Origin of the sequence: [Eubacterium] eligens ATCC 27750, assembly GCF_000146185.1 — a bacterium.
Classification (GTDB): domain Bacteria; phylum Bacillota; class Clostridia; order Lachnospirales; family Lachnospiraceae; genus Lachnospira; species Lachnospira eligens.
Window position 1 is genome coordinate 461,372 of record NC_012780.1, and the last position, 57,671, is coordinate 519,042.

Consider the following 57,671-nt stretch of genomic DNA (forward strand, 5'->3'; position numbering starts at 1 on the left):
TCCCTGTTAAAATCATTATCATCAACTACAAGAACACATTTGTTCATTATTTTCCCTCTGCTTTCTACTGTCACAGTACATTATTCTCTCTTATTTCTGAAACAAGCTTTCTTCTGTATGCCCTGCAGCCATTCTCATTCCAGTATTTTCTCTTTTCAACCTTAATAACTTCAAATGTTGTGTGGAATATATCTGTCTTATAGCTTGTATAAGGCTCTCTGCCCGGATAAAATACTGTAATTGAATCAGCACATTCATCCATCTTAAGACCATAATCCTTAGCAAATTTCCGTGATTCATAAGGGCTTCTTATCATCTTGATATGTGCATAATATCCTACAAGATAAGCAAAATAGTTCATATCAAATTTATCAAGCCATCTGCCATCACTTGCCATAAATACTATAACAGGGAATGTTCTTTCTTCATCTGCAATCAGTGTTGTAAGGTCATCGTAATCCTTACTGTCTTCAACATATCTTACAGATTCTCTCATTCTTTCCACATCAACAATTCCTATATTGTCTGCAATCTCTCCAAAGAAATTAGGCCTTGAAAACAGGACATTTTCATTATCTCTGTATCTGTCTGCCGGCTCTGCATACCTGTTAGATACCGTGAATTTCAGTCTGTCACCTTCCTTGCATATAACCGCTTCAGATATCCATACTCTTGTCGGTATCTTAGTATCAAGATGTGTAGTTTTTTCAGAAAAATACACATTTTCTGCATCATACGAAAGATTAACTGAATATCCGGGTTCTGCATTAACATAAGTTTCTGCGCTCTCTGGTAAATCTGTGAATACATCCTCATATCTTGACTTAACCCATGAATATATGTACCCTACGGCTTTTCTGAAAGCATCAGTCATTGCAAGATTGCTTAAGTCGATATATGTATCCGCCTTGAATACCATAAAAGAACCAAGCTGTTTAAACGGTTCAAATCTTCTTCTCTTGGCAACGCTTTCTGTCTCCTGCTTCTTCTCATGTTCTATCTTTACAAATGCTTCTTTGAGTCTCTCATCCTCAGGTCCTATCTGATTAACTATCTTAACAATATTATTAACAGTAATCTCCGGACCTTTATCTCCTGTATTATCCCATAGCTGTCTTAGTAACGGTTCTCTTTTAAATTTATAAAACTTCTTGGCAAGCTCTGTATCTTCATCAAATATCTCTTCAATATATGGATGCAGCGGTTCTCTTGTAAACTTCAGTCTGTAATGACATCTTAACATATAGTTCCATTTTCTGTCTTTGTAATGCTGATGTCCTAAATCTTCAATCAGACCCACAACTGAATCATCACATAACTCCAGCGTTGCAAGAATACTGTTCATCTTTCTTGCAAGTGCTTCATTACCCGTGCCAAAGGCTGAGCCTTTATATCTCATATCATGTTCAATCTCATGCCAGCCCTCAAAAGAATTAGTTCTTACCTGTATCTCAAATGTATCATCCACATAATCTCCAAGCTCAGGATTAACAATGGTCTTGCTAAGATATCCCGGCAGCTTGAATATTCCGTTAATCTTCATTGCCCTGAACTCATATTCATTAGCCTCTGTTGTATTCCACACGCCCGGCATAGAGAATATCGTATCAAGAAAATTCTTAACAATCTCAACATCATCCGCATAATACAGAATAATTCTTATTCCTATAAGATCCTGCATCTTCTTATCCTGATTCTCTGTCCCAGGTCTTCTGTAATCCTTTAATATAAGTTTATCAAGCATTGAATCAGGTGCTTTCACCCTGTATGCAACCCTGTAATAGAATCCTGCTTTCTTAAGCTTTTCTTCTATAATACTTAGCAAATCGTCCTTAACAATATCCGGAACATATATCTTTTCTACATTTTCTTTAGTAAATAATTCATTAACTTCATTCATACCCTAACCTCTGATTCCAGCCACTTTGGCAAACTGTGTATCCACTCTTGCCCTTAAGCGGTTTTTTATTCCCTCTGTTGTAAATGCAGCTTCAACACCATTCATTATCAGCTTCTTAACATCTTTCTTCTCCATATTAAATGTATCTGCAACCAATGCAAGTTCCCTCGCCTCTGTAGTGTTAGAAACCATCATATTATCCGTATTAACAGTAACCTTTATCCCCTTATTCATAAGCTGCTGTATCGGATAGTCCTTTATTGTCTCATATATTTTAGTATTCAGATTGCTTGTCGGACATAATTCCAATGCAGTCTCTCTGTCTGCAAGCTCCTGCATAACTAAAGGATTCTCTGTACATCTTACGCCATGTCCTATTCTTACAGCCTGAAAATTCAATGCACATTTAACACTTTCCGCTCCGGCTGCCTCGCCTGCGTGAATAGTAAATGGCACTCCTTTCTGCACTGCATCCCTGAATACATCAGCAAATGTATCAGTTGCATAAAGTCCTTCTGCTCCTGCAAGGTCTGCTGCCACAACACCTCTTCCCTTTTCAGCATATAATGCAGCAAGTCTTACTGTCTCCATATTAGCATCCTTATTATCATCCGAACGCATACAGCATAATATAAGATTGTGACAGGAATATGACTTCCAGTACTTTCTTGATTCATCAAGTCCCTCACATGCTGCTTCAACAATCTCCTGCTGTGACAATCCTTTTCTTGTATGAAGCTGTGGTGCAAATCTTATCTCGCTGTATATTACTCCCTGTTCTTCCTGCTCCTTAATAAGCTGACACACACTATATTTAACAGCCTCATGTGTCTGTAAAAGCTGAAGTGGAAACTCGAATTTTTCAAGGTATTCATTAAGATTCTTACAATCTGATGATACACTCAGCTTCGCTGACAATTCTGCATCATCACCTGTTTCTATATTCTGCATACCGCAAAGATGTCTTACAGATTCAAGCGACAGTGAACCATCAAGATGTACATGCAGGTCTGTAAGGCAATCCAGTTTTTCTATCCATTCTATATTACTGTTATTCAAAAAAACACCCTCTAACATATTATTATCTGACATACACTTCATTATATTTTAAACTGCATTGAGTATATTTGCAACACCGATAAGGCTTTACATCCATATTTTACCAAGTATTATGATAAATTTTATGATTAATTTATATTCAGCACATTTGCATTAAATATACATGCGTGTTATAATCTATATATCAATATCGTTATAAGTAATCGGGGGATATAATTATGTCAGTTATTCATGAATCAGCAGAAAACTATCTTGAATCAATATTAATGTTAAGTAAAAAGCTTCCTGTGGTTCGTTCAATAGATGTTGCCAATGAGTTAGGTTTCAAGAAATCAAGCGTCAGCATTGCGATGAAGAATTTGAGGGAATCTAATCATATAACGGTAACTAAAGAGGGTTACATATATCTTACAGAATCAGGTAAAGAGATTGCTGAGATGATATATGAGCGTCATCAGCTCCTTACATCATGGCTCATAAGGCTTGGTGTTGATCCTAAGGTCGCTGAAGAAGATGCCTGCCGTATCGAGCATGATATAAGCAAGGAATCATTCAACGCTATTAAGAAAGCTATATCTTAATTTTTCTCATATAATTTCCTTCTCTGAAAGAGCCATACCGGATTATCCGATATGGCTCTTTCTATTTTTTATATTCTTTTTATCCAGCAAATTCCTGTGCCCAGTAATGGCGGTACTCTCCACCGCCTCCTGTACTGTATCCAAGTCCCATCTTTGTAAATGCTGTATTTAATATATTAGCTTTATGCCCCGTTGAGTTCATCCAGCCATCAACAACTGCTGCCGGAGTCGGATACCATGCCGCGATATTTTCACCACATGTATAAAAACTGATTGTGCAAAATGAAAAAACAGTAAAGCAGCCTCTTCCATCCGGTCTTGTGTGACTGAAATTTCCCGAATAATCCATCTCAATCGCACGCATATTTGCAGCATCACATAACGCTCCGTCTAAAACAAGATGTGCAGCTCCAACTTTGTCTCTCTCAATATTGACAAGTCTTAACACTTCGCTGGCATATGCACTATATGTAACTGTATTAACCTTTGCACTTGCAAGCAGGCTGTTATCATCTTTAATATTAACATTTCCGCCTGATGCCGGTGCCTGCTGATCTCCAGGCGCATTATTCCCGTTATTATTCTGATTATTATTTTCTACAGATTCCTGAGTGTTTTTTCCCTCATAATTAGAATCTTCTGTATTTCCATTATTCCACTCATTATCTTCTGCAGCTATATTTTCCTGATCTCCAGTCTCCTGTATATCGCTATCATTCTGAGTCCCGGATACCTCACTGTCTGCAGTAATTACTTCTGTATCCACTTCCTGAGTTTTAGTTTCCAACTCCTGAATGGTGCTTTCTGTTTCTTTTTCATCTTTTGCATTTGTTGCTTTGGTTTCATTATCTGCAACAGCCTGCGTAGTAAACTGCACATCCTTTGCATTCTGTATATTCTGCGTTGTTTCAACATTATGATTTACATTTTTATCAGCACTTCCGCAACCTGCAAATATACTTCCTGCCATAAGTACTGCCATTAATGTGGCAGCAAAGTCTCTTCTTTTCATTCTCATGTTTCCCCTGATTAATACTCATTTGCATCAAAACTGCTATTTAAAATAATAACATAGGTGTAAGAATTTTTCTATATATCTTTATTACCATTTTATACCACATTAGCCTGTATAATTGCTATATTTTACCATATACACCACTAATAATAAGACAATAAAATGTTATTTTTCTTATAGTGCAATCATAAACAGATATACTATGGAGGAATATTCAAATGCATGAAGTCCATAACAGGATCCGTGAATTACGCGAAGAAAAACACATTACACAGATAAGATTAAGTACTGAACTTGGTGTTGCGCAGGAAACAATAAGCGCATATGAACAAGGTCGGCATATGCCCAGTGTATCCACACTTATTAAATTAAGCAGCATATTAGATGCCAGCATGGATTATATTATGATGAAATCTGATACCAGAAATATTATTGAAGTGCAGTCTTTATCAGACAGTGAAACAAGACTTTTAGGTTTTTATAAAAGATTAAATTCATCTGGAAAAGAAAAAGCGCTATCTTATATAGAGGGGCTTAATGATGGATTAAGATCATATCACAAATAACAATCGTATAAAAGACCTCCCTGAATCTGTGGGAGGTCTTTTATCAATATCTTATTTTTCAAGATATCCTGTGTATTCTGCTGTTCTTAATATATCATTAGCTCTTGCTACCTGTTCCTTATCAGGTGGCATTACATCAGAAAGTGTATATGGAATTCCTAACTCCTCCCACTTAAATACTCCAAGTGTATGATATGGAAGCACTTCAAATCTCTTAACAGTCTTTAAACCGGCAACAAAGTCCCTTAACTGCTCAAGATCTTCCTGTGCATCTGTCACTCCCGGAACAAGAACATGTCTTATCCACATATCCTTATTGTGGTCAGACAGATACTTTGCAAGGTCAAGAATATTCTTATTAGTCCAGCCTGTAAGATCCTTGTGCTTATCATCATTAATCTCCTTAATATCAAGAAGAAAAAGGTCTGTAACAGCCATCAGCCTGTCAAACTTTTCAAGATATTCCGGCTCCATCTTAAAAGGATTACCTGACGTATCAAGAGTTGTATGCACGCCATTCTTTTTCGCAATTTCAAAGAGTTCTGTCACAAATCCCATCTGAAGAAGCGCCTCTCCACCACTTACAGTGATTCCGCCACCATTCTTCCAGTAATTTCTGTAACGGTAAGCTTTATCGAACACTTCCTGCGCTGTTTCTAATGTTCCGCCTTCTTCTTTCCATGTCTCAGGATTATGACAATATCTGCATCTCATATGACAGCCCTTAAGAAATACAATATATCTTACCCCTGGTCCATCAACTGAACCAAAGCTTTCTACCTGATGAATTCTACCTTTAATACTTTCACTCATAGCATTTTCCTCTTCCAATAATTATTACTTTATAAATGTATTATCACTTAATAACGATAATTTACTCCAAAAATGTCTACATTTTATAAAAACATATATTTGGTGCATTAAATATAACATATCCCCTATATATTGTCAGTTCGAATTGCTTATGTTCGCATAAAAAAGCAAAATGTAGACCTTTTTATCTCCATTTACCTGCTTTATAGCGCATTCTTTCCAGCTTATTTATCTCGTAACATTTTTCACACATGCCAAATCTGTGATTCCATTCCAGTCTCTTCCCACAGCGTTTACATTTGTTGAAGAATTCACCATTAGTAAGTTCTCTTACTATGCGTTCTGATATCTCCTCTTTAAGCATTCTGATACGCTCATCATATTCTGATATATTAAGAGCATTACAGTATGAATTAAGCAGATCCATCTTCTTATACAACTGTTCAAGGTCATCCAGCTTCATGGCTTCTATATCTTCAGATTCAGTATCTACATAATACCACATCCTGCTTACCGGTTCACCGTCAGCTGTCATATCAACAAGATCCTGCCACAAATATTTAAGTTTCTCGTTATTCTCATCAAATGGAATGTTAATAAGACTGTATTCAAGATCTTTATTAATCTTCTCACCATGTTTTTTCTCAATGTATTCAGCAAGTTTAATCCTGTTCTTTAAGTCAGCAACTGAAAAGCATTTCTTTTCAATCGTCTTTAACCATATCTTAAATATCTCTGAAAGGCTGTATGGCATATCCAGAACTTTTCTTGGCGGCTGTATAACGCAGCTTGTTATCTGCTCATATCTTCCATGAAGCAGTTCACCTATCTGGTCCCTGTCCTCTATTGAGTTGACATACCCCTGGTCATACATTCCCTTTCTTCCTGCTCTTCCGGCAATCTGCTTAACCTCACTCATGTTAAGAAATCTTTTGGATTTGCCATCGAATTTTTTCGACTCAGTAAATATTATTCTTCTTATAGGAAGATTTACTCCCATTCCAATAGCATCTGTACATACTACAATTCTGCTCTCTCCATTTAAGAATCTGGCAACCTCTGCTTTTCGCACACTGTATGGAAGTGAACCGTATATAACACTTACTTTATACCCTTCCTTCTTTAGAAGAGTTGCGAGCATAAGAACTTTTCTACGTGAAAATGATACTAAAGCATCTCCATCCCGTATATCATCCGGAAATATGAAATCATGATCTTCAACTATAAGTCTTGAATTCCTTTTATGTCTTATATCCGTATATGTATCTCCACACATTTTTATAAGCATTTTAACAATATGTATTGCATTCGGCGACATGCATACATGTACAACATCAGCATTGACGCCAAGAATTGCCTCTGTCCACGCCCAGCCTCTGTCTGAGTCAGCTACCATCTGTGCCTCATCTATTACACAGACATCAAAATGTCTGCTCATATCCATTTTCTCAACTGTACAGGATAAATGCTTTGCACCATCTCTTATATCCTTCTCCTCACCTGTCGTCAACGAACAGTTAATTCCTCTTGCAAGACTCATCTCCTGAATCTCAAGTGCAAGAAGTCTCAGGGGTGCAAGATACATTCCTGAACCGGCATTATAAAAATCTTCTAATGCATCATGTGTCTTTCCTGTATTAGTCTCTCCTATATGCAATATAAAATGTCTCTTTATATTTCTGGCTTCAGGATACAGCTGTGTTATATCCTCAGGAATACTCTCCATTAATGCGGTCTTTATCTTAAGTTCCTTAAGACTTGCCAAATCTTTAGGTACGAATTTCTTCTTTTTCTTTTTATAGTAATATCTTGCCATTTATTTTCCTATTGTTTTCTGAAATATAAACAAGAAGCATGACAATACATAAAACATTACATATTGTCACGCTTCTTTCTGTAAGGTCAGTCTGATTATTTAGCTGCTGCAGGATTATTCTTCTTAGTAGCAATCTCATCCTTAAGCATTGCAACAAATTCGTCCTTAGATACTGTAGTTGACTTCTGCTCTCCGTGAAGTCTGTAGCTTACAGTTCCATCTGCTGCTTCATTCTTACCAAGCACAATAAGGTAAGGAATCTTCTTTACCTGAGCTTCTCTTACTCTGTATCCAAGCTTTTCTGCTCTCTCATCAATCTCAACTCTGATTCCATTATCTGCAAGATAATCATAGAGACCATGAGCATAAGCATTTAACTCTTCATCTTCATTCTTAACCGGAAGAATTGTAGCCTGTACAGGAGCAAGCCATAATGGAAGGTTACCCTTTGTCTCCTCAAGTATATAAGCCATGAATCTGTCAAGAGAACCAAGGATAGCTCTGTGAAGAACTACAGGTGTCTTTCTCTGTCCATCTTTATCAATGTATGTTAAGTTGAACTTAGATGGAAGACAGAAATCAAGCTGGCATGTTGATAAAGTATATTCATTACCGATAGCAGGCTTAACATTTACATCAAGCTTAGGTCCGTAGAATGCAGCCTCTCCGATTTCCTCTGTGTACTCAATTCCGATATCATTAAGAACCTTTCTTAATGCGTTCTCAGCATTGTTCCACATTTCATCATCATCATGATACTTTACCTTATCCTCTGGATCTCTTAATGAGAGAACACAGCGGTAATCTGTAATATTGAAATCCTTATACGTCTCAAATATAAGGTCTACAACCTTGGCAAATTCTGACTCAATCTGCTCTGGTGTTACGAAAAGGTGGGCATCATTCTGGCAAAAATGTCTTCCTCTCTCAATACCCTTTAATGTTCCACTTGCCTCAAATCTGAAGTCATGTGCAATCTCACCGATTCTTATAGGAAGATCCTTGTAAGAATGCATTTTGTTAGCATATATCATCATGTGGTGAGGGCAGTTCATTGGTCTTAAGACAAATGATTCGCCTTCAACTTCCATAGCTGGGAACATGTTTTCCTTGTAGTGATCCCAGTGGCCTGATGTCTTGTAAAGATTAACTGTACCAACACATGGTGTCATTACATGAAGGTATCCAAGCTTTCTTTCCTTGTCCTTAATGTAATTCTCAAGCTCCTGCCATACTGTATATCCCTTTGGTAAAAACATTGGAAGTCCACGTCCGATTAAGTCATCTGACATGAAAAGTTCCATTTCCTTGCCAATCTTTCTGTGGTCACGTTCCTTTGCTTCCTCAAGAAGCTTAAGATGTTCTTCAAGCTCCTCAGCTGTTGGGAAACATACACCATAGATTCTCTGCATTACATGATTGCTGGCATCGCCCTTCCAGTATACACCAGAATATTTAACAAGCTTGAAGTTCTTGCAGAGCTTAGTATTATCGACATGAGGTCCACGACAGAGGTCTGTGAAATCGCCCTGGTCATATACTGTAATGTTGCCATCTTCAAGACCGCTTATAAGATCAAGCTTATACATATCATCCTTGAACATCTCAAGGGCTTCTTCCTTAGAAACTTCTCTTCTGTATATCTTCTTGCCTTCCTTGCAGATTTTCTTCATTTCTTTTTCGATAGCTTCAATAGCATCGTCATTGATTACATTATCTCCAAGGTCTATATCATAATAGAATCCCTCTTTAACTACTGGTCCAACCCAGAACTTAGCATGTGGATATAAATGCTTAACTGCCTGTGCCATAACATGTGCACATGAATGATTAAGAGTATTCAGTCTTTCATCTTCCTTAAAATTAACCATGATAAATCTCCTTTTGTGTTAATATTTTTGTTGCTATTCTCATCGCTGCTTGTGCTCGTAGCTCATGTTCCAGAGCTTCGCTCTGTCACTGTCGCGGTGCTCCTCGAATATCCATGCAAAGTCCACACCCTGTTCAAGCACAGCTGTTGACTTTCCCTGTATATTCTCATCGCTACTCGCGCAAAAAAGCCCCTTATACAGTGGCTTTCCAGCTTGCTGTATAAGGGGCGAATATTCAATCCGCGGTTCCACCCTTATTATTCTCTCAATCAGGAGAACATCTCATTATGATTATAACGGAATCACCGTGCCGTATTAGGGCCGCTCGGAGGTGGTTTTCCCATATCCGTATTCTAAAGCACTTCCACCATATATGCTTCTCTCTGTAGAACCGTAACATAGTACTCTTCTCGTCAACGCTTTAGTAAGAAGTATATTTCAAATTTTACATAATGTCAACCTGTTAATCATTGATTTTTGTATTTAAAAATGCTATTATTTCTATATTAATTTTCGAACAATTTAATATTATTTTTAGGGAGGAACTAATGGATAAATTACATTCACACAACTATCTTATTGTTTTAGTTGGAACAATTGCATTATCAGTTATGACATTTTTTTCAGAAGGGATTAATATCCGTGCATTTATCGGAATTGGCATAATGCTTGCCAGTCTTATTGCTGCCGGTATTGGTAAGTTCTTAATTCAGAATCATTTTATTAAAGCTTTGCTCATTAATCTTACGCCTTCAATTGCTACATTTGTATATGCTTTTGTTTTAGGCGGCAACTCAGTTGCATTTCTTGCCAACTTTGTATTTCTATCAATGATGGCATTATATTTTGATAAGAAGTACATTATATATTACTCTGTTCCTGTTGCTAATATTGCACTTATATGTACCATATTTTTCCCATTCGTTATTGATGGGGCTAATTACGACAGAGTAGATGCCTTTACAAAGGTATTCCTTTTTGACCTTGTTGCTATTATTTTATACAAAGCTGTTGACAGAGGACGAGAGCTTCTTTCTCAGAGTGAAGAAACACTATCTACTATTAACAGCAACTCACATGCAGCCAATGACATAGCCATTAATCTTAATTCAGCTATCGAAAATTGTAAGAACGGTCTTGATAACTTATCTGAACAGGCAACTAAGGTAAATGAAGCTGCTTCTCAGATGAATACCGTTATTGACGATACAACCAATGCAACTATATCTGTAACTGAGAGAATTCAGGATGCCACCGATGAAATCAATAAGAATTATGAGCTTTCCAAAGAGCTTGATGCTGGCTTCGAAAAAGTTGATACATCAGTCAGAGCCGGTAATAACGAAGTAAATGTTGTTAAAAACACTCTTTCGGAGATGGCAGAAACTGTTGGCTCTGCCAGAGGAGCTATGTCTGAGCTTATGAACGAGATGTCTAAGATTACTTCAATTCTTGAAGAAATCAACGCAATTGCAGCCCAGACTAATCTTCTTTCTCTTAATGCCTCAATTGAAGCCGCAAGAGCCGGTGAACATGGTAAAGGATTTGCTGTAGTTGCAGATGAAATCCGTCATCTTTCTGAACAGAGTTCAGAAGCTGCAGACAATATACACAAAATCATTAACGGTCTTTCAGGTATGACAGATGAAGTTTCTAACCGCGTGAATGCAGGTGCTGAATCAGCTAATGATGTTGTTTCCAAGATGGACACTCTTGTCAATGTCCTCACCGGAATCAATGATTCAACAGAAGTTGCACACGATCTTGTAAGAGAACAGTATAAGGTAATCGAATCTGTCAGGACAGCTTTTGACAGCGTTAACTCAGACATTCAGACGCTTGTTGCTACCTCTGAAGAGAACGCTGCAATGATATCTAATATTTCAGAGAGCATCCGCCAGCAGGAAGAAGCCGTTTCGAATGTTGACGATGGCATCGAGCATGTCTTAAAGCTTTCTGGTGAATTAAAAGAACATTTTAATTAATATGCATATAAAAAGTGGCAGTCTTCAAAAATACCTGAAGTCCTGCCACTATTTTTAACATAAACCTATCTTTTTATCCAATCTAGTTTCTCCAATTAAGTTCCCCTAATCAAGAAAGCTTCATATCTCCATCTTTAACCCAGCCAATCTTTTTAAGAAGCATATTAATAAGCGGACATATCACTGCCGGAAGAATGAATGATATAAGAATCATTCCAGCCCAGTCAAATCCTGTAATTGCTGCCTTAGTTCCATTAGCAATATCAGCTATCCAACCGGAATATACACCTATCTGTCCAACCAGTCCGCATGTACCCATACCAGATGATACCGGAGTGCCATTCATCTGCAGCTTGAACAGGCATGTTGCCATAGGACCTGTAATTGCAGATGTAACTATCGGTGCAATCCATATTCTCGGATTCTTAATTATATTTCCCATCTGAAGCATTGATGTACCAATTCCCTGAGAAACAAGTCCTCCCCATCGGTTCTCCTTAAATGACATAACTGCAAATCCAACCATCTGCGCACAGCAGCCTGCAACTGCTGCTCCGCCTGCAAGCCCAGTAAGTCCAAATGCAGCACATATCGCTGCTGATGATATAGGAAGTGTAAGTGCAATTCCAACAAGAACTGATACTGCAATTCCCATAAGGAAAGGCTGAAGATTAGTTGCAAGCATAATAAGTTCGCCAATCTTCATTGCCGCTTTTCCCAAAGCCGGTGCAATAAGAGCCGCTACTCCTGTTCCAACACCTATAGTAACAAGCGGTGTAACAAGAATATCTATCTTAGTTTCTTTAGAAATCATCTTACCTGCTTCTGCTGCAATAATGGCAACAAAATATACTGCAAGCGGACCACCTGCACCGCCAAGTGCATTAGATGCAAATCCAACAGTTATAAGTGAAAACAGTACAAGTGGAGGGCATTTCAGTGCATAACCGATTGCCACTGCCATTGCCGGTCCGCTCATTGCTGACGCAAGCCCTCCAACTGTATAATTGACACCGCTCACTGTTGCCACAGTATTAGTAAGAAAACCAATATGCAGCTGTGTTCCCAGCGTATTAAGAATCGTTCCTATAAGCAACGAACAGAACAATCCCTGTGCCATCGCACCCAGTGCATCAATACCATACCTTTTAACTGAAACTTCAATATCCTTCCGCTTCAGAAATGTCTTAAATTTCTCCCACATAATAAACCTCACTTTGTAAATTTTCATTATGATAGCATATTACGATGGGATTGTGAATATAGCAATTTTTACTCACCCTATATCATCCAAATTGGTACGATATAGTTATCCTTATCAATTGCACCAAGTGAAGGCTTCATACAGACAACTGCTCCACTTTGTAAGATAACATACCAGCCCCGTATCATAAAAATACAACTTTGGAGTTTTTACAAGACGCTTTAGCAGATTATTAGAATACGGATGAAGATAAAAAATAATACCAAGAGTTTCCAAAATTTCAAGCCAATCCTTTGCCTGTGTCTAGATTAATATCTGCGTCTCTTGCTATTTCTGCCTGAGACATAGATGTAAGAGAAAGTACTGCCACTCTTCCTGCTAAGAATTCCGGTGCATACTGAACTTTATCAATTAATACAGATATAGAGCAGCACTATTCTTTAAATAAAAATGCCTGCTCTATATTCAAATTATCTCTGTTGGATATTTTTAAGAATTGTACCCCGTGTCAAGGACACGATGGGTACAATTTGCCTTCCTATATAACAATTATCTTATATTACAACCCCATTACAATGGTCAATCTCATGCTGGATTATCTGCGCTGTCCAACCTGAGTATTTTCTATGCTGTTTCTTAAAATTCTGGTCAAGATAATCCACTTCAATATCCTGATATCTCGTACATGGACGCACACCTTCTAATGACAGGCATCCTTCCTCCGTCTGGTATTCTCCTGACTTATTAGTTATTACCGGGTTAATCATTGGAAACTGAAATGGTCCTGCTGCCACCACAATAATATTCTTTTTGACTCCAATCATATTAGCAGCCATCCCGACACAGTGGTCAAGATTGGCTATTAATGTATCAAGTAAATCTGTAACCACCTGTTTATCCGACTCTGTTGCATCCACTGATTTCTGTGCCAGAAAGAATGGGTCTTTCACTATTTTCTTTACCATTAGCTGATTCTCCTTATTATGATACCTATCAATAGTCGCATTTTTACAACACTTATAGGTTTATTTTATATATGTCTGTTATCTTAGTCTTGTTTTTTAATTAAAAAGCCTATAAGATGTCTCAAGTTGACTGCTCTTATAGGCTTTTTATTCCATATTTTTCAATTTTGTTGGTGAATTAACCTATCAATACATAATAAATATGTTTCTTATAGAAAAATTGCAAAAGCACGCCCAGAACGCACATTAAGCAAAGAGCTCTCAACAATGCCCACTCGAAAAAGCTCTCCCGACGCAGATTCTACATACATCCTGCCTCATACCATACGACGTACCCTTACAGCAGTTTTCCTAAGAAATCCTCGTCTCACGAATCACCTTTCTTACAGCCAGCACCTTGCCTGCTGAAACTGAAAGCTCATCGACACCCATCTTAAGAAACTCTTCTGTAAGTGTTGTGTCTGCACCGAGTTCACCACATATACCAGCCCAGATGCCCTCTGCATGTGCATTCTCAACAACCATTCTTATCATGGCAAGAATGGCTGGATGATGAGCATCGTAGAAATCATCAAGCTTTGTATTCTGACGGTCAATCGCAAGCGTGTACTGTGTCAGGTCATTAGTTCCAATACTGAAGAAATCCACCTTCTTAGCAAGCTGACGGCTCATAATTACTGCTGCCGGAGTCTCAATCATAATTCCACTCTTAGGATTGCCGAATTCAATTCCCTGCTCTGTAAGCTCAGCCTTGACTTCATTCTCAATAACCTTAATCTTATCAACTTCCTGTTCGCTGATTATCATAGGGTACATGATAGATATGTTTCCATACGCGCTTGCTCTGTAAAGAGCACGTAACTGTGTCTTGAATATCTCAGGTCTTGTCAGGCATATCCTGATTGCTCTAAGACCAAGAGCAGGATTATCCTCTTTATCCAATTCGAAATAATCACACTGCTTATCAGCACCGATATCAAGAGTCCTTATAATTACCGGTTTTCCGGCCATGCTTTCAGCTACAGTACGGTATATGTTGAACTGTTCTTCTTCTGTTGGAAATGTATCAGATTCAAGATATATGAATTCACTTCGAAACAGTCCGATTCCTGCTGCATCATTGGCAATAACATTTGCGAGATCCTTAATATTACCAATATTAGAATAAAGCTTAATCTTCTTGCCATCTAAAGTCACATCTTCCTTGCCTTTAAGTTCCTGTAAAAGAGCTTTCTTCTCATTGTCTTTGCGCTGTTCCTCCTGCATTACTGACAGGGTTGCCTCATCAGGTTCAATGTATACAACACCGTTAGTTCCATCGACAACAGCAAGCTTTCCATTAAGAGATTCATCAATAACAATATCTGAACCAATTAAAGCCGGAATCCCCATTGTTCTTGCAAGAATTGCAGTATGTGAATTAACTGAACCCTTCTGTGTAACAAATGATAATATCTTGCTCTTATCCATCTGGACTGTCTCTGATGGTGCCAGATCCTCTGCCACCATAATAACAGGCTCATCTGCATCTACACCGCTTCCTGTATTGCCGGAAAGTATTCCTAACAGTCTTTCTGTAATATCTTTGACATCTGCTGCTCTTCCACGCATATATTCATCGTCCATAGCCGCAAACATCTGTGAAAAATTATCCCCTGTCTGGGCTATGGCATATTCTGCATTCACCATCTGACTCTCGATAATATGCTCAACAGATTCCTTATAATCGTCATCCTCAAGCATCATCTGATGAATCTCAAATATTGCCGCATTAGCCTCGCCAACTTCGCGAAGTGCTTTATCATGAAGTTCCCCCAGTTGTTTAAAGGCTGTTTCTACAGCTTCATAATAACGGTTCTTCTCTGCTTCTGCATCAGTAATCTTTACACGCTTAACCTGATGTTCACCTTTTTCATACACCATTATCTTACCTATAGCAATGCCTCCAAATACACTTTTTCCAGTATATTTATTCATGTGCACCTCCTAACTGCTACATATTGCTCTTCATGAATTCTTCAATCTTAGCTGCTGCAGCCTCTTCATCTTCACCTTCTACAGTAATTGTAACTTCATTTCCACATTTTACTGCAAGTGCCATAACACCGAAGATTTTCTTGCAGTCTCCTGACTTGCCATCCTTAGTAATTGTAATCTTACTGCTAAATTCCTTGGCTGCCTTTACAAGCTCTCCTGCCGGACGAGCATGTATGCCTTCTGCATCTGTAATAACGTACTTAAATGCCTTCATAATTAAAAACCACCTTTCTTAGGCTGCTTTCTTCTTAAAGAGCCCTAAACATATTGTTGAGATGATAGTTCCTGCCACAAGTGCAATCACATAATATATTGCATTGCCTACTACAGGGAATACGAAAATGCCGCCATGTGGTGCCATTAAAGTACATTTGAAAAACATACTGACAGCACCTGCTGCACCTGAACCTATGATACATGCTGGTATTACATGTAAAGGATCTGCTGCCGCATAAGGTATTGCACCTTCTGTTATAAATGCAAGTCCCATAATAAAGTTAGTTGGACCGGCATCTCTTTCTTCCTTAGTAAACTTATTCTTAAAAAGTATTGTTGCAAGAGCAATCGCACATGGTGGAACCATACCACCTATCATTACTGCTGCCATTATATCATAATTACCTGCTGCAATGGAAGCAGTTCCGAAAACATATGCTGCTTTATTGAATGGACCACCCATATCAATTGCCATCATGGCTGCAAGTATGAATCCAAGAAGAACCCTGCTTGTGCTTCCCATTCCTGCAAGGAAGCTGTTAAGTCCTGTGTTAATCCCACCCATTACAGGCTCTACAATAAATGTCATTCCAAGTCCTATTACCAGAATACCCACTACCGGATATATAAGTACAGGTGCTATCTTTTCCAATGCCTCTGGTAACTTATCACATATTTTTCTTAAAAGAACTATAATGTATCCTGCTGCAAAACCTGCAACCAGAGCGCCTAAGAATCCAGACTTTCCATTAGCTGCGATATAACCGCCAACAAAACCAAGTGCAAGTGCCGGTCTGTCACCAATGGCCATTGCAATAAATCCTGCCAGAACAGGGAGCATGAAGCCAAATGCTGCTCCACCGATAGACTTAAACAGTGCCGCAACAGGTGTTATCGTACCAAAGTTGCTTCGTTCTGCCTCTGACAGTGCATTCATATCAACATTAAGTCCATCAATAAGAAATGCTATGGCAATCAGAATACCTCCGCCTACAACGAAAGGTAACATATGTGATACACCATTCATAAGCTGTGTATATATCTTATGTCCAATTCCGCCGCCTTTCTTTGCTGATGTGCTTTCCTTCTTCTCAGAAGTTCCTGCCTTATATACAGGTGCATCTCCTGCAAGAGCTTTCTTTATAAGTTCATCTGCTTTATTAATTCCATCTGAAACCTGACACTCAATTACTTTCTTTCCATCAAATCTCTCCATTGGAACCTGTGCATCTGCTGCTACAATAATACATTCTGCTGATTCAATATCTTCATCTGTCAACACATTCTTAGCTCCGCCAGAACCTCTTGTTTCAATCTTAATTGCACATCCAGCCTTAGCTGCTGCCTTCTCAAGTCCTTCTGCTGCCATGTAAGTATGTGCAATACCTGTCGGGCAGGAAGTAACTGCAAGAATCTTAGCCAGCTTGTCATCTTCCTTTTCAAGTCTTTCATCTATACTCTTAGCTTCCTCATCAGCCCCATCAATAATTTCAAGGAATTCCTCCGGGCTTCCGGCTTTCATAAGCTTTGCTACGAAATTCTCATCCATAAGAAGCACTGATAACTTACTTAACACATCAAGATGTACATTATCCTTAGTATCCGGCGCTGCAATAAGGAAAAGAACCTTTACCGGCTCATCATCAAGCGATTCAAAATCAACTCCATCCTTAATAATCATTGCTGCAAGTCCTGGTGCATTAACAGCACTGCATTTGCCATGAGGAATTGCTATTCCTTCTCCTACACCTGTTGTACTTTCTTCTTCTCTTGCATATACTTTAGCCTTGTAGCTTTCGATATCATCAATCTTTCCGCTCTTTGCCATAAGTTCTACAGCCATATCAAGAGCCTCACTCTTTGTCTTAGGAGCAGCATTAAGATTGATACTTCTCTTATCAAGTAAATCTGTAATTCTCATAAAATACCTCCATTCATTACATTATCCCTTGCAGGTAACCTCCACCCGCTTTAATACCTCTGAAATCTCTCTTTTTGTTGCTAGATTTTCTGAAAATGCACTGGCACTTCCTGTTGCAACGCCCATCCGGAATGCATCTTCATAATTGCCTGTCTGAAGATACCCCGCCATAAATCCTGCAACCATTGAATCACCTGCACCTACTGAATTCTTAAGCTCGCCCTTTGGTGCATCTGCTTCATATACGTTTCCATGTTCATCAATAAGAACTGCGCCTTTTCCACCCATCGATATAAGCACATTGACAGCTCCCATATTCTGCAGCTTCCTTGCATATGGAATAACCTCTTCCTTAGATTCAAGCTTAACACCAAATATATCTCCAAGTTCATGCTGATTAGGCTTGATAAGAAATGGGTGATATTCAAGGACATTAAGTAAAAGCCTGCTTGTCGCATCAACTATGATCTTAACATCTCTTCCCTGTAGTCTTTCCATTATTCTTCTGTATATATCGTCTGATATACATGAAGGAATACTTCCTGCAAGCACAAGAACATCTCCACTTGAAAGTCTGTCAATCTTACTTACAAGAGAATGGAGATTATCTTCTGATATCTGAGGTCCCATTCCGTTAATCTCTGTTCCATCTATGTTCTTAATCTTCATGTTTATTCTTGAAAAGCCATTATCAATCTGAATAAAATCTGTATTAATGCCATACTCTGATACCATGTCACATATCTGTTTTCCGGTAAACCCGGCTACAAAACCAAATGCTGTTGTATCAAATTCAAGATTATTAAGAACTATCGAAACATTAATTCCTTTACCACCTGGAAGCATATGCTCATATGATGTTCTGTTCGTCATCCCCAGTTCAAAACTCTTAACTTCCACTATATAATCCAGTGACGGATTAAATGTTACTGTATATACCATTGTCTCTCCTTTCTGGCTTCACGACCTTTTTGTTATAATTATAATACAATCATATCCATTCAAAATCAATCATATTCATCCACAAACTTTTAGATTATTTTTGTGCATTTTTAACAAATTATCATCAGAATGCTTTCCCTAAATATACATTGTGTATTAACTTCATAACTTTCAGTATCGGTCAAAAACCAAAAAAATATGCCAGAACTTCAGACTCAGCCAAAGTTCCGGCATATTAGTATTATATATTATTATATTAATGTTTTCCCTTAAGAAGTGGTGATAATGGCTTATATATAAGCATTGATATTCCCACGTCAATAAGTCCCTTGACTATTGTAAAAGGAAGATTAAAGCATATCAGACACTGCATGATTGATTTCATAGATGGAATTATAGCCTGATACAGACTTAATATTACCACCTCTGGCATTGCCAGTTTATAATACACAGGATACACTATTAAATAATTCGAGAACACACTGAATACACCCATTGCCACGGCACCGCATAAACCGCCAAGCAATGCTCCTGTCTTAGACCTTTTCTTCTTATAAACAATTCCTGCTGTAAACACGAATACGGAACCGAGTATAAAGTTAGAAAGTTCACCAACAAGCATGCTCTGTGAAGCCGCCAGGTGTACAACATTCTTAATGAGACATATTATAATACCTGCCACCGGTCCGAGTGCATAAGCACCAAGCAACGCCGGAAGATCCGAAAAATCAAACTTGATAAATCCTGGCATAATAGGAATCGGTATCTCCAGATACATAAGAACTACTGCTACCGCTGAAAGCATACCCGTCACTGCTATCGTTCTCACATTACTCTTAGTATTAACATTACTCATTGCTTTTATTCTCCCTTGTATTCTGTAATATTATTCTGCCTCCTTAAGGTGCATCTTTTTTGATGCATGCTCCATAGCTTCAACAAGAGTTCTCATATCACTAAGTATCTGTGTAGTTCTTTCTTCACCAAGTTCAGCAATAACATTACCATAATATTCTCTGTTATTGTCCTCTCTTTTTTTCAAGAAATCCCTTCCGGCATCAGTGAATACGAGATATGTACCATCTGTTCCTTTGCCATCATGTTTCCATAAAGCATAGCCCATGTCCTTAAGACTGCTTGCGATTGCCGATGTCTGTGGAATTGATATTCTCATAAATGAAGACAAATCCTTAAGATATGTCTTATCCTTGCCATCAATGCAATCTTTCTCCATTACCTTGAGTGCAATATAATCTGCCAGCTCAAGACCATTGTAAAAATTCTTTCTTCTCTCCTTATCCATCAGGAACCTCTGAAATATAAGTTCTGTAGATAATTCGAAGCTTTCAAAACTATTGTTCATGTCCCTATCTCCTCTCTGTTTTAAAATAATGATTCGATAGATTTATATTACCAGAAAAATTCTTATATGTCTGTATAACAATCGTGAACAATTGTTAAAAAGTTATAAACTATGGATTACAGCATTCCGCTGCCGTATATCCTGCTCCAATAAGTTCTTCCTTTTCCGCATTAGAATATAATATATTTCTGCTTCCTATCTTGTCTGCGTTCTCACAATCAGGCCTATGAATTGTCATTGTGCCATTATTTATAATATATTGATAATCCCGTGTGACTTTAGCAAGATTAAGATATTCGCCTGTATATGTTGATTTTCCTGTTGAATAATCAAAGCTGATGCCAGGCTGGGCATTATATAAGAAAACATTAAAGCATATTCCTGCTCCATCATCCTCAACAGAATAAGCTTCCATAAGAACTCCTCTGCACATAAGTTCATCACTCTTATATATTGGAGTAACTCTCAACATCACATGATTAGAAGTTCTTTCTATATATCTTGCAATTATGACCTCATATACATTCATATTATTACTCATAAAAGGACTTGCTGTGATGATATTTCTTTTTTCAGTATAAGCTCCACTCAAAAACCTTGCAATACATGAAGTTCTTTTCTGACTGTATCCGTCACCATCTATGCATTCATATTTCTCGCTGTTCCAACCTGTTGGATAATTATCACCCATGCTGTCTTTTTTCTCATCATCTTCAGGCATAGTTTCTGTTCCTATGCACCCCATAGTTGATGAAACTCTTTTAAGAGTATCCAGAGCCGCATACTTAACATATGCTTTTTTTGTCAGCTCTTTCTCTGTAAAATACGGCTTATTACCGTTAACCTCTACATATGCCTTAGTTCCATCATATTGCTGTACATTTTCATAATCAAACTGCACACTCTTGGTAATAGCATCGCCTGATGAAATATTATTAAACAGCTTATATCCGCCAAATACTATCAACGCAAGTACCGCTAACCCAATTATTATTTTTTTCATTTCGTATCACCCTTCTTCATTCCTGGTATCTGTGCCAGAATAACCGCTGTAAACACAAGTACACACCCCATTATCTCTTTTGGTTTTAACAATTCCCCAAGTACAATCCATCCGGCAAGCACTGCAAACACTGATTCAAGACTCATGACAATAGATGCCACCGAAGGCTGTGCATATTTCTGTCCAACCATCTGAAGTGTATATGCTATACCGCCTGACAATACACCTGCATAAAGTATCGGAATAAGCGCAACTTTAATTCCTGCAAATGTAACATTTTCCGTAAATATCATAGCAAATGTTGAAATAATTGCAATAACCATAAATTGTATACAGGACATTTTCATGCTGTCAGCACTTGAAAATTTATCAATAACCAGAATGTGTGTTGTAAAGCATATTGCTCCCAGGAACACAAGGACATCTCCAAGATATATTCCTGATACACCACCAGACATACATAAAAGATACATTCCGGCAACGCATCCTGCAACAGAAACGCCGGTTATCCAGTGCATTTTCTTACCCATAAAAACCGAAACCACTGAAACCATAACAACATACGTTGCTGTTATAAAGCCAGACCTTCCTGATGCCGCAACGCCTTGTGGATATACACTTATTCCATACTGCTGAAAAGTCATTGCTGCAAATAAAACAATTCCACATATTATGCCCGCACCCAGTGGCCATGTCTGTAAATGGCTTTCATTTTCTGTATTAATCACTTTCCCTGAATTATTTCTTTTATCCAACACATTTTTAATTACAATTACGACTGCCAGAAACAGCGCTCCTACTATAGACCTTGCAGCATTAAATGTAAATGTTCCAACTGCTCCTGCACCACTTGTCTGTGCAACAAATGCCGTCCCCCAGATAAATGCAGTAAGAAGCAGTATCAGGCTTCCCTTTATATTATTCATTACTCTTACCCTTATTAATATATTTGATACCTGTAAATGCACCTATAAGAATAACAAAACCTACAATAAGAGGAATAACAGGATTCTGTACAAATCCTGCAATAACATATGTCACACAAGAAATAACTGCAACTACAATTACATATGGAAGCTGTGTAGACACATGATTCATATGATTACACTGTGCTCCTGCCGAAGCCATAATTGTCGTGTCAGATATTGGTGAACAATGGTCTCCACAGACAGCTCCAGCCATACATGCTGAGATTGATATAATCATCATTGTATGGTTCGTTCCTGAAAATGTATTTACAACAATAGGAATAAGAATTCCAAATGTTCCCCACGATGTTCCTGTTGCAAAAGCAAGGAATACCGCAACCAGAAATATAACTGCCGGCAGAATACTTAACCAGCCGCCCGATACTCCTTTTACAAGTCCGGCAACAAACTCCTTAGCGCCCAGACTGTCTGTCATTGCTTTGAGTGTCCATGCAAATGTAAGAATAAGGATTGCTGGTACCATTGCCTTGAATCCTTCCGGTATGCATGAGCATGATTCATTGAATGAAAGTACCCTTCTTACTGCATAGAACACAATTGTTATTATAAGTGCAAAGAAACTTCCAAGCATAAGTCCTACCGAAGCATCACTTCCTGAAAATGCATCAACAAAGCCTACTCCCTTGAAAAAATCTCCTGAATATAGCATTCCAATTATGCAGCAAACTATAAGTGTAATAATTGGAAACAGCAGATCTAACACTCTTCCGCGTCCCTTAATTACATCTTCTGTTGCGTTAGCATAAGGCCTGTCAGGAGTTGTATACAAGTCTCCCTTAGCTGCATTTGCTTCATGAACTGCCATCGAGCCAAAGTCAACCTTTAACGCTACAATAAGAATCATTGCTGCAATAGTAAATAATGCATAATAATTGTAAGGAATAGCCTTAATAAATATTCCAAAACCATCTTCACCCTCAACAAAACCTGTTACCGCTGCTGCCCATGAAGATATAGGTGCAATAATACAGATTGGTGCCGCTGTTGAATCAATAAGATATGCAAGCTTCGCTCTCGAAACATTATGTTTGTCTGTTACCGGACGCATAACGCTTCCAACAGTAAGACAGTTAAAATAATCATCAATAAATATAAGAATTCCAAGAAGCACCGTAACAAGCTGTGCTCCAACTCTTGTTTTAATATGTCTTCCAGCCCATTCTCCAAATGCTGCAGAGCCACCTGCTTTATTCATCATGCACACCATGATTCCCAGTACAACAAGGAACACCAGAATTCCTACATTGTAAGGATCTGACAATACTCCTACAAGACCATCTTCAAATATATGAAGAACTGATTTTTCAAAACTAAACCCGCTCTGGAATATATTTCCATAGAACAGTCCTCCTATTACAATTCCGACGAAAAGTGAACTGTAAACCTCTTTAGTAATTAACGCTAATATGATAGCAACCAGTGGCGGTATAAGTGCCCAAAAGGTTGCATACAGATTAGGTACATACTGAATAACTTCTTCCATTGTATCTCTCCTTAATAAATATGTATTTTACACTAATTGTATATTCTGCTTTCACTACATGTAAAGTATATAACCTGATAATCCTTTGCAATCTCGTCAAGAAGCTTCATAGCTCCCTTAATGTTATTATCATCAAGATTAACAAACGGATCATCAAATATAAGAAATGGTTTCTCCTCTTTATACATTGCCTCGACAAGTGCCATTCGCATGCATATTCCAACCAGATCCTGCTTCCCTGCACTAAGATATCCTATATCCCTTGGCATATTCTGTTCCATGACAGTAAGCTTTGTATCTGCATCCATACTGAATGTATCCGGTTCATATCCTGCAAGAATTTTGAAATATTTTCTAAACCCTGCCATAACAGGTTCCATATATTTAGCAGTAAATGACTGTTTTGAATCTTCCATTATCTGTTTAGTTAATTTTAACAGTCTTTCCTTTTTTATCTCATTTTCTTGCAAGATTTTCAGCTCATTAAGTTCTTGTCTGAAATTTTCACACTCTTCAGCCTGAATCTGAAGGTTTTCAAGCTGTCTGTTACACTGTGCTATCTGCTCTGAATAATTCTCAATCATAATATCAGTCTGCGACATATCAGCAGCAATATCTTCAAGAGAAACCTTGTCATCTTCATCCTCGCCTGCAGCCAATAAACTTATATCTGTGCCTGCCTCAAAATCATTCTTTGCTGAGACTGCATTTTCATACTCACTTTTAGCACGATAATATTCATCCAGCTTTTTGTCAAGTCTTCTAAGCATTTCTCCAACACTATCATCATCACTATAACCTTTCACATATGACTTAAGAAACTGTGTAATCCCGTCAATCTGCTTTTCATACTGTCTGCTGTAAGCCTCCTGCTTTGAAAGCTCATTGTTAATTCTTATAAAATCAGCAGTATCTCTCTTTATTTTTTCTATTGCAAGTGAATAATTACTGATATCATCCATACAAATAAAACTCTTTAAGAAATTCCTTATTCTGCTCTCAAGCAAACTTATTTCTTCATGTATTCCAGAATCATTCTGCTGCGCTTCCCTTACTTTCAACTCACGATAATTCTCTATATCATGACGTAACTTAGAAAGCTCCCATTCCATATTGTCCATGTTATATGCAATTCCATATTTTTCACAGAAACTCCTTACAATATCCTGCGTATCTGCAATGCTCTTCCTGTCAGCTTCAAGTTCAGACTCCATGGCTTTTAGTCTCTCAGCTGATTCCTCACTTATATTTCTAAATGTCTCATCATGCTGTTTTTTCTTTAAAGTACCAATTCTTCCAGATAAACCACTTATAAATATACCCACAATTATCAGTGTTATTCCAGCCACCATTACTTTAAACGAAAGAATCCCACCAATAACCGCTAAGATAACTCCTGCGACAATTCCCGTAACACTGTTATTCTTATATTCTTTCGCCTTGGCAAGCTTTGTGTTTTCATTTTCCCTCACAATTTCTAATTTAATTTCCTTGCCAGCAAGAGAATTCTGTTTATTCCGGGCTGCTATCCATCTGTCATGAATTATTCCTATATCTTCGTCAGGAACACCCTCTGCAAAGCGCTTTTTTAACTGATTCAGTTTTTTCTGCTCATCCTCTGACAGTCTGTTTTTTGAACACAGGTTTCTAAATTCATCAAGTCTGACAGCAAGCCCCTGATATTCATCAAGAACAGCATTATCAGGAACCCCTTGCCCATATATTTTCTGAAGTTCTTCGAATCGCCTTTTATCTTGCTCATCGACATGAGCCAGTCTGCCACTTAACTTTCCAGCATCATCAAAAATTTCAATCTGCTTTATTATCTCATTCTTTTCAGGAATAGTACCATTGAAATATTCTTTCATATGTTCAAAAATATTCTTTTTATTGTTACATTCCTTTAACAATAACTGATACTTTTCCTTCATTGCCTGAACATCTTTTTTTGCACTTAAAACCTTCTGCTGTTCCTGCAGCTTTTCTTTACAGGCTTTGAGATTTTCTCTTTTCTCACACAATTCATCTCTTATCTTAGTCTGCTCATCAATAGTCTTATCAATTTCTGCATAATTATTAATCTGAGCTGTCAGCTGTGTGATTTTTGATTTTCTTTTTGCAATAGAACCTGTAACCCTTGTACTCGTTATATTGTTAAGTTCTGCCGTAAGTCTTGCCACAGCAGTTTCAAAATTATTAATATCATCTGTATTATCTGCAAGATTTCCAATCTTAGCATTTATGCTGTCAGTAGTTGCCGTAACACAATCACTCTGACCTATAAACACAGTTCTCTCAAAAGATTGTGCATCTATCTTAAATAATTCATCTCCTATATCAGAAGAAAAATCATTACATTCCATATTTGTGTCTTTTCTTACAAGCAGAAATTCATCATCTGCCTGTTTCTTTCCAAATACTCTTCTAAGTGAATAAACAACATCATTTACCTCAAATATAATTTCACCGCCATATACTCCTTTCTGCCACGGCATATAACGGTTCCTTTCCTTGTCTGCAAGTTTCTTCTTGCTTTCGTTCTTAAAACCATAAAACATTACCCGGATAAATGCAGCCAGTGTACTTTTGCCCCAGCCATTATCCTCACATATGGTATTACATTCACCAGAGAAATCATATGTAACATTATTCAGTTTTCCAAAATTCTCAATTGTACAACTGATAAGTTTCATCAGCCTATCTCCTCTCCCTGTAATGCCTGTAGTCCATATCTTATAATCTCAGCCTTATCCTGTTCACTAATATCATTTCTTGCCATAACATTTCTTATATATTCACCTTTAAGCGACATATCATGCTCATATAACATATAATCAATATTATATATAGTATTGTCCTTTATCTTAAATGCATAGAATTTTCCCTCAAACTGCTTCCCCAGGTAATCCGTGTTTTTTTCACATTCAACATCAAGAGCACCTGTAAGTTCAACTTTAACAAGACTCTCTTTAGTATATCCTGACATTTCAAGAAAGCTTCTTACACGCTTCTCTATTTCAAATGTGTTTTCACACCCTGTAACATTGACCTGTGCAACATAAATATTTCTTCTTGCAAATGGAACAAAATATGTATCAGAACTGCCAGAGGTTTCATCAATATCAAGCACTACAAAACCATGCTCTCCAGCCTCATCAAAGCCCCTTCCCTCAAGGCATCCCGGATAACAATACACTCCTCTGGCATCCAGCCTGTCACTTGAATATTCATGTACGTGTCCAAGTGCAAGATAATCAATTCCACGGTTTCTTAAATCCTTAAGACTTATTATCTGTGCATTATTCTTAGAAATGTGAGAAGCCTCCTGCCCATGCAGTACAACAATATTATAATTGCCTGCATTGAGAGAAAGGCTTCCATATATCTTACCCGCATTATCACTGTCAAGTTCCACGCCGGTAATAACGATATCTTTTGTAATACCACCATTATTAATTATACCGGCATTGTAACTTGTCCATTCTTTTCCAAACATACGAAGATTAGCAGGAATCTCATCCAGATATGATACAAAGCTTCCATTGTCATGATTACCCTGCAGATAATAAAATGTAATACCCGGATTATTAATTATTATATTATATACTTCTTTCTTTGCTCCAACTGATATGTTCCTTGTATCAAACAAATCCCCCGCAATTATAATAACACCGATACACTCCTTCACAGCATATCCAACCATATCCTTAAAAGATGCCAGCAGCTCATTTCTGCGTTCTCTTGCCTTATCTTTATCAAGATTAGCCGTCATCGCTGAATCCAGATGAATATCTGCACAATGCAAAATCTTCATATCTTCTCAACCTCAACTAATACATACTAATTAATGTGTAGAATACGCTCCTTCAACATGAACACTCTCTGTTGTTTCATTCTGGATATATATTCTGTATGAACCACTCATTGTCAGCTCAAATATGTGTGAGTCATTGCCATTGGCAATAATATATCTCTTCGAACCATCAGGCTGTATAATTCCCGCTCTTACGCTATGAAATGGTTCCACCGAAAATACACTTAAAACTATCCTCTGTCCAGAAGATGCATGAAAGCTTGATGTTGACCTCCTTACCCCGGCATATACATCCCATGAGATTGTACCATTTGAAGCACATGGCATTATTTCATCAGGATTAACATCTTCTTCATACACATCTGTAACCGCTGGATTTTCATAATCAGCAGCCTCATAATATTCTGTTTCTAATACCTGTAGCTCTCTTTTTTCATCAGCAGTTGCCTCCGCAACCTTAACTGATGTTTCAGTTACGGTTGTAGCTGCTCCCGCCACCATAACAGAACTCATAGCAACAAATAAAGTCAGTATAGCTGCTGCAACAGCCATTGGTCTTTTCTTAACATTATAACTCTTCATAACATGCTCCATTCTTTCTCTTAAACTGCTTTTATTTTCATACAGACTTGCAGACAGCATGTCATAAAGATTATTATTTCTCACAGCAAGATTAAATATTGTTTCATAATATTCATGTAATCCATTCTCTGACATACATACAGAATAGTCACATGCATACTCAGCATATTTAATAAATCTTCTGTAAAAAATCCATATAACCGGATTAAAGAAATTAAGTATACTTGCCACCGCAAGAAGATATCTGAACCATATATCATTATGAACCACATGTGTAAGTTCATGTGCAAATACAACTCTCATCTCTTTCTCAGAAAAATGATCTGCATTAACAACAACACACGGTCTGTGTATTCCTGTCACATATGCAGTAGTTGTTCTGTATGACTGCCTTAATGTAATTTTACATTTCCCAAGTCCCATCTGTTCTTTTATCTCATAGAAAATCCTGTTCATCTCCTTATTACAGGCAAATGATTCTTTCCTTATTGATAAAATTCTGAATCTCTTAAACACATAAATCATTATTGCAACAGCCAGACCTGTTATCCACACAATAGCAACAGCTCTTGTCACATTAATAATAAGCGGTGATGTATCAAATGCGTAACCATTCCACACGAACCTTAAGTGGTCAATCATTCTTATCGCGTAATACATTACCGGAATTATCCAGAACAATACAACAACTTTTCCAAGTCTGTATGACATATTAAGATATCCTGTCTTATCAAGTAAATATGAAGTTATAAGCCACGCAACAGTTAGCACACTACCCGTAAATGTAGTTATGACAATCATGTAAAATAAATCTGTCCATAGCATAATCTGCTGCACTCCTAAGTTAAATATATAAATCCGACATATTAATAAATATATCACATTTTTATATAAAAACATAGAACTTCTTTGTATAAAATGGTATACTTAATTCATATTTATTGTTCGTATTAATCATATACACAGAAGGGAGTATTTATGCAATATAATGTCAAAAAATGGGGGATTCTCCCCGATGGTACAATGTGTCATATTATTCAGCTTTCATATAATGGCATATCGCTTTATGTTTCAGACTACGGTGCAACATTCCAGTCAATGTTCGTAACTGATTCATCCGGCACACAGCACGACATAATCCTTGGTTATGATACCCCGGAAGAATATTATTATGACCAGCAGAACTTCGGTGGAACAATGGGCCGATTCGCCAACAGAATTGCCGGGGCATGCATAACTCTTAACGGTAAAGACTGGCACCTTCCTGCCAACGAAGGTAATAATACTCTTCACAGCGGACACGGCTTCAACAAATGTATGTGGCAGTATGATGTTAATCCAGATGCTCTCATACTCACACTTAACAGCCCGCATCTGGAGAATGGATTTCCCGGTAATCTTAAAGTTACCCAGACAATTACTATTACTGACAGGAATTCAATACTTGTGCATTATGACGCAGTGTCAGATATGGATACGGTATGCAGCTTCACCAATCATAGTTACTTTAATTTTTCCGGAGTAAAGAATGTCTGTAATTATATAGTATCTATAGGAGCAGATTGCTACACCCCTGTAGACAGCAGCAATATCCCCACAGGTGACATTCTGCCTGTTGAAGGAACAATGTATGATTTCCGTAATCCAAGAAGAGTTGGAACAGATTATATTGATATCAATTACGTTCTCTCTGATGCATATGAATATGCCGCTAAAGTAACCGACCCAGAAGCAGGCATAAGCATGTCTGTAAAGACCAGTTTCCCAGGATTGCAGCTGTATAACGGTAATTATATAGGTAACTGTACCGGTAAATACAATATGCCATACAACGATCAGCATGGCATATGTTTTGAACCTCAGTTTTTCCCTGACTCAATGCATCATAATAACTTTCCGTCCCCTGTTCTTAAAGCCGGAGAGCATCTTGACAGATATATAGAATACATTTTCTAAACAGAAACTGCATTACCAAAGTGCACGACGCAAAAAAGAACCGCCCCTGAAATCAGGACGGTTCTTTTTAATCTAAAAGCATATCTAACCTTTAACACCACCAAGTGTAACACCTCTTACAATGAACTTTGAAAGACAGATATACACTATAATTACCGGAACAATAGCAAATGCTATCATCATATATACCTGACCCATATCAAACTTCAGGAAATCCGCACTACGAAGCTGTGCTATCAACAAAGGAAGTGTTTTCTTACTTGCCTTGTTAATAAGGAGTGAAGGTATAAAATAATTATTCCATGATGATACGAAAGTAAATATCATCTGAACAGCCAATGCCGGCTTCATAAGAGGCAGAACAATCTGGTTAAATATTCTGAACTCTTTTGCGCCATCAATTCTTGCCGCCTCTATAAGTTCCATTGGAAGCACACTGTCCATATACTGCTTAATAAAGAAGAATACAACAGGCGCTGCGACCGAAGGAACAATAAGTGGTATGTAAGAATTGAGAAGATTCCAGTCTCCCATCATCTTAACAAATCCAAGTGCTGACACCTGTGTTGGCACCATCATTACAAGAAGAATGAAAGTGAATGCAAACTTCTTTAACTTAAAGTTATATGCATGAATAGCAAATGCTGTAAGTGCTGAGAAATACACTGACAGAACCGCTGAACATGCTGCAACAAACAAGCTGTTAAACATACCTCTGACAACAGGAATATTCTCATTAGCAAGAACATTCTTCATGTTGACTATAAATGACTTTCCCGGAAGGAATGAGAATCCCTTCTGGATATCAGGGTGTGATCTTGTTGTATTAATAATAAGTACATAGAACGAGAAAAGGCACAAGAATGTTATAAGAATAAGCACGATATAACATAACACTCTCTCCGTTGTAAGTATTATCCTGTCTTTCACTCCAGCATTAGTGCCTTTAATATCGGCACTTGCAGAGGCTTTACCTGAATTACTCATATTACTTCGCCTCCTTTGCTTTTTTCTTCTTAGCTTTTCTTATTCCTGCCGCTTCCATATCCTTTGTTATATAATTAAATACAAATATACTAAGTACCGCTGTTACAATAAACAGAATAACTGAAAGCGCACCTGCCATACCATAATTCTTACTATAAAGATGCTTATTAAGATACATGATAACCGTCATACTTGTTCTATCCGGATTACCATTACCATTAGTAAGAATCTGAGGAACATCGAACATCTGGATTCCTCCAATCAGTGATGTAATAAGTGTGTATGCCAGAATAGGCTTAATAAGTGGAAGTGTAATCTTTCCAAATATCTGTCTTGAATTAGCACCATCAATTCTTGCTGCTTCAAAAAGACAAGGATCAACGCCCATGATGGCAGCCATAAGAATTATTGTTGTATTACCAAACCACATAAGGAAGTTCATAAGAGCAATCAATCCTCTTGCTCCTGCTACCTCTGCAAGGAATCTATATGTAGGCAATCCCATACTGTTAAGCATGTTATTGATTGGTCCCTGATCTGCAAATATTGCGTAGAATAACATGGCAAATGCAGATGCCATAATCAAATTAGGCATATAGATTATAGTTTTGAAAAATCCTGTACATTTTAATCTTAATCTAAGATCTGTAAACCATGACGCCAGAAGCAATGATATAAGAATCTGTGGAATAAATCCCATCAGCCACATTATCATTGTATTCTTCAGATAGAGCAATGTATCACCGTTAAACAGTATGGCTTTGTAATTGTCAAATCCAACGAACTTAGGTCCGACCTGCATAAGTCCAACCATATAGTTCTCAAAAAAACTATTATAAAATGTAGAAATCAGTGGTATTAATGAAAACACAATATATACTGCAAAGAACGGTATAAGAAATATGTATCCCCATTTTGCATAGCTTACAAACTTTTTCTTCTTTTTATTCATACATATCTCCATTCCTGCCATATAAAAAGGCACAGCCATATAACATACTTATTATAATGACTGTGCCTTAATGACTAGCAATTACTAATTACTTTGAAAGGTTTGGATATTTCTCAATAGCTGCTTTATAGAAGTTATCAAGAGCCTTATCCTTAGTTACATTGCCATCGAAGTAATCCTTCATAGCCTTCTGGAATTCTTCGTTAAGACCCTGGTCATAAGAAGAGATATTCTTCATGCTGATCTTAGGAGCTGACTTAGCAAATAACTTGATATGATTCTGACCACCAAGGAATGCTGACTTGAAGTCGCTGTTAGCAATCTCATTCATACCTGATGTTGTATTAGTGTAATCCTGAGTATCTTCTGTAATCTTCTTCATTGTAGCCTTATCACAGCAAAGTGTCTTCATAACATCTTTTACAAGGTTAGCGTTATCTGTTCCTGCTGCTGCACAGATCCATGTACCACCCCAGTAGTAGCTCTGTGGACCTTCACATACTGCATAGTCGCCGTAGATACCGTTACCAACTTCTTCCTTACCACCTTCCTTAACAGGAGTAGCAAGCGAGTTACCTAAAAGTGTAAAGTTAATTCCCCATGTTGAGTAGAAGAATCCGAATACCTTACCAGAAGGTCCCTGATCTGCTGCCCATGTTGAATCCCAAAGAGATGACTTATTATTATAGCCCTTATCTGTATATTTCTTAGTCTGATCAACCCACTTCATAATGTTATCATCAATAACAATCTTGTTATTAGAATCAACCCAAGGAGCTGATACATTGTTAGAGAATACTCTGTATGAATCATCATAACCTGAAAGCATCTTGTAGCCCTTAGCAGCAGCCTGTTCAGCTACCTTATCAAACTTATCCCAAGTTGAAAGTGCTTCCTGAACCTTATCCGGATCATCTGTTCCAAGAACATCCTTAGCAATAGAACGTCTGTAAGCAAAGAGTCCTGGAGTTGCCTGCCATGTTGTAGCCTTAAGTTTTCCTTTGCTGTCAGTTGCGATATCCTTTGTGTACTGATACATGTCCTTAAGGTCATCATCTGTAAGGCCTACATCTTTTACATCAAGTGTGTAATCACTGTTAACATACTTTAAAGCATAATCAGCTTCGATAAGGAACATATCAATCTTATCATCTGCTGCTGCATCCTTCTGCTTTAATAATGCAGCATCAAGAGCATTCTGATAAGCGTTGTTTTCGTTAGGAGTAATTACCCAATTTACCTTAACATCTGAAGGAACATTCTTATAATATCCTTCAAATCTGCTCTTAAACTCTTCGTTCCAGCAGTAAATGTTAAGTACCTTACCCTGTTCCTCAGGCTTAGTATTAACTGCTGCCGAACCACCATCCTTTGATCCACAACCTGCTAATGTGGAAAGCACCATCATTGTGCCAAGTGCCAGACTTAATAATCTCTTTTTCATAAAAAACCCTCCATAAATCTTAGACGACACCTTTAGTTTCCTATCTTTTTAATTGTTTCCCCTTCGATTAGTTCCGCATCTACAACAACCCTCTTTACTATCGTTGCCCTGGGATTCTCTATAGCACTTATAAGCTCATCTGCGGCAATCTTGCCGATCTCCCTGGTGTTCTGACGAATTGTTGTAATCTTAGGATTTAACATCTGCGAGAATCTTGTTCCATCGTAACCTGCAACAGACACATTCTTCGGACTATGCAATTTCATATTCTTAATAGCATTCTTGCCCCCAACAACAGATAAATCATCTGGATAAAAAATACATGTTGGCGGTTCCTTTAATTTTAACAGCTCATATGTAAGCTTCTCAGCTTTTATCGAATCAAGATAGGTTGATTCTTTAATGTATTCATCTGGAACTTCTACCCCTAATTCACCCATTGTCTTATAAAAGGCTGCCAGACGTTCTTTCGTAACCTCTGATTCAACGTTTCCATAAATATAAGCTATCTTTCTGTGTCCCCTGCTGTACGCGTAACGTACTAATTCACTCATCCCTTTCACGTTGTTAGAATTGACCGATGTACTGCCATTGAAAATGTAGTCGATGGTCACAACTGGTAATCTCCCGTTAACCATTTCATAGATTTCAGGATTGCTGAAATCCTCACAAGCTACAAGCACGCCATCAAAATTCCTGTATAAACAGTGTTCGTAGAAAGTCATCTTCTTAGAGTGATTGCTTACAAATGTAATATCATACCCCTTCTTCTCTGCTTCATTCTTAAAACTCTCAAGAACCTCGGCAAAATACTCATGTGCAAGACCATTATTAAGAAGAACTCCTATGTTATATGAACGGTTCGTCTTAAGTGCTCTGGCTGCTGAATTCGGATAATATCCAAGTCTGTTAGCTGCCTCTTTAACTTTCCTGCGTGTCTCTTCACTGATGTCACTATGGTCATTGAGAGCTTTACTTACTGTAGCAATTGAAACCCCACATTCTACAGCAACATCTTTCATAGATACCATAGATTCATTCCTTTCATGCATTACTTAATCGTTTTCGTAGCTTTACTATAACTCATATCAGATATAAATGCAAGCACTTTTGTAAATTTTACTTATTTTCTTATATATCATTGTATTTTTTGTGCATTTCTACCAATTCTTATTCAAATTCAAAATAATCATTGATTTAATCCAAGCCTTAAAATATACTTATTACTATAAAATCAATATTAGAACTTGTACCTTAATGCACTTAATCGTTTTCTATAAATTATATGTGTACAGGAGGTATAATATGCAATTCGGTTTTTTTGATGACATCAATAAAGAATATGTCATAACTACACCAGAAACTCCATTGCCATGGATTAATTACTTAGGCTGCGAGAATTTTTTCAGTCTTAAGAGCAATACCGGCGGAGGATACTGTTTCTATAAGGATGCCAAGCTGCTCCGACTCACAAGATATCGCTATAATAATTCTCCTTTAGATAACAACGGTCACTACATTTATATTAAAGATGAGGATACCATATGGAATCCTGGATGGCAGCCATCCCAGACACCAGTTGAGGATTATACATGTCGTCACGGACTTGGATATACAGTGATTTCTTCATCCAAGAATGACATTAAAGCTACACAGACTGCTCTCGTTCCTATTGGAGATAATTGTGAACTTGATAAACTTACTATTAAGAACACAGGAAATTCTGTTAAACATTTATCTGTATATTCTTATATAGAATTCTGTTTATGGAATGCAGTTGATGACTGCAACAACTTCCAGCGTAACTTCAGCACAGGCGAAGTTGAAGTTCAGCCAGAGATTAATATTGGCACCGCTGCCATGTCAGCAATATATCACAAGACAGAATACCGTGAACGGCGTAACCATTATGCTGTTCATGCCGTCAGCACTGCTGCCAACGGTTTTGATACAAGCAGAGAAAGTTTCATCGGTACATACGGAAGTCCTGCAATGCCTAAAGCTGTTAAAGAAGGTACATCTTATAATTCTATTGCAAGCGGATGGTCACCTGTTGGATCTTTCAGAATCGATATTGACCTTGAGCCGGGCGAAGAGAAAGAATATGTATTCATTATAGGATATGCAGAGAACCCTGATGATAAGAAGTGGGAATCATTCGGAATCATTAACAAAGAACCTGCATATGCCCTTCTTGAAAAATACAACACTCCGGCAAAATTTGATACAGCTCTTGCTGCTTTAAAAGATTACTGGACTCATCTTCTCTCATCTTATATTGTTGACACAGAAGACAAGAAGCTCTGCCGTATGGTTAATATATGGAATCAGTATCAGTGCATGGTAACATTTAACATGTCAAGATCTGCTTCCTATTATGAGTCTGGAACCGGACGTGGTATGGGATTTAGAGATTCCTGCCAGGATTTACTTGGCTTCGTACATCTTATTCCTGATTCAGCAAGACAGAGAATTCTTGATATTGCTGCTACTCAATTTGAAGATGGAAGTGCATATCACCAGTATCAGCCATTAACTAAGAAAGGTAATTCTGATATTGGTTCAGGCTTTAACGATGATCCTCTCTGGCTTATTGCAGGAACAGCTGCATATCTTAAAGAAACAGGCGATTTCAGCATTCTTGATGAAAAGGTAGCATTTGACTGCGATACAAGTAAGGCACAGCCGCTTATGGAACATTTAAGAAGATCCTTTAATTATACAACTACTCATCTTGGACCGCATAAGCTGCCACTTATCGGAAGAGCTGACTGGAATGACTGTCTCAACTTAAACTGCTTCTCTTCTGCTCCGGGTGAATCTTTCCAGACTACCGGACCATCAGAAGGACCTGTTGCTGAATCGGTATTTATCGCCGGAATGTATGTAAAATATGGCAATGAATATGCAGACATATGCCACATAGCAGGTCTTACAGAGGAAGAAAATGCTGTACGTTCCCATGTTGATGACATGTATAAAGCTGTTCTTGATGCAGGCTGGGATGGTGAATGGTTCCTTCGTGCATATGATGCCGAAAGCCGTAAGGTTGGTTCACATGAATGTGAAGATGGACAGATATACATTGAACCACAGGGCTTCTGTGTTATGGCAGGTATAGGTGTCAAAGAAGGACTCGCACAGAAAGCTATGGATTCAGTAGAAAAAATTCTTGATACAAAGTACGGAATTATGATTTTACAACCAGCTTACAGGTCATATCATCTTGAACTCGGCGAGGTATCTTCTTATCCGCCTGGATACAAAGAAAATGCTGGAATATTCTGTCATAATAATCCTTGGGTATCTATTGCTGAAACCGTTATTGATGATAAAAACAGAGCATTCGAAACATACAAGAAAATATGTCCGGCATATCTTGAAGAGATAAGTGAGATACACAGGACTGAACCTTATGTATATTCACAGATGATTGCCGGCAAAGATGCCGCAAGCTTTGGTGAAGCCAAAAACAGCTGGCTTACAGGCACCGCTGCATGGACATTTACAAGTATATCTCAATATATACTTGGTGTAAGAGCTTCATTTGAAGGACTCACCATTGACCCTTGTCTGCCTGATTCCATTAAGAATCTGACAATTACAAGAAAATTCAGAGATGCTGTATATAACATTACTATCAGCAATGAGAAGCACGAAAGAGTTTCTTCTCTTATTGTCAATGGCAGTGAAATCAGTGGCAACACTGTTCCATATAATAAAGACACTAAAGTATATAATGTAACTGTTAACATCTGACAACTATACAGAAAGGAATTATTATGTTTGATAAGAACTTTTTATGGGGTACCGCCTCTAGTTCCTATCAGATAGAGGGAGCCTTTACCGAAGATGGCAAAGGTCTTTCTATCTGGGACACATTCTCTAATAAACCGGGTAATATTGCACATGATGAGAATGGCAACAAAGCATGTGACCACTATCACCGCTATCGCGAGGATATTTCACTTATGAAAAATCTTGGTATTCAGGCATACCGCTTTTCAATTTCATGGTCACGAATATTTCCTGATGGAATTGTTAAGGATTCTGACGGCAATATCCGCTACAACAAAGCCGGACTTGATTTCTATGATAATATTGTAAACTTCTGCCTTGAAAATAATATCAAACCATTCATAACGATTTATCACTGGGATTTACCTCAGGCACTCGAAGATAAAGGCGGATGGCTTAACCGCGAGACAGCTTTCGTATTTGCTGATTACGCTGAATTCATATGTAAACATTTTTCAGACCGTGTAACTAATATTGCTACCATCAATGAACCACAGATTATATCCGGACTCGGATACATGCTTGGACTTCATGCTCCTGGCAAGAAGCTTGACACAGTATCTGTCCTGTCTGTAATCCACCATCTTGCACTCGCTCACGGTCTTGCTGTCACTAAGATGCGTGCCGTTGCAAAACAGCCTGTAAAAATTGGTTTTTCCAGCACTGGCGGCCTATGCTATCCTTCAAAAGAATGTGACGAAGACATTGATGCTGCAAGAGCTGAATGTTTCAATATTGTTAAAGGCAACATGACATTTAACCACACTATATTCTGTGACATGACATGCCTTGGCAGATATCCTGACATTGCTGGTACAGAATTACATCTTGAACCTGGTCTTGAAAAAATCGGACATTATGAAGAACTGCCATTCGTAAAAAAGGGCGATATTGAACTAATACACCAGCCAATAGACTATCTTGGCATAAATGTATATAACGGACATGAAATAAATGCAGCCGGTTATATTAATAAAAAGCCCGGCAGTCCACGAACAGCTCTCGGCTGGCCTGTAACTCCCGGTGTTATGAATTATGGTATAAGATATCTGTATGAAAGATATAATCTTCCAATATATATATTTGAGGATGGACTTGCCTGCAACGATATCATAAGTCTTGATGGCAAAGTCCACGACAGCAACCGTATCGACTTTCTGACAAGATATCTCACAGACCTTGAGAAAGCCTACAAAGCCGGTGTCCCAATACTCGGCTACTTCCACTGGTCATTCACAGATAATTTCGAATGGCACAGCGGCTACGACCCAAGATTCGGATTAGTGTTCGTAGACTATGAAACACAACAGAGAATTCCAAAGGATTCCGCTTATTGGTATTCTGATTTAATTAAGAAGTCATCCAACTAAATATTGGTATTAATAAGTGTGCATGACGCCGTGGCATCTGTATATATGACATGTTCTCATGGATTCCTGCATCTAGTGTGAGTAAATGCCGCCATCTATAGAGTTTATTACATTGCTGGAAATCAAACGCGCTTCGCTTGAACGAGATTTCCAGCACTGAACTTTTATAGATAGCGGCATTAACTCACACACGATTCGGAATAAATCGAACATATCATATATACAGACGCCACGGCTGTTATTCACTTCATATACGGCAATTCATAAGGATACGCACTATATAGAAGTACCTCGGCGGTTGTACGTCCTCATGCCTATAACCCAATTTATTCATTTCTACGGTTATTAAAGTATACAAAATTATCAATAGCCGTAAATATATCATCGAAATTCTCTCTTGGAGCTGCGTCTATGTACGCTCTTAATATTGCATTTTCTTTCTCACCCTTGTAACGTCCGTAGAATATGTCATACAGGTTGTGTCCTCTGACATATTTTCTGATATTCTCCATGTTGTCTATGATGTCCTGTCTTGTCTCAATTGTTATGTTCAGTTTTTCTAACATTTTCTTAGTGCTGACAAGGCGATACAGGTATTCTTTATATTTGGCATATAATATGTCATAGAACTGGTCTACACTTTTTACAACGCCTATCTTAGTCATTATCTCGGGGTCAAGAAAATAATTCTCAAATGAATAATATTTTAATATAAGCACATTACGGTCTGTTACTCTTGGCAGATTGCCATAATCCTGCTTTGCACGCTGCCTGTAATAATTGGTAAGCTGGTCTCTTAAACGTTCAGCATCCTTACCATCTCCATCTCTTATCATAAGGAACTCATCCTTAAGATATAATGTATTTATATATTTCAGATTGGCATAAGTCTTGATGTTTGTACAACTGTTAGTTGCAATTATCGCTATACGATTGAGATTGCCATTCTCATCTATAACTTCTGAATAATATTTCTCCAGAAGTAGCGGCAAACGGCTTCTGTCCTGTTTTCCTTCCACTATAAATACAAAGCTCACATTCATAAGGTCATTAGCAGCATATCCAAGATCATCTAATATATCATCAATATCTGCCTCCGGAGTAACAACTGTATTATTATCTCTGTCGTTAACCACCTGACGAATCTGTCTTGTAGTAAAGTTAAATAACATCTGCGGTGAATGCGTGCAGAATATAACCTGATTTTTCCTTGAAAGCTTGTACAGAATTTCACTTGCAATCTTCTGTAACTGAGGATGCAGATATATTTCCGGATCTTCAATCAGAATAATGTATGGCACAGTACTTCCATATTCTGCATATGTTTCAAGCAGCGACAGAATATAGATACTGTTAAGACCATCAGAAAGGTCATTGACATCCCCATCAGTGTCACGCATTTCATTGTGAACAATTGTATCAACATGCATGAGTTTTTCTGCATCAAATGTAATCTGATAATGAATTCTTTCTCCAATGCCACCATTGTTCTTAAATTTTTCATTAAGTTTATTCTCAAAATTAGCCAGATTAAAATTAAACAGCTTATACTGCATAAGTCTCGCTGTTTCTAATAAAGATAGTTGTTCCGGTTTCTTGCGGTTAATGATTCCTATGCAATTAAAGCACTGATTACACATCCTATGCTTATCAAATATACACACGTTATCTTTAAGGTCTGCATATTCCGTTCCACCCTGCAGCATGATAAGATCTTCCTGAATTGATGACTTACGTCTCTCGTGGTCAACATAGAATATTCTGGGAAGGACTGTTTTTATATAAATATTGTTCTTCTTAACTCCGTCCCTGTACTTAATCTTACCATCACGGCTATATACATATTCAAATTCAAGAATACCATCCTTTAACGATGGAAGTTTATTGCAAAAATCCTTATACCACAAGTCATAATGCTTAAAAGAACTCACCTGTCCCTTCTGATACAATACAGCCAGATCCTCATCTTCAATACTGATGCGAACTGTAATGCTTATATTACCTTCGTTATCATTGAAATCTCTTAATGAAACTTCATAATCCCCGGTAACCGCTCTTATTGCGTCAAGAACCACACTCTTTCCTGCATTATTTCTGCCAACAAGAATCAGTACATCTTCAATATCATTAATCTCAAGTTCTCTGATTGATTTAAAATTTCTGATTAAAAGATATTCTATCCTCATACCTGTCCTCTGCCCCCTGATACATTTCTGCCAGCATATATTCTGGTGTATTATCATTAAATGTTGATATTCCTTTACCCGTATTAGGATTCTTTTTGGAATATACCATGTCAACAATGAATGCAACTATCAATGCCGCACACACTGCACCAACAACCCTCAGTTTAATCTTTCTGAAGAAATTATCAAGAAGCGGTGCAATAATATATACTATTGCAACTCCTCCAAGTCCAAATACCAAAAGACCTTCAGCACATATTCTTCCATTAAGGTTAAGAAAATATCCGTTATAATTCCACCATCTTCTTCCGCAGCTGATTTCCAGATACAGTGATGTAAAATATTCAACGAATCCACATAAAACTACTGATGCAAAGAATTCCACAACCGGCTTATTTCTTAATTTTTTAAGACATATCAGTATGAGTATTCCACCTGAACCATATATAGGAAGCCATGGTCCATGAAGAACTCCTCTGTTTACAAATGTATGTGACGATATCAGATGAAGCGTAACCTCCCATATCCATCCCACAAAACATAACGAAAAGAATATCAGTATAAGCGATGGTATTGAATAATTACGCATATACACTGTATTTTCAAGGTCAACTCTGTGTTCCTTAAGATTGAAAAGGCGGGCAGGATAGGCTTTTCCAACTGCTTCTGCTTTATTCTTACTCATACGAAGCATTTCCTTCTTTTTTTCTTCAAATTCCAGCTCTGCCTTGCTGTTAATAAGTATTATGCCAAATGTGTTGGCTAAAAATACTCTTAATTTCTTCAATCTTCCTATTCTCGAATTGTGGTAATCATCAAAATCAATCTGTGGCTGCGGACTATCTATAAGTTCATATACATCTGCGTATACATTTTTAAGCTGCTCTTCTGATGGTCTTTCATACAGATATGAATCATTAAGCCACTTAACCGCCTCCGGTTCTTTTTCAAGATATACTGCTCTTACATTTGCATAGAATTCTGCATAAAATGCAGCTTTATAAGGATTCACAAACAGCACTCCTACAACTCCTAACGTTGCCATTCCAATCACTGTCCAGCCAATGAATGATAATCCATACAGAAATGCCCTCCATTTGTAGCCTTTCATCATCTTTCTTGATAAGGTTATAGCCTCATTTGCCTTCATATCAGGATTCTCCGCGATAATGTATGGCACAAGCATGTATGAAAAATGCTTCACAAATATACCTACAATTGTAAGTGACCATAATATTTCATATACATTATTGACAATAAGCACCCACGATGCCTTCATCCATCTTTTTACCCGGAGAAGAAACATAAACTTTCCAGGTGGAACAGCATCATATGTGCGCGTTTCAAGCACTATTCTTCTTGATATAACAAGATAAGTTTTCTTGATAAAAAATGTTATAAACACATATACCATAAGTGCCACTATCAGAAGTATAAGCACTACTGCCCTTCTTGAACTTATGACTGATGATAGTGAATCCACAAATGTAAATACAATTCCACCTGATGTTATACCATTAACTAAAGATGCAAATACTCCTCTTGTTCTTCCCAATACCTTGGTTGCATTGTCTTTGGCCTCTGAAACCTTCGCATCAGACTGCGTCCTTCCAAAATCATCGTCACCCGTGATTACTGCGCCCATTGCCTGAACCACAGAACTTACAATCGAACTGTTAGCGACAGTATCAACATTTGCTTCAACCGATGCTGCACCCTGAATTTCATTGTTAACTGTTCCTAAACTTTTAAAGGCTTCCATTGTCTCTGTAAATTCAGAGCCAATGAAAGCCGCAAAAAGGCAGACTGCTACTAACAGCCAGTAATGTTTTTTTAAGTTCTTCTTAGCATTTTTAGCAAGTTCTTTTCTCTTAAAATCCATATTCCAACAATCTTCTTTACTTATTAAGTACAGTCTTGCGTACTACTCCAAGCGGATCTTTAACCATAAGTATGACAATCCATATGATAAGTCCGAAAGCTACCACTGATAAGCCCAAAAATGCGTCATTAAGCATATCTGATGATGCCGGAGTAAAATACTCTGCCCCCAGTTCAATATATTCCACAACTGCATCTACCATCCACATAAGTGATGCACCCCAGTACATAAGTGCAAGTGTTCCAAGCTTTAACTGCGAACGCTTGTCATTAGTATACCATATAATAGTAGTTATAACCGCTGCGAATACAGCTATAAGTAATGTCATAATTATCTCTCCAATCCTTTAACTTCTGCTTCCTTAGCTGCTTTCTTTTCTACTCCGGAAGCTATTGCTACCATGCCAACCCACACAGCTGTAACAACCACTGCCATGCCAACACCGGCAGTTGCCATCTCTTTAAGCATCTGCACAGCATCCTGAGCGTTGCCTGCTGCTGTTAAGAATGGAAAGAAAGGAGTAACTTCTCCATGCCATACATGCTCAAATGCAAGTAAAGCTGTACCACCCCAAAGCATATTGTTAAGCCACTTTAACTTTCTAGAAAATGGAAGTGCCTTTTCTTCCTTAACTGCTTCTACAGCACCTTCTGTCTCGCACGAACATATTTCCTTCTTCTCTTTCTTTTCAACAATCTTAGTTATCGCTGTTGTAACGATAGCTTCAGTACCTGGTACTATAAAACATGCCATATTAAATTCCTCCTGATTCACGATGCATTTTCATGTTCCAAAATGCATATATTTATATGTATTTTACCTATTTCACATTGGATTGTCAAACATTGTAAAATATACATTTTCACATATATTTTCTCTTTATTCCCTCTGCTGAATATGATATAGTAAAGCAGATGGGATTCACTTTGGAAAGGAGATGTTCTTATGAAAAAGAGCTTTAAAAGACTGTTAAGCTGCATATTTGTAATAACATTTTTCCTTATTGGCATGTGCCTCGACAGGGCTCGTGTGAATATTCCTGAAGTGAAATCTTTTTCTACATCAGAAGCTAAGGTATTCGCTACACCTGAGCCTTCTGTCAGTGATACCATGCCATGTACAACTGAAATGCTCGGACTTGTGAGAACATCAATCACCAATCTTACAGCAGACAGAAGCAGTTCCCGCAATGTATTACGCATATTCCAATTCTTACTTTGCGGTCTGTGTGCAGCTATCGGTATCAGTATCTATTTCAAATCGACAGGCGTAGTGCATGATTCTATCACATGCAGCACCACTGTCACTCTTAATTATATCCACCAGACTGACGGCAAAAAATAACAGATCATCATTAAATCAGAACATTTTCTGGTAATACATTATTTATGTATATTATTAATAATATTAAACAACTATATGAAGAGGCAATAAATATGAATATTTTAATGATAATCGGTATTATTCTGGGTGGAGGTGTATCTGTTGCATCCACCGTTGGAATAACTGTGGGTATTTTCGGAACCATTGTATATAAATTTTACAGAAAGCTTCGTTTCGGAATATCTATGTTTGACTAAGTTTGAAAGGATGAATAATAATATGTTAGGTAATATAACAGTAGGTATCGTCATTGTTCTTGCTGTTGCTGCCTGTGGACTTGGTGTGTGGCTTGACAGAGCCAAAACGGAAAGTCAGGACAACAACACTGACGCACAGTCTAAGAATTAAATGATAAAGGCGGTCACATCAGATTCTGTTCTGATATGACCGCTTTTCTTACCACTTTTAAACGCTTTCACGGTATCTGTTAAGCAAATCTTCAATTCTCATATTAATATTTTCAGGAAATGTTGCATCATTTCCGATTTTAACCCACAAATCAATGTTCTTATATTTCTTCTCTCCCATTGTATTATGTCTGTCCTGCTTCGAAGATACTTCTATCTTTACCATTGTACGCTTCTGCTCAAGTATCGGAATAAGCACATAATATAATCTGTCATCTTTAAATGATATGTATCCCGCTTCTTTTCCCGAACGAGTCATTAAATACAGTCTATGCTTTTTTATTCCTGCCGGAAACAGCTTCATTCCAGCTTTGATAAATCCAGATTCAGGTGACATTTCAAGCATTGCTCCGACATAAAATACATTTGCAGCATCATCAATTGATGTAAGAATATTTCCCAATGTATCTGATGTTGCAGTAAACTGCTGTGCTAACAGATATGCAAGTTCTGCCTGATATATGATTTTGTATTCTGAATCATGCACTCTTCCTGTTTCTTCATCAATTCTGTTAAGAAGTTCCTCACTACATTCATATATACTGCGCAGAAACAACTTAAAATCCTCATCTGGCATCCACATATATCTGCCTCGTGCAACCTTAAATCTTCCAATGTTGTTGCCATTGTAATCTTCAGCATAATGATACACATTGCGTTGGCAAAAGGCATGTTCATTCTCTGGAGCTGTAAAATCATATTCTTCATTTTCCTGATCAGTGCCATAATATTTCTCATCATATTCGGAATATTTATAATCATATTTATAGTTACTCTTCAATGATTCCTGCCCAGTCTGATTGAAAAGAACAGTATATGCTTCATTAATTTCATATGCACTGTATCTATATACATTTTCTTTGTTTGATTTATCTCTGTTTAGCACAGCATCCGGATGCACCATATGCATAAGCCGTCTGTACCGCTTCTTCAATTCCATCTTAGTAATATCTGATCTGACATCAAATATTTTATATGCCTGCTGAACCGTCATAAATACTGTATTCCTTCTACATTTTTTCTAAGTTATCATACACCATTTTTAAAAATTTTACTATTTTTATTATTCCTGTTGACAGTTATATTGTTATAGTGTACTATTGTGCTAGTACACAGGTACGCGTCATGTGTACATTACCTATTACAGGAGGAGGGATTATGGACTATAAGGCTAATATACCAATTTATCTTCAGGTAATCGATGATATTAAAAAAAGAATTCTTACCGGTGAGATTAAGCTTGGCGACAAGCTTCCATCAACCAGGGAACTTGCCGTACAGTACACGGTCAATCCTAACACTGCTGCAAGAATATACAATGAACTTGAACAGTGTGGTCTGTGCTATACCAAAAGAGGTCTTGGCACATTTGTATCAGAGGATGTGCATCTGATTGATACATTAAAGGCAGAACTTTCCAGTGAAATGATTGAGACTTTCGTTTCCGGAATGACCAGCCTTGGTTTTTCTAAAGATGAGATTATTAATCTCATTAAGAATTATCACGAATAAAATATGGAGGGATTTAATTATGCTGCAATGTAAAAATGTTACTAAAAAGTATATGAAGATGACTGCCGTTAATGGTGTTTCCATCGACTTCATGCCTGGCAGAATATACGCTCTGCTCGGCTCTAACGGAAGCGGTAAAACAACTTTAATGAAGATGATAGCAGGTCTGGTAAAACCCACTTCCGGGGACATCACTCTTTCAGGTGTTCCAATAGGAGTAGAAACTAAGAAACACATAGCTTATATGCCTACTGAAAGTTATTTTTATAACTATATGAGCTGTGCTGATATTGGAAAGTATTATGCTGATTTCTTTGAGGATTTCTCACTTGACCAGTACTACAACTATCTTAATGAGATGAAGCTTACGCCTGACATGAAAGCCAGCAAGATGTCATCAGGAATGATGGCTAAGCTTAAGCTTGCTGTTAATCTTTCAAGAAATGCATCTGTTATTATGCTTGATGAACCACTTAACGGTGTTGATATTGTTGCAAGAGAGCAGGTTATCAATGCGGTAATCAGCAAGGCTTCACCTGATAAGATTATCATCATGTCGAGCCACCTTGTTGATGAGCTTGAAGCTGTTATTGACTACGCAGTATTTATCAAAGACGGTGTGATTGTTTCACAGGGAGATGCTGAAAATTTACGAACAGCTTCGGGCATGTCAATCGTTGACCAGTACAAACGCATTTATGCATATTAAAAGGGGGAATCTTCAATGTTAAAATTAACAAAATACGAATTGAGAAAGAATCTTCTCGGTATAGGAATCGTGGCAGGTATTATCTGTGTACTTCAGGCTCTGTTTATGTTTTTCTGCCTGACTGAAAATATTAACTATACAAGCCTTTTCGGAGGACTTTTAATAATAGCTGCCTCTGTAAGTTATTTTATTGTATTTATATTTGGAGTTGTAACATATTATAGAGAACTTTCAAGCAAAAGCAGTTACCTGATATTCATGACACCTAATTCATCTCTTAGCATAATTACATCAAAGCTGCTCTATACACTGATTATTGGAATAGGAATTTCAGCAATATTCATCGGCTTTGGAGTTCTTGATATATTCATGATGGCTGGTGTCTTTGGTGATCTGGCTGACGCACTCAAGAATTTCTCAGAAATGTTAAAGATTATGGGTATTGATGTTGTCAATATAATTATTAATATTGTAGCTGGAATAATATCATTCCTTATAGCTTTCTTCTTCCTTATATCACTTGCATACTTTGCCATAACACTATCTTCAACTGCCTTGCAGAACAATAAGATTAAAGGATTTATCTCAGTTATATTATTCTGTGTCCTTGCATATGCAACAATTAAGATTTCTTCTTTGTTGCCTGAACTTTATAAGAATCCAGACAGCTTATCCCAGGCATTAATGTCAAGCCTTCCAGCTACCATATTCCAGTTATTAATGGTGGTTGCATGCACATTCGGAAGTGCCGTGCTTCTTGATAAGAAGGTAAGTCTGTAATTCGTATTCTCACGGGATGGGATGCCGGCAAAACCTACTAAAAGCTTCACAGGATTTAATCTAGTAGGTTTAATTCTTACAATTACATATGAATCTTGTTTAAAAGACCTACTAACTTGATGTTCTCATCGAATATAGTAGGTCTTTTTATAGTTATTCTGTTGTTCAAAGATAGATTTCATCTCCAAAACACCTACTAAATTTCATATATCATTCTATTTAGTAGGTTTCCAGACCTTAGTTGCCATGCATGTCTCAGCCAAACGACCTACTAATCTCCTGATTCATCTCTATCCAGTAGGTTTTCAACCTGCAATTCAAGTCTCTTACGCTTCCACATAATCGAAAGCAACAGCTTCCATGCGCTCCTTGAACAGCTTGTTAAACACTGCAATTACACGACCAACGCCAATCATCGAAAGAATTGTTCCAAGTCCAAGACCAAGAAGTATATGTCCAGTAAAGAGTCCTATTAAAAATGTTGTGCAGACATTGAATATATCAAAACAGTTCTTGCAGAAGCCCACACCCTTGCCGGTTCTGCCTTTAAGCCTTGTAGTATCACTTATTGCCTGTACAATTCCATCTCCCGGATTAGGTATAATTCTCATATTCAGTGACATTGCTGCTCCTATTCCTGTCAATAATACAGCAAGCAGCAATACTATAATCTGTAATACAATGTCGTTATGTACAGATGGAATAAGTGCTGAGAACACATTCAGGAAGCGGGTAAATACTATACTTACCGGTATCTGTAAGGCATCTCTTATAATATACATTCCAAGATACTTAGCTTCTTTTCTGTCTGTAAGATACCACACAGTATGCATTATCATCTCAATTAAAACAAAGATAAAATATACAATCATCGTCATATTGGCGAAGTTAAATCCTATGATATGAGATATCGAATATGGCACTGAAATTATTGGTGAAACACCAAGATTAGCTTTCGTATTAAGCATAATTCCAAGTGCAAGTATCAGTAATCCCAGAAGATAAAACACCCATCTGATAATAAGTTTATTTCTGCTCTTCATTCTTAATTGCCTCCCAGAGGTTTTTCTCAACTTTGCCTGCCATAACAGATAGTGTCCGCACCTCTTCTTCACTGAATCCATTATATATAACATTATCAATTATGTTAAATATCCTGATAACTTCATCAGCCTTCTGGCTGCCACAATCAGTAAGCGACACATTCCACGACCTTCTGCTTGCCGGATTATTTTCTCTCTTTAACAGACCATCCTTTTCCATTCTGTCTAATGTTCTTGACATTGTAGTTACATCCATAAGGCAAGCATCCGCAAGCTCTTTCTGATTCATAATCCCATGTTCTCTTAATTCCTTAAGAATCCTTGGCTGCCCCTGTCCAACTGTAAGCCCAAGTTCTATAAAATATGGTCTTATCAGTCTTCTTCTTAACATTTCTATATCAAAAAATATATTCTTTGTTTTCTTATCCATATTTCATTCCTTTCTCTTACTCAAGCTCAAATTGTCCTGTATACAACTGGTAATATCTTCCCTTCTGCTCTAACAATTCATCGTGACTGCCACGTTCAATGACTTCACCCTTTTCAAGAACCATTATGGCATTAGAATTCCTTACTGTCGAAAGCCTGTGTGCAATAACAAATACAGTCCTTCCCTCCATTATTGCATCCATTCCCTTCTCTATAAGCCGCTCTGTTCTTGTATCAATTGAGCTTGTAGCCTCATCAAGAATAAGAACCGGCGGCTTGGCAATCGCTGCTCTCGCGATAGCAAGAAGCTGTCTCTGTCCCTGTGAAAGATTGCTGCCATCAGCAGTAAGCATCGTGTCATACCCTTGAGGAAGTCTTGTTATAAATGAATCAGCATTGGCAATCTTAGCTGCTTCCCTGATTTCCTCGTCAGTTGCATCAAGCTTTCCATATCTTATATTATCTGCAATAGTTCCTGTGAACAAATGTGTATCCTGGATTACCATTGCAAGAGAACGCCTTAAGTCATCTTTCTTAATATCCTTTACATCAATTCCATCATATGTAATTGTACCTGACTGAATATCATAGAATCTGTTTATAAGATTAACAATAGTAGTCTTTCCTGCTCCTGTCGAACCAACAAATGCTATCTTCTGTCCCGGCTTTGCAAACAGCGAAATCTTGTTAAGCACCTTCTTTTCAGGCACATATCCAAACACAACATCATTAAATCTCACATCACCCTTAAGCTCAATAAGCTCCCCTGCCGGCAGCTTCCATGCAAAAAATCCTGTCTTATCAGAAGTTTCTGTAAGGGTATTATCCGCATTTTTAATGACATTGCATAAAGTTACCTTTCCTTCGTCAAGCTCCTCCGCCTCGTCCATCATGTCAAATATTCTCTCAGCTCCCGAAAGTGCAGAAAGTATGAAATTAATCTGCTGTGTGAACTGATTTAACGGCATAGCACTCTGTCTTACATACACAAGATATGCCGATATACTTCCAAGGTCCATAATTCCCTTGATTACAAATATGCCTCCAACACAGGCAGATAGTGCATAATTAAAATACGACAGACTTACAATTACAGGAATAAGCATTCCCGAATATGCAAGTGCATTAGTTGATTCCTTCCTGAAACTCTCATTCATCTCACAGAATTTTTCAAAATTCTTCTGCTCGTGGTTAAAGACCTTCTCAACCTTCTGTCCTGCCATCATTTCCTGAACGAAGCTGTTAATATTACCAATCTCCTTCTGCTGTCTGTGATAATATTTCTTGCTGCGTTTACCATTGTATTTGATAAAGATGAACATAAGAATAAGAAAAATAACAACAATAATAGTCAGCCTTACGCTTAATACCAGCATCATTGTTATGGTTCCAAAAAGTGTAAGAAAGCTCTGGATTACCATCGCAAAGCTGTTGTTCATCGCTTCCTGCACTGTATCAACATCATTAGTAAAATGACTCATAATCTCGCCATGTGTATTATTATCAAAATATTTCAATGGAAGCTTCTGTGTATGCTTAAACAGATCCATTCGAATCTCACTTACCACCTTCTGGGAAGTATGCACCATAAGCCTGTTATAGCCAAGCGTTGACAGCGCACCACACGCATACATTACACCCATTCCGCACACAGCCATGATAAGTCCTTTCATATTGCCAGGAACAATGAAATTATTAACTACAGGCTTTATTAAAAATGTTCCCATAATTCCTGCACCTGCACTTATAAATACAAGAATTGCTATAAGCAGGAACGCCCATTTATAATGACCCAGATATGTAAGGAGATGCTTAACAGTATTTTTCGTATCTTTAGGTCTTTTATATCCAACATACTTAGCCATTAAAGATCAGCTCCTTCCTTCTGTGATTCATATATTTCCTGATATATCTTATTAGTCCTTAACAGACTTTCGTGTGTTCCGATTGCGTCCACACGACCTCCGTCCATAATAATTATCTGGTCTGCATGACACACTGACGATATTCTCTGTGCAATTATAATCTTAGTCATATCTGGCAGCTTCTTTGCAAGTGCATTTCTTATCTTTCCTTCTGTTGCAGTATCAACCGCACTCGTTGAATCATCAAGAATAAGAACCTTCGGCTTCTTTAATATTGCTCTTGCAATACATATTCTCTGCTTCTGTCCTCCTGATACATTGACACCTTCCTGTCCCATCTCTGCATCAAGTCCTCCAGGAAGCCTGTCTATAAATTCATCAACACACGCTATGCTGCATGCCTCTTTAATCTCATCCAGAGTCGCATTTTCATCGCCCCATCTTAAGTTATCAATAAGCGAGCCTGAAAACAGCGTATTCTTCTGCAATACAACTGAGATTGCATCTCTTAAATGTCTTACCGGGTATTCCTTAACATTTATTCCATCTATCTTAATCTCGCCCTTAGTTGCATCATAGAGTCTTGGAATAAGCTGGATAAGCGTCGTCTTTGATGAACCTGTCTGACCGATTATTCCGACTGTCTGTCCAGCATTAATGTGAAATGAAACATCTGACAGCACATATTCTTTGGCGGTATCCTTATATTTAAACCAGACATGGTTAAATTCAATCTCACCCTTCTTAACTTCAATGTCCTTTGCATTCTCATCAGTTATATCAATTGGCTCGTCAATTACCTTCATAATTCTTTCTGCAGAAGCAAGTGACCTTGTCATAAGAAGGAACACATTTGACATCATCATAAGAGAATTAAGTATCAGAAGGACATAGCTTAAGAAAGAAGTAAGCTGTCCAATCATCATCTGTCCTGAATTAATCAGTCTTCCGCCAATAAGTAGAATACCAAGAATTGTAGAATACATAACGAACTGCATAGCAGGCATGTTAAGTACAGCTATTCCAAATGCTTTATCTGATTCGTTTTTCAGATTATCATTAACATTCCTAAATTTTTCAATCTCATAGTCACCACGCACATATGATTTAACAACTCTTACTGCTGTAAGATTCTCCTCTATACACCTGTTTACAAGGTCGACTGCTCCCTGCATTCTTCCATATCGTGGACCAACATTAATGATTATTATGATGAGCAGGACTGCCAGAACTGGAAGTGCCACAAGAAAGACCAGTGCCAGTGTTGAATTAATCTGAAATGCCAGAGTCGTTGCAAATATCAGCATTACCGGACTTCGTCCAAATGGACGCATTCCTGTTGATACAGCATTCTGGATATTAGTCACATCACTTGTGAGTCGTGTAACCAGTGACGAAACACTGAAATGGTCTATATTAGAAAATGAATAAGACTGAAGTTTCTCGTACTCAGCCTTTCTTATATTAGCACCCAGTCCCTGACCTGCAAGCGCAGAAAATCTTGCACTTCCCACACCTAATATAAGTGCAGCAACTGCACATACAGCCATCTGGATACCTTTGTTTATTATATATGGAACATCTGAATTGGTCACACCTATATCAATCAGGTCAGCCATCAGCTTAGGCACCATAATCTCAAGCACAACTTCAACACCTATACATATAAGCGCCAGCCATGCGTATTTCTTATATTCTTTCATATAAGAAAAAATTCTTCTCAACATTACTTGCACCTCCAATTGTTGTATATGCAACTATTGTATTTCCAAGTTCAAGCAATGTCAAGAAGACATTTTTATAATTACTTTACATTTTTCTTATATACTATATAAGAAATTACTGATGTAATCACTTCGGTAATCCAAAAAGCATGCCATACACCAACTGCACCTGTTATCCTTGACATAACGAATGCAACCGGAATTATTACCGCAACATATCTGCACACAGATATGATAAGTGATGGAAATCCTTTTCCAAGTCCTTCAAGTGCCCCCGCCGAAGTAACTGATACAGTTGATACAATAAATCCGGCACTTATGATTCTTAATGCTGTCTCTCCTGCATTTATTGTGTCTGGATTACTTGTAAACAGACCGATAAGTGAACCCGGTATTGCAAGACAGAGAATTGTACCTGCTGCCATAATAGCAAATATAAGTACCATTGATGTCTTATATATCTTTCTTACTCTCTCATGCTCTCCTGCTCCGTAATTATATCCCATAAGTGGTCTCATTCCCTGCACAACTCCGTTGGCTGGAAGATAAAGGAATGTCTGCAGCTTGTAATATACGCCAAGCACGAATACATACACAGCAGAGTATGCTGCAAGTATTACATTAAGCACTGATATAAGAATAGATGGAAGTGCAAGGCTTAAGCTTGCCGGCATGCCTATAGAATAAAGTCTCTTTGCCATTGACCCTTCTATCCTCATCTCTGATTTTCTGAATTTAACCGGAATAGGCTTAACAATATATATTATTATATAGAGCACAGCCGCCGAAGTCTGACCTATTCCTGTCGCAAGTGCAGCACCCTCAATTCCCATTGCTGGAAATGGGCCGATTCCGAATATCATCATCGGGTCAAGCACAATATTAACTATACAGCCTGTCATAAGGCAGACCATAGAAGCATTCATTCTTCCAACTGCCTGAAACACCTTTTCAAACATAAGCTCAATTCCAAGCATTATTGAAAATGCAAATGCAATATTGGAATATTTAAGTCCCAGTGAAACTATCTCTGCGTCCTTTGTAAACATTTTTAAAAATACCGGCATGCCTGCTATGCATATCACTGTAAGCACAACAGCGTGTATACAGCTTAGGAGCATACCCTGACTAGCTGCCTTGTCAGCCTGCTTCTGGTTCTGTGCACCCATAAAAAATGATATGACCGCATTAATTCCTATTGCAAATCCTATCATAACCGAGCTTATAAGATTCTGTACAGGAAAGACAAGTGACAAGGCTGTCATCGCATTTTCACTTATCTTGGCAACAAAGAAGCTGTCAACAATGTTGTACAATGAATTAACCATCATTGATATTACCATTGGAAGCGACATTTTTAATAACAATGGGAGTATCTTCTGCTCCTTCATATATGTCTGATTCATATTAACTACCTGTCCTTTTCGTAAAAAAAGAGCCAACAAGTGGCTCTTTTTCTAATGATACACGATAATATTTAATTATTCAACCAGATTCTTTCGCATATACATAAGAAGCTCCAGTATAAGTATAAGTGGCATTGTGAATATACACCATACAGATTCCCGTACTGCCTCAATCATGCACATTTTCACTATTGTTCCCTGTCTCATTCCAATGCCATGCAGCAGCTTATAGCTTGCTTTTCTTCTTTCTATTCTGTTTCTTACAATTATTGCCATTATAAGAAGCTGTATTACTATAACTGCGGCAATGGTTATTCCATACTGGAGAATATTGTTAATAAGCTGGGTTCTGTATATATTCTTTGCATCGACATTAGAAGAATACGATAATTCATTATTATCAAAATATACAGCCACCTTATTATTCGTTGCTGAAAATGTTGATGACAAATCATAATTAATGTTCAGCTGGTTATACTTAAGTCCGAATTCCAGATAACCGGTCATTTTATCACCGGTTATCCTCTCCATGAAGCTTCTCTGGTTATCAACTGCCTGCTGTGCCAGTGACATTCCCGCAAGTGCTGTATAATATCCATAATCAGGCATGATTCCGTTAAAATCTTCTTTCACATCGTCTGTTACCTTAATGACAGCCGCAACCTGAGGTGATACACACGCACCAAATATTGACTCATACCCATTTATCCAATCCTCAGAATCTCCTTCACTGTGCATGTTAAATGTTGCACTTCCTTTAAGCGTTCCATTAAATTCTGAATAAAGGTTAATCTTTCCTGAATTATTATATGTATCATAAAATGCCCTGTCAAACGGATATGTATATCTCCCATATGCCACATTATTTGTAAACCTTATATTAGGCATTACAGACAACGGATAATAATTATAATTCAAGATATCTCCTGCCTGTAATGTGTCATCATAAGTTCCATCTGGTGTATTTCTCAAAAAGACTACAACCTGTTTTCCATTAACGAAATCATCATAATTCCTGTATTCCTTATCAATGTACTTCTCAAGCTTGTTATATAATTCTCTGGTAGGATTAACATACTCTGTGGAATATATATAACGGTAACCATAATCCGTAACGGGTGATTCTCTCGTTATATTATAATTATCGGGTGAAATAGTATCCATTCCCATCTTATGAAAATCCTGATTATCCCAGAACCATGTACGCTCTGATTCATATGCTGAATAATCTACCGACTTTATTCCACCTATCTTTTCAAGCTCTGTAAGAAACTCTTCCGAAAAGCCTGTGAGTAAATTAGTATTGCCTCTCTTACAATATTTATTAGAATAATTAACATGCAGCATATTAAAACGTATTAGATCCTGATGATTATTTGCATCAAGGCTATCAGATTCTTTTGTCAGCTTACTTTTTAATTCATTAAAGCTTATGTTGTATCTGTTTCTTTTTTCACTGGACAGAAGAGCATTCCTCTCTTCACTGTAATATTCTCCATCTGGTATTGGAATATTATAATAACCCTTTATATAACTATAGTAATATATATACATTTCATATTCTGAATCTGAAGGATCCAGATATCCATATATATCCGGTATCTGCTCATTATCCTTGTACGCAATATATACTTTCTTTATCATTAATGCTGAAAATACAAGTACAGCACATATGCATAATGCGAATATTCTAAGCCCGGCAGCCATAAATATTCCATCTTTTCTGATAAATCTTGAGCTTACTGTAATTAATAAATTAGACGGCTTAATTTTTGATTTTTTACCAGTGGCGTTATATATATTTACATTCTGGCTGTTTTTCTTTTTCCGTTTTTTATTTAAAATGTGATTTTTACGGCTGTTTGCAATAATACCTGCTATTTCTTCAACTATTATTGCTATAATTACTGACAAAACACTTTTTATAATTACATTTAATGTGACCTTATAAAATGTGAAGCCATTATGAATTTCAAGAGCCTTTCCTATTCCAAAGCCTGTAAGTAAAGCCAGTATAAGTCCCATTATTCCCGCTGGAATAATTATCAGGGCATTTTCAATAATATACATACTCCGAAGTGACGCCTTATTCATTCCAAGCTTTCTGAAACGCTCATAAGCCGGGCGTCTTCTTCCTCTGTATTCAATAAGCTGATATGAAAGTGCAAGAATTCCTATTATCATTACAACCAGATACATATACATGTATACTTTAGCTGAACTCCACGGCTGATAATCATATACTGCCGAATTATATACAGTCTCTGTTTTTGCATCTTCCTTTATCTTCTTATAAACAGTTGCATAATCTGATGTTTTCACAGAATCATTTAAAGAATAAAAATACACATTACGATATTTATAGTTAAATATTTCTAAAGCATCCGGCGTTACAACAGCTCCCGGTATATTCTTCCCGTTCTTCCATATATTTGTATAATTAGCCAATATACCAACAAGCATAAATTCTTTTTCCTGTCTGGCACTTTCATCATATATACTGTTTTCCTCACAATATCTGATAGTTACAGTCTCACCTATTTCACCAGTATATCCAAGTGATAACAATGTATTCCAGTCCATAGCTATCTCGTCATCATTTTCTGGCAGTCTTCCTTCATCAAGACTGATTCTGACCTGATTAATGAAATCCTTATCAAAGCTTCCGACAATATATCCCGTCCTTTTCCAGTCAGAATTAAACATACTGACACTGGTCATTATTTTGACAGGATCATTAAGATATGCATGTTCACTCAATGACTGGTTAGGCTCCTTTGATGTGATTTCATATAAAAACCAGTCTCCGAATCTGGATTTGTTCGATGACATCTGCCACTGATACATATTATCCTGAAATATAAGAACGGCTGTTACAAAAAATACTGCTGCCAGAGTCGTACATGCTGCCTTTATTATCTGCGGCATACGCCTTCTTACACTTAAAAATGTAATTTCAAATACAGACATACGCATCCCCCTTTCCGTATGTATGGCTATACTACTGGCACACTCCATCAACAATAGTTATTATCTTATCTGCATAATCCGCCATCTGTCTGTCATGCGTAACCATAATTATTGTCTGGTTGTGCTTCTGGCTTGCCTTGGATAACATCTGTGCAACTGTTCCTGCACTTCCCGCATCAAGATTACCAGTCGGTTCATCCGCAAGTATAACAGCAGGATGGGTAATCAATGCCCTTGCTATTGCAACTCTCTGCTGTTCACCGCCTGACATCTGCGATGGAAACTTATTCTTACAATGCGATATTCCCAATTCCTCTAACAAATCATCAACCTCATTCTCATCAGGCTTCTTGCCATCTATAAGAATCGGCATAACAACATTTTCATATGCTGTAAATTCTGGAAAAAGACTGTAATCCTGATATATATATCCGATATTTCTTCTTCTGAACTCTGACAATTCCTTGTCCTTCATTCCTGTTATCTTCTTTCCGGCAATAATAACACTTCCGGTATCCGGCTCGTCAACACTTCCAAGAATCCTTAACAGAGTCGATTTTCCCGAACCACTCTTTCCAATAATAGCAGTAAATTCTCCCTGTTCAAACTCAAGTGTACAGTTCTTGAGTGCCGGAACATCAACGCTTCCGGCATGATAAGTTCTTTCAATATTCTCCGCTCTTAACATAATCTCGTTCATAATATACCCGTCCCTTCTATCCATATTTCTATAATTTTCTGAC

General features: G+C 37.5%; 50 protein-coding genes, 1 pseudogene and 1 other annotated feature (2 of these 52 running past the window's edge). Of the genes and pseudogenes, 12 read left to right on the top strand and 39 right to left on the bottom strand.

What is annotated here, in order from left to right; all coding sequences use genetic code 11:
- The 3 genes in view from EUBELI_RS12670 to add are tightly spaced (at most 23 nt apart) and all read right to left on the bottom strand, a layout consistent with a single transcriptional unit that may run on beyond the window.
- A protein-coding gene (locus EUBELI_RS12670; protein ID WP_119211080.1) for a response regulator crosses the window boundary here: on the bottom strand, window positions 1–47 show its 5' end (the start). 328 nt of this gene lie to the left of the window's left edge; only the first 47 of its 375 coding nucleotides appear in the window; its start codon is at window positions 45–47; the stop codon falls past the left edge of the window.
- 23 nt (window positions 48–70) lie between these two features.
- The gene (locus tag EUBELI_RS12675; RefSeq protein ID WP_012740773.1) at window positions 71–1,900 is read right to left on the bottom strand and encodes a hypothetical protein; all 1,830 of its coding nucleotides are present in this window, start codon (window positions 1,898–1,900) and stop codon (window positions 71–73) included.
- A 3-nt stretch (window positions 1,901–1,903) separates the two neighbouring features.
- On the bottom strand, window positions 1,904–2,959 hold the full coding sequence (add, locus tag EUBELI_RS12680) for an adenosine deaminase (protein WP_207643834.1): 1,056 nt from the start codon (window positions 2,957–2,959) through the stop codon (window positions 1,904–1,906).
- 218 nt (window positions 2,960–3,177) lie between these two features.
- On the opposite strand from add, the gene EUBELI_RS12685 reads away from it, so the two are divergent.
- Window positions 3,178–3,540 carry a metal-dependent transcriptional regulator gene (locus tag EUBELI_RS12685; RefSeq protein ID WP_012740775.1) on the top strand — a complete coding sequence of 121 codons (363 nt, stop codon included), beginning with the start codon at window positions 3,178–3,180 and terminating at the stop codon, window positions 3,538–3,540.
- A gap of 79 nt (window positions 3,541–3,619) precedes the next feature.
- Here the strand turns inward: EUBELI_RS12685 and EUBELI_RS13825 are convergent, their stop codons facing one another.
- Window positions 3,620–4,552, bottom strand: a complete 933-nt coding sequence (locus EUBELI_RS13825) for a CAP domain-containing protein (RefSeq protein WP_049777994.1) — start codon at window positions 4,550–4,552, stop codon at window positions 3,620–3,622.
- Window positions 4,553–4,773: 221 nt separating this feature from the next.
- Here EUBELI_RS13825 and EUBELI_RS12695 point away from each other — a divergent pair, with 221 nt between their 5' ends.
- Window positions 4,774–5,121 (top strand): helix-turn-helix domain-containing protein, encoded by a 348-nt coding sequence (locus tag EUBELI_RS12695; protein ID WP_012740777.1) that lies wholly within the window; start codon window positions 4,774–4,776, stop codon window positions 5,119–5,121.
- A gap of 51 nt (window positions 5,122–5,172) precedes the next feature.
- Here EUBELI_RS12695 and pflA read toward each other — a convergent pair whose 3' ends face one another.
- The 3 genes from pflA to thrS all read right to left on the bottom strand — a co-directional run bounded on the left by pflA (window position 5,173) and on the right by thrS (window position 9,621).
- Entirely contained in the window at window positions 5,173–5,934 is a 762-nt protein-coding gene (gene pflA, locus EUBELI_RS12700) for a pyruvate formate-lyase-activating protein (RefSeq protein WP_041688963.1), read from the bottom strand.
- Window positions 5,935–6,118: 184 nt separating this feature from the next.
- The gene (locus EUBELI_RS12705) at window positions 6,119–7,750 is read right to left on the bottom strand and encodes a helicase-related protein (RefSeq protein ID WP_012740779.1); all 1,632 of its coding nucleotides are present in this window, start codon (window positions 7,748–7,750) and stop codon (window positions 6,119–6,121) included.
- 95 nt (window positions 7,751–7,845) lie between these two features.
- A complete protein-coding gene (thrS, locus tag EUBELI_RS12710; protein WP_012740780.1) occupies window positions 7,846–9,621 on the bottom strand; it encodes a threonine--tRNA ligase in 1,776 nt (591 codons plus the stop codon).
- 220 nt (window positions 9,622–9,841) lie between these two features.
- Window positions 9,842–10,047: a binding site (T-box leader), on the bottom strand.
- Window positions 10,048–10,169: 122 nt separating this feature from the next.
- On the opposite strand from thrS, the gene EUBELI_RS12720 reads away from it, so the two are divergent.
- Complete coding sequence (locus tag EUBELI_RS12720) at window positions 10,170–11,606, top strand: methyl-accepting chemotaxis protein (RefSeq protein WP_041688964.1); 1,437 nt, start codon at window positions 10,170–10,172, stop codon at window positions 11,604–11,606.
- 109 nt (window positions 11,607–11,715) lie between these two features.
- Here the strand turns inward: EUBELI_RS12720 and EUBELI_RS12725 are convergent, their stop codons facing one another.
- The 15 genes and pseudogenes from EUBELI_RS12725 to EUBELI_RS12790 form a co-directional block, all read right to left on the bottom strand.
- Entirely contained in the window at window positions 11,716–12,810 is a 1,095-nt protein-coding gene (locus EUBELI_RS12725) for a PTS transporter subunit IIC (protein WP_041688965.1), read from the bottom strand.
- Between the two features lie 150 nt (window positions 12,811–12,960).
- A pseudogene (locus EUBELI_RS15005) lies at window positions 12,961–13,107 on the bottom strand (DUF4143 domain-containing protein); the annotation flags it as partial.
- 257 nt (window positions 13,108–13,364) lie between these two features.
- Window positions 13,365–13,775 (bottom strand): peptide deformylase, encoded by a 411-nt coding sequence (locus tag EUBELI_RS12730; protein ID WP_012740785.1) that lies wholly within the window; start codon window positions 13,773–13,775, stop codon window positions 13,365–13,367.
- Between the two features lie 351 nt (window positions 13,776–14,126).
- The gene (gene ptsP / locus EUBELI_RS12735; protein ID WP_012740786.1) at window positions 14,127–15,752 is read right to left on the bottom strand and encodes a phosphoenolpyruvate--protein phosphotransferase; all 1,626 of its coding nucleotides are present in this window, start codon (window positions 15,750–15,752) and stop codon (window positions 14,127–14,129) included.
- A 16-nt stretch (window positions 15,753–15,768) separates the two neighbouring features.
- Window positions 15,769–16,026, bottom strand: coding sequence for an HPr family phosphocarrier protein (locus EUBELI_RS12740; protein ID WP_012740787.1), 258 nt, complete (start codon window positions 16,024–16,026; stop codon window positions 15,769–15,771).
- A gap of 18 nt (window positions 16,027–16,044) precedes the next feature.
- A complete protein-coding gene (locus EUBELI_RS12745) occupies window positions 16,045–17,949 on the bottom strand; it encodes a PTS fructose transporter subunit IIABC (protein ID WP_012740788.1) in 1,905 nt (634 codons plus the stop codon).
- A gap of 21 nt (window positions 17,950–17,970) precedes the next feature.
- On the bottom strand, window positions 17,971–18,891 hold the full coding sequence (gene pfkB, locus EUBELI_RS12750) for a 1-phosphofructokinase (protein WP_012740789.1): 921 nt from the start codon (window positions 18,889–18,891) through the stop codon (window positions 17,971–17,973).
- A gap of 256 nt (window positions 18,892–19,147) precedes the next feature.
- Complete coding sequence (locus EUBELI_RS12755; RefSeq protein WP_012740790.1) at window positions 19,148–19,747, bottom strand: ECF transporter S component; 600 nt, start codon at window positions 19,745–19,747, stop codon at window positions 19,148–19,150.
- A gap of 30 nt (window positions 19,748–19,777) precedes the next feature.
- Window positions 19,778–20,254 (bottom strand): hypothetical protein, encoded by a 477-nt coding sequence (locus EUBELI_RS12760; protein ID WP_012740791.1) that lies wholly within the window; start codon window positions 20,252–20,254, stop codon window positions 19,778–19,780.
- 109 nt (window positions 20,255–20,363) lie between these two features.
- Window positions 20,364–21,257 (bottom strand): DNA/RNA non-specific endonuclease, encoded by an 894-nt coding sequence (locus EUBELI_RS12765; RefSeq protein WP_012740792.1) that lies wholly within the window; start codon window positions 21,255–21,257, stop codon window positions 20,364–20,366.
- Entirely contained in the window at window positions 21,254–22,183 is a 930-nt protein-coding gene (locus EUBELI_RS12770; protein ID WP_012740793.1) for a DMT family transporter, read from the bottom strand. Before EUBELI_RS12770 ends, EUBELI_RS12765 begins: the two co-directional genes overlap by 4 nt.
- Window positions 22,176–23,729 (bottom strand): Na+/H+ antiporter NhaC family protein, encoded by a 1,554-nt coding sequence (locus EUBELI_RS12775; protein ID WP_012740794.1) that lies wholly within the window; start codon window positions 23,727–23,729, stop codon window positions 22,176–22,178. Before EUBELI_RS12775 ends, EUBELI_RS12770 begins: the two co-directional genes overlap by 8 nt.
- Window positions 23,730–23,761: 32 nt before the next feature.
- Entirely contained in the window at window positions 23,762–26,422 is a 2,661-nt protein-coding gene (locus EUBELI_RS12780; protein WP_012740795.1) for an AAA family ATPase, read from the bottom strand.
- On the bottom strand, window positions 26,422–27,543 hold the full coding sequence (locus tag EUBELI_RS12785) for a metallophosphoesterase family protein (protein ID WP_012740796.1): 1,122 nt from the start codon (window positions 27,541–27,543) through the stop codon (window positions 26,422–26,424). The genes EUBELI_RS12780 and EUBELI_RS12785 overlap by 1 nt, the downstream gene beginning before the upstream one ends.
- Before the next feature lie 30 nt (window positions 27,544–27,573).
- Window positions 27,574–28,950 carry a M56 family metallopeptidase gene (locus tag EUBELI_RS12790; RefSeq protein WP_012740797.1) on the bottom strand — a complete coding sequence of 459 codons (1,377 nt, stop codon included), beginning with the start codon at window positions 28,948–28,950 and terminating at the stop codon, window positions 27,574–27,576.
- 153 nt (window positions 28,951–29,103) lie between these two features.
- Between EUBELI_RS12790 and EUBELI_RS12795 the strand changes: the two genes are divergently transcribed.
- A complete protein-coding gene (locus EUBELI_RS12795) occupies window positions 29,104–30,081 on the top strand; it encodes an aldose epimerase family protein (RefSeq protein WP_012740798.1) in 978 nt (325 codons plus the stop codon).
- 84 nt (window positions 30,082–30,165) lie between these two features.
- Here EUBELI_RS12795 and EUBELI_RS12800 read toward each other — a convergent pair whose 3' ends face one another.
- The 4 genes from EUBELI_RS12800 to EUBELI_RS12815 form a co-directional block, all read right to left on the bottom strand.
- A complete protein-coding gene (locus tag EUBELI_RS12800) occupies window positions 30,166–31,068 on the bottom strand; it encodes a carbohydrate ABC transporter permease (RefSeq protein ID WP_012740799.1) in 903 nt (300 codons plus the stop codon).
- A 1-nt stretch (window position 31,069) separates the two neighbouring features.
- The gene (locus tag EUBELI_RS12805; protein WP_022097899.1) at window positions 31,070–32,020 is read right to left on the bottom strand and encodes a carbohydrate ABC transporter permease; all 951 of its coding nucleotides are present in this window, start codon (window positions 32,018–32,020) and stop codon (window positions 31,070–31,072) included.
- 88 nt (window positions 32,021–32,108) lie between these two features.
- Complete coding sequence (locus EUBELI_RS12810) at window positions 32,109–33,464, bottom strand: ABC transporter substrate-binding protein (protein WP_012740801.1); 1,356 nt, start codon at window positions 33,462–33,464, stop codon at window positions 32,109–32,111.
- A gap of 32 nt (window positions 33,465–33,496) precedes the next feature.
- Window positions 33,497–34,495 carry a LacI family DNA-binding transcriptional regulator gene (locus EUBELI_RS12815; protein WP_041688966.1) on the bottom strand — a complete coding sequence of 333 codons (999 nt, stop codon included), beginning with the start codon at window positions 34,493–34,495 and terminating at the stop codon, window positions 33,497–33,499.
- Between the two features lie 274 nt (window positions 34,496–34,769).
- On the opposite strand from EUBELI_RS12815, the gene EUBELI_RS12820 reads away from it, so the two are divergent.
- Window positions 34,770–37,223, top strand: coding sequence for a GH36-type glycosyl hydrolase domain-containing protein (locus tag EUBELI_RS12820; protein ID WP_012740803.1), 2,454 nt, complete (start codon window positions 34,770–34,772; stop codon window positions 37,221–37,223).
- Window positions 37,224–37,246: 23 nt separating this feature from the next.
- The gene (locus tag EUBELI_RS12825) at window positions 37,247–38,632 is read left to right on the top strand and encodes a GH1 family beta-glucosidase (RefSeq protein WP_012740804.1); all 1,386 of its coding nucleotides are present in this window, start codon (window positions 37,247–37,249) and stop codon (window positions 38,630–38,632) included.
- A gap of 326 nt (window positions 38,633–38,958) precedes the next feature.
- Here EUBELI_RS12825 and EUBELI_RS12830 read toward each other — a convergent pair whose 3' ends face one another.
- Genes EUBELI_RS12830 through EUBELI_RS12845 form a run of 4 tightly spaced genes read right to left on the bottom strand, consistent with a single transcriptional unit; the run spans window position 38,959 to window position 43,453 of the window.
- On the bottom strand, window positions 38,959–40,818 hold the full coding sequence (locus tag EUBELI_RS12830; protein ID WP_012740805.1) for an ATP-dependent nuclease: 1,860 nt from the start codon (window positions 40,816–40,818) through the stop codon (window positions 38,959–38,961).
- Window positions 40,784–42,700, bottom strand: a complete 1,917-nt coding sequence (locus EUBELI_RS12835) for a DUF975 family protein (RefSeq protein ID WP_012740806.1) — start codon at window positions 42,698–42,700, stop codon at window positions 40,784–40,786. Before EUBELI_RS12835 ends, EUBELI_RS12830 begins: the two co-directional genes overlap by 35 nt.
- A 16-nt stretch (window positions 42,701–42,716) precedes the next feature.
- Window positions 42,717–43,028 (bottom strand): hypothetical protein, encoded by a 312-nt coding sequence (locus tag EUBELI_RS12840; RefSeq protein ID WP_012740807.1) that lies wholly within the window; start codon window positions 43,026–43,028, stop codon window positions 42,717–42,719.
- A gap of 2 nt (window positions 43,029–43,030) precedes the next feature.
- Window positions 43,031–43,453, bottom strand: coding sequence for a hypothetical protein (locus tag EUBELI_RS12845; RefSeq protein ID WP_041688969.1), 423 nt, complete (start codon window positions 43,451–43,453; stop codon window positions 43,031–43,033).
- Window positions 43,454–43,645: 192 nt separating this feature from the next.
- On the opposite strand from EUBELI_RS12845, the gene EUBELI_RS14285 reads away from it, so the two are divergent.
- The 3 genes from EUBELI_RS14285 to EUBELI_RS14865 all read left to right on the top strand — a co-directional run bounded on the left by EUBELI_RS14285 (window position 43,646) and on the right by EUBELI_RS14865 (window position 44,431).
- Window positions 43,646–44,044 carry a hypothetical protein gene (locus EUBELI_RS14285; protein WP_012740810.1) on the top strand — a complete coding sequence of 133 codons (399 nt, stop codon included), beginning with the start codon at window positions 43,646–43,648 and terminating at the stop codon, window positions 44,042–44,044.
- Between the two features lie 92 nt (window positions 44,045–44,136).
- A complete protein-coding gene (locus tag EUBELI_RS14510) occupies window positions 44,137–44,280 on the top strand; it encodes a hypothetical protein (RefSeq protein WP_022097890.1) in 144 nt (47 codons plus the stop codon).
- A 22-nt stretch (window positions 44,281–44,302) separates the two neighbouring features.
- Window positions 44,303–44,431 carry a hypothetical protein gene (locus tag EUBELI_RS14865; protein ID WP_265416932.1) on the top strand — a complete coding sequence of 43 codons (129 nt, stop codon included), beginning with the start codon at window positions 44,303–44,305 and terminating at the stop codon, window positions 44,429–44,431.
- A gap of 57 nt (window positions 44,432–44,488) precedes the next feature.
- Here EUBELI_RS14865 and EUBELI_RS13830 read toward each other — a convergent pair whose 3' ends face one another.
- Entirely contained in the window at window positions 44,489–45,484 is a 996-nt protein-coding gene (locus EUBELI_RS13830) for a J domain-containing protein (protein ID WP_012740813.1), read from the bottom strand.
- 164 nt (window positions 45,485–45,648) lie between these two features.
- Between EUBELI_RS13830 and EUBELI_RS12860 the strand changes: the two genes are divergently transcribed.
- The 3 genes from EUBELI_RS12860 to EUBELI_RS12870 are packed head-to-tail and all read left to right on the top strand — an operon-like array spanning window position 45,649 to window position 47,491.
- Window positions 45,649–46,002, top strand: coding sequence for a GntR family transcriptional regulator (locus tag EUBELI_RS12860; protein WP_041688971.1), 354 nt, complete (start codon window positions 45,649–45,651; stop codon window positions 46,000–46,002).
- Between the two features lie 19 nt (window positions 46,003–46,021).
- Window positions 46,022–46,711: an ABC transporter ATP-binding protein gene (locus EUBELI_RS12865; RefSeq protein ID WP_041688972.1), complete on the top strand. Its 690-nt coding sequence runs from the start codon at window positions 46,022–46,024 to the stop codon at window positions 46,709–46,711.
- A 15-nt stretch (window positions 46,712–46,726) separates the two neighbouring features.
- A complete protein-coding gene (locus EUBELI_RS12870) occupies window positions 46,727–47,491 on the top strand; it encodes a hypothetical protein (RefSeq protein WP_012740816.1) in 765 nt (254 codons plus the stop codon).
- A gap of 326 nt (window positions 47,492–47,817) precedes the next feature.
- On the opposite strand, the gene EUBELI_RS12875 is transcribed toward EUBELI_RS12870, so the two are convergent.
- From EUBELI_RS12875 to EUBELI_RS12910, 8 genes are all read right to left on the bottom strand, one after another.
- Entirely contained in the window at window positions 47,818–48,534 is a 717-nt protein-coding gene (locus EUBELI_RS12875) for a DUF6198 family protein (protein ID WP_012740817.1), read from the bottom strand.
- Window positions 48,518–48,964 carry a MarR family winged helix-turn-helix transcriptional regulator gene (locus EUBELI_RS12880; RefSeq protein ID WP_012740818.1) on the bottom strand — a complete coding sequence of 149 codons (447 nt, stop codon included), beginning with the start codon at window positions 48,962–48,964 and terminating at the stop codon, window positions 48,518–48,520. The genes EUBELI_RS12875 and EUBELI_RS12880 overlap by 17 nt, the downstream gene beginning before the upstream one ends.
- A 16-nt stretch (window positions 48,965–48,980) precedes the next feature.
- On the bottom strand, window positions 48,981–50,828 hold the full coding sequence (locus EUBELI_RS12885; RefSeq protein WP_012740819.1) for an ABC transporter ATP-binding protein: 1,848 nt from the start codon (window positions 50,826–50,828) through the stop codon (window positions 48,981–48,983).
- Complete coding sequence (locus EUBELI_RS12890) at window positions 50,828–52,555, bottom strand: ABC transporter ATP-binding protein (RefSeq protein ID WP_228003395.1); 1,728 nt, start codon at window positions 52,553–52,555, stop codon at window positions 50,828–50,830. The genes EUBELI_RS12885 and EUBELI_RS12890 overlap by 1 nt, the downstream gene beginning before the upstream one ends.
- Before the next feature lie 77 nt (window positions 52,556–52,632).
- Complete coding sequence (locus EUBELI_RS12895; protein WP_012740821.1) at window positions 52,633–53,958, bottom strand: MATE family efflux transporter; 1,326 nt, start codon at window positions 53,956–53,958, stop codon at window positions 52,633–52,635.
- A gap of 75 nt (window positions 53,959–54,033) precedes the next feature.
- Complete coding sequence (locus EUBELI_RS12900; protein WP_041688974.1) at window positions 54,034–56,928, bottom strand: ABC transporter permease family protein; 2,895 nt, start codon at window positions 56,926–56,928, stop codon at window positions 54,034–54,036.
- 31 nt (window positions 56,929–56,959) lie between these two features.
- Window positions 56,960–57,628 (bottom strand): ABC transporter ATP-binding protein, encoded by a 669-nt coding sequence (locus tag EUBELI_RS12905; protein ID WP_041688975.1) that lies wholly within the window; start codon window positions 57,626–57,628, stop codon window positions 56,960–56,962.
- Between the two features lie 28 nt (window positions 57,629–57,656).
- On the bottom strand, window positions 57,657–57,671 hold the 3' end of the coding sequence (locus EUBELI_RS12910) for an ABC transporter permease (RefSeq protein WP_012740824.1). Its footprint extends 2,841 nt past the window's final position; the window shows 15 of its 2,856 coding nt (coding positions 2,842–2,856); the start codon falls outside the window, past its right edge; it ends in the stop codon at window positions 57,657–57,659.

What these genes read in the sequence shown, in the direction of transcription:
- EUBELI_RS12675 (WP_012740773.1), bottom strand. Translation starts at nt 1,900, where the DNA reads ATGAATGAAGTTAATGAATTATTTACTAAAGAAAATGTAGAAAAGATA.
- EUBELI_RS12685 (WP_012740775.1), top strand. Translation starts at nt 3,178, where the DNA reads ATGTCAGTTATTCATGAATCAGCAGAAAACTATCTTGAATCAATATTA.
- EUBELI_RS13825 (WP_049777994.1), bottom strand. Translation starts at nt 4,552, where the DNA reads ATGAAAAGAAGAGACTTTGCTGCCACATTAATGGCAGTACTTATGGCA.
- EUBELI_RS12695 (WP_012740777.1), top strand. Translation starts at nt 4,774, where the DNA reads ATGCATGAAGTCCATAACAGGATCCGTGAATTACGCGAAGAAAAACAC.
- pflA (WP_041688963.1), bottom strand. Translation starts at nt 5,934, where the DNA reads ATGAGTGAAAGTATTAAAGGTAGAATTCATCAGGTAGAAAGCTTTGGT.
- EUBELI_RS12705 (WP_012740779.1), bottom strand. Translation starts at nt 7,750, where the DNA reads ATGGCAAGATATTACTATAAAAAGAAAAAGAAGAAATTCGTACCTAAA.
- thrS (WP_012740780.1), bottom strand. Translation starts at nt 9,621, where the DNA reads ATGGTTAATTTTAAGGAAGATGAAAGACTGAATACTCTTAATCATTCA.
- EUBELI_RS12720 (WP_041688964.1), top strand. Translation starts at nt 10,170, where the DNA reads ATGGATAAATTACATTCACACAACTATCTTATTGTTTTAGTTGGAACA.
- EUBELI_RS12725 (WP_041688965.1), bottom strand. Translation starts at nt 12,810, where the DNA reads ATGTGGGAGAAATTTAAGACATTTCTGAAGCGGAAGGATATTGAAGTT.
- EUBELI_RS12730 (WP_012740785.1), bottom strand. Translation starts at nt 13,775, where the DNA reads ATGGTAAAGAAAATAGTGAAAGACCCATTCTTTCTGGCACAGAAATCA.
- ptsP (WP_012740786.1), bottom strand. Translation starts at nt 15,752, where the DNA reads ATGAATAAATATACTGGAAAAAGTGTATTTGGAGGCATTGCTATAGGT.
- EUBELI_RS12740 (WP_012740787.1), bottom strand. Translation starts at nt 16,026, where the DNA reads ATGAAGGCATTTAAGTACGTTATTACAGATGCAGAAGGCATACATGCT.
- EUBELI_RS12745 (WP_012740788.1), bottom strand. Translation starts at nt 17,949, where the DNA reads ATGAGAATTACAGATTTACTTGATAAGAGAAGTATCAATCTTAATGCT.
- pfkB (WP_012740789.1), bottom strand. Translation starts at nt 18,891, where the DNA reads ATGGTATATACAGTAACATTTAATCCGTCACTGGATTATATAGTGGAA.
- EUBELI_RS12755 (WP_012740790.1), bottom strand. Translation starts at nt 19,747, where the DNA reads ATGAGTAATGTTAATACTAAGAGTAATGTGAGAACGATAGCAGTGACG.
- EUBELI_RS12760 (WP_012740791.1), bottom strand. Translation starts at nt 20,254, where the DNA reads ATGAACAATAGTTTTGAAAGCTTCGAATTATCTACAGAACTTATATTT.
- EUBELI_RS12765 (WP_012740792.1), bottom strand. Translation starts at nt 21,257, where the DNA reads ATGAAAAAAATAATAATTGGGTTAGCGGTACTTGCGTTGATAGTATTT.
- EUBELI_RS12770 (WP_012740793.1), bottom strand. Translation starts at nt 22,183, where the DNA reads ATGAATAATATAAAGGGAAGCCTGATACTGCTTCTTACTGCATTTATC.
- EUBELI_RS12775 (WP_012740794.1), bottom strand. Translation starts at nt 23,729, where the DNA reads ATGGAAGAAGTTATTCAGTATGTACCTAATCTGTATGCAACCTTTTGG.
- EUBELI_RS12780 (WP_012740795.1), bottom strand. Translation starts at nt 26,422, where the DNA reads ATGAAACTTATCAGTTGTACAATTGAGAATTTTGGAAAACTGAATAAT.
- EUBELI_RS12785 (WP_012740796.1), bottom strand. Translation starts at nt 27,543, where the DNA reads ATGAAGATTTTGCATTGTGCAGATATTCATCTGGATTCAGCGATGACG.
- EUBELI_RS12790 (WP_012740797.1), bottom strand. Translation starts at nt 28,950, where the DNA reads ATGCTATGGACAGATTTATTTTACATGATTGTCATAACTACATTTACG.
- EUBELI_RS12795 (WP_012740798.1), top strand. Translation starts at nt 29,104, where the DNA reads ATGCAATATAATGTCAAAAAATGGGGGATTCTCCCCGATGGTACAATG.
- EUBELI_RS12800 (WP_012740799.1), bottom strand. Translation starts at nt 31,068, where the DNA reads ATGAGTAATTCAGGTAAAGCCTCTGCAAGTGCCGATATTAAAGGCACT.
- EUBELI_RS12805 (WP_022097899.1), bottom strand. Translation starts at nt 32,020, where the DNA reads ATGAATAAAAAGAAGAAAAAGTTTGTAAGCTATGCAAAATGGGGATAC.
- EUBELI_RS12810 (WP_012740801.1), bottom strand. Translation starts at nt 33,464, where the DNA reads ATGAAAAAGAGATTATTAAGTCTGGCACTTGGCACAATGATGGTGCTT.
- EUBELI_RS12815 (WP_041688966.1), bottom strand. Translation starts at nt 34,495, where the DNA reads ATGGTATCTATGAAAGATGTTGCTGTAGAATGTGGGGTTTCAATTGCT.
- EUBELI_RS12820 (WP_012740803.1), top strand. Translation starts at nt 34,770, where the DNA reads ATGCAATTCGGTTTTTTTGATGACATCAATAAAGAATATGTCATAACT.
- EUBELI_RS12825 (WP_012740804.1), top strand. Translation starts at nt 37,247, where the DNA reads ATGTTTGATAAGAACTTTTTATGGGGTACCGCCTCTAGTTCCTATCAG.
- EUBELI_RS12830 (WP_012740805.1), bottom strand. Translation starts at nt 40,818, where the DNA reads ATGAGGATAGAATATCTTTTAATCAGAAATTTTAAATCAATCAGAGAA.
- EUBELI_RS12835 (WP_012740806.1), bottom strand. Translation starts at nt 42,700, where the DNA reads ATGGATTTTAAGAGAAAAGAACTTGCTAAAAATGCTAAGAAGAACTTA.
- EUBELI_RS12840 (WP_012740807.1), bottom strand. Translation starts at nt 43,028, where the DNA reads ATGACATTACTTATAGCTGTATTCGCAGCGGTTATAACTACTATTATA.
- EUBELI_RS12845 (WP_041688969.1), bottom strand. Translation starts at nt 43,453, where the DNA reads ATGGCATGTTTTATAGTACCAGGTACTGAAGCTATCGTTACAACAGCG.
- EUBELI_RS14285 (WP_012740810.1), top strand. Translation starts at nt 43,646, where the DNA reads ATGAAAAAGAGCTTTAAAAGACTGTTAAGCTGCATATTTGTAATAACA.
- EUBELI_RS14510 (WP_022097890.1), top strand. Translation starts at nt 44,137, where the DNA reads ATGAATATTTTAATGATAATCGGTATTATTCTGGGTGGAGGTGTATCT.
- EUBELI_RS14865 (WP_265416932.1), top strand. Translation starts at nt 44,303, where the DNA reads ATGTTAGGTAATATAACAGTAGGTATCGTCATTGTTCTTGCTGTTGCT.
- EUBELI_RS13830 (WP_012740813.1), bottom strand. Translation starts at nt 45,484, where the DNA reads ATGACGGTTCAGCAGGCATATAAAATATTTGATGTCAGATCAGATATT.
- EUBELI_RS12860 (WP_041688971.1), top strand. Translation starts at nt 45,649, where the DNA reads ATGGACTATAAGGCTAATATACCAATTTATCTTCAGGTAATCGATGAT.
- EUBELI_RS12865 (WP_041688972.1), top strand. Translation starts at nt 46,022, where the DNA reads ATGCTGCAATGTAAAAATGTTACTAAAAAGTATATGAAGATGACTGCC.
- EUBELI_RS12870 (WP_012740816.1), top strand. Translation starts at nt 46,727, where the DNA reads ATGTTAAAATTAACAAAATACGAATTGAGAAAGAATCTTCTCGGTATA.
- EUBELI_RS12875 (WP_012740817.1), bottom strand. Translation starts at nt 48,534, where the DNA reads ATGAAGAGCAGAAATAAACTTATTATCAGATGGGTGTTTTATCTTCTG.
- EUBELI_RS12880 (WP_012740818.1), bottom strand. Translation starts at nt 48,964, where the DNA reads ATGGATAAGAAAACAAAGAATATATTTTTTGATATAGAAATGTTAAGA.
- EUBELI_RS12885 (WP_012740819.1), bottom strand. Translation starts at nt 50,828, where the DNA reads ATGGCTAAGTATGTTGGATATAAAAGACCTAAAGATACGAAAAATACT.
- EUBELI_RS12890 (WP_228003395.1), bottom strand. Translation starts at nt 52,555, where the DNA reads ATGTTGAGAAGAATTTTTTCTTATATGAAAGAATATAAGAAATACGCA.
- EUBELI_RS12895 (WP_012740821.1), bottom strand. Translation starts at nt 53,958, where the DNA reads ATGAATCAGACATATATGAAGGAGCAGAAGATACTCCCATTGTTATTA.
- EUBELI_RS12900 (WP_041688974.1), bottom strand. Translation starts at nt 56,928, where the DNA reads ATGTCTGTATTTGAAATTACATTTTTAAGTGTAAGAAGGCGTATGCCG.
- EUBELI_RS12905 (WP_041688975.1), bottom strand. Translation starts at nt 57,628, where the DNA reads ATGAACGAGATTATGTTAAGAGCGGAGAATATTGAAAGAACTTATCAT.